Here is a 57,671-nt window from a genome sequence, read left to right as displayed (position 1 = left end):
TGAATATACAGGGTTAGTCCGCCATCCTTATCACGTTTAAATTGCGACAACATTGTAGAATTAAGCAGGTAACGATTGATTGGGTTGGCCACGAGCAGGTCCGAAGAGTCATACATGGTCAAAGACCAGAATGAATTTGCTGGTGGAAGCTGACCGGGTGCAAAATGCATTATGTACCGGTTGGAACCATTCAACTTATTGCCGGCTGAATCGAGGTAGTAATTCGGATAGATGGCTTCTTCCTTACTGTTACCATAAATTCCTGCCACCGCAGCTGCCATCCGGTATGTGTAATTGCCATTCAGGTATTCCCTTGTTCCAAAAGCATCAGCAGGAGATATTTTCCCTTCATTGGTTTCCTGCATGACTTTGGCAAAATCCTGCCAGGAATCTGCAATCCCTTCATGCATGGCTTTTACTATTTCTGGTGAAAATTTGGTGGTATCGAAAACCTCGCCGCTACCTATGCCTAACTTTTTAAAATTTGCCATGAGTTCTTTTTCTGAAGGATGCGTTGGGCAGAACTGAAGGGCAAAATTCAGGTGCTTAAAAATATCCAATGAACTCCGCTGTGCTTCTTTCGAAAGCGGCGTCATAAAATTGATTGCAGGCGCAGGCGCTGGAGCGGCTTGCCCAAGAAAAGCAGAGAGCGGTTTAACGACGTACTGGTTCTGAATTTTCTTTACATTTTCGAGGTCGGATGCATTAAACAATTGTGTCCTGAATTGCGCGGAAGCAATCTCAGTTTCACACCTGATCACTTTTGTAATGCCCGGTGGTGTAACGCCATTCCAGCCAGGGCCTGCAATCATAAAATTACCGCCGCCGTTTCCTGTGGCGCGGCTACCCAGGTAATCAAAATTGTGCGTGTACAGGTCAATCAATTGAAGACTCCAATACCTTTCTTTTTCAATTGGTGGAATGATGAAAACAAGTGGCTCCGCCCGCAAATCCAACCCCACCCAGGAATAGGGTGTATCAGAATTAGGCGTTTGAATTACCTTATCGTCTGGTGTAAAAACACGGGGAATATTAAATATCCGATTATACGGCGCCTTATATTCGGGATTCGTTTTATCTACAAAAAAAGCATACTGGACCCGCAGGTTATCTACTACCGGGAAAGCATAAGTGTAGGCTATTCGCGTGATCTCCCTCGCTTCTGCTGGTGTCAGGGCAACCGGTGATGTCGCTTCGGTTTTGCCTTTTGTTTTGCAGGCAGAAAATATGAAAAGTGTAAGCAGGAAAATTGTACTGATCCTTGTTTTACGCAATAAATTCATTGTTTCCATAATTACAATATAGTGTTGGTGAATTCCATTACAGCCTGATGATACCAGGTGGCGTCCAGGAGCCATCCAATACATTTTCTTTAGGGCCATAGATCCGCATCATCACATTGAAGCCGGCAGCCGGCGCGGGCAACCAGTTTCCCCGGCCCTGCTTTGGTTCTGCATGACCAAGATAAATAGTCAGCGACCCATCGGCATTGGGTTTCATACTTTTGGTGCGGTCACCAATGGAATACCGCTTGATAGGGTTCTCAACTAAAAGTTGTGTGCTATTTTCATACATTGTTAAAGACCAGAAAAATTTTGCCGGTGGCAGGTTGCCGGCCGGGAAAGTGATGCTGTAATTATGCTTACCATCTAATATTTCACCCTGGGAATCTGTAAAAGCCAATGGGTAATAGGCTTCTTTGGGTGAGTTGGCATATATGCCGATTTTAGCAATGTTGGTACGGTCTGTATAGTTGTTCCCAAAATAATCACCCAGGGGGAACATGGACCAGCCGTTCACTATTTTCCCCAGGTGTTTCGAGGAGGAATCTATTTGCGCAATAGCCCGCTTAATACCGTTACTAATGGCTGGTTGTAAATCGGGGTTATCATTATAAAAAGTATAGGGTTTACCCGCTTCAATGCCAATGGCTTTGTAGTTGTTAATGATCCCCTGCTCGCCGGCACTAAGTTTTGTATAGGGCAACAAAAAATTAAGCAGCGAAAAAAATCTTTCATTGGTTTTATCCGCTTCATCAAAAGACGGGAAATTGATCGGCTCTGCCGGTTTCGGTGGGAAGCCCGGAAAGAATTTGCTCATCACGCCAACCTGGTATTTTTCGAGCAGTTGCTTTGCCTTCTTTACATCATTGGGATCATCTGCGTTTACGGCCGTCCTGCCGATCAAGCCCACCAACTCGCTGGGAGATTTTATTTCTATCACGCCTTCCGGAAGCTTGCCTGAAAAGTTGGGCGAGGTAACGGCATAAACATTTGCTTTCGAGCCGGTTGAATTCGTGCCGATATAGCCGAAATTATCAGTTACCATACTGATGAGCTGGAATGAATAATACCTGTCCTTTACTTCCGGCACTTTTATGATAATTGGTTCAGCGCGCAAATCAAGATTGGCTGTTGTATAGTATGTGTCATTGTTGGGACTGACCACAAATTTGTCTGCCGGCGAGTACAGGGCTGTAGATTTGTAGGCTATATTGAATGGAAGGTATTTGGGGGAGCTTTTGTTCACAGCATACGCATATATGGCTTTGTAATTCTCTACAATGGGAAAACAATGGAAATAGGCTTCCTGCACTAGTTTTTCGATCGCCGCTGGTGTGTATTGACCTGCGGCTTTTGTCGAATCTTTGCCAGCATTCGAATCAGCAGTCCTGCCTGAATTGTTACAGCCATAGAAAAAGAAAACACTTACAGCTAATGTTGAAACTAATGATTTCATCATAACGGAATGGTTTACTGTAATGCGGAATTAACTATATGCAAAATCCGGGAAAAAAATATTGTATTTGGGATTCACAAATTAAATAATCATTAGGTTTAAAAGAACAAAAGCCGTGCGGCAGGTTTAGTCCGGCTTTCTGTAAAAATCAGCTTTTTCGGGGGTGAGTGGTTGTTTGCCTAAAATGATATCGGCCGCTTTTTCTGCAATCATCATAATTGGCGCATACAGGTTACCGTTCGTGATATACGGCATTACACTTCCATCAACTACCCTTAAACCCTCCAGGCCATGCACCCGCATCGTGAGCGGATCTACCACAGACCTGTTATCCGTACCCATGCGACAGGTGCAGGATGGATGCAAGGCAGTTTCTGCATCACGCCTGACCCAATCCAGTATTTGCTGATCGGTTTCAACAGCCGGTCCGGGTGACAGTTCCCCGCCATTAAATTCAGCCATCGCCGGCTGGTTCAGGATTTTACGCGCACAGCGGATGGCTTCCACCCATTCCTTCCGATCCTGGTCCGTGGACAAATAATTAAACCGTATGGCTGGTTTTTCTTTTGGATCCGATGACTTAATATGGATAGATCCACGGGCATCAGAATTCATTGGGCCTACATGCACCTGGTAGCCATGCCCACCAGATGGCGAACTGCCATCATATCGTATCGCCACCGGCAAAAAATGAAACTGCAGGTTAGGGTAAGCCACCGTTTCATTACTCCTGATAAATCCGCCGCCCTCAAAATGATTCGTAGACGCCGGGCCTTTTTTAAACAGCATCCATTGCAGTCCAACCCAGGGTTTGTTATACCATTTCAAGGCTGGATAAACGCTTACCGGTTTCTTGCAGGCGAACTGCACATATACCTCCAGGTGATCTTGCAAATTCTCTCCCACACCAGGAAGTTCGTGCAGCACCTCAACCCCTGCTGCTTTCAAAACTTCAGGATTTCCTATTCCCGACAACTGGAGGACCTGGGGCGTATTAATGGCACCGCCACAACAAATCACTTCACTGGCTTTCACCCTGTGCAAATTATTTCCCATTTCATATTCTACACCAACAGCGCGCTTTCCTGAGAACAAGATTTTGGTGGTGAGCGCACCACAGATGACTTCCAGGTTTTTTCTTTCCCCTAAAACAGGATGCAGGTAGGCTGTTGATGCAGACCAACGCCGCCCGTCTTTGATGTTGCGGTCGAACATGCCAAAACCTTCCTGCTGGTAGCCATTCACATCATTAGTCAGCGGATAGCCAGCTTGTTTGGCCGAATTAAAAAATGCTGTAAACAAGGGGTTGGTGGCCGGACCGGTTTCGAGGTAAAGCGGACCTGTTCCGCCACGCCAGGCGTTTGCTCCGGCGGTCCTGTTCTCCGATTTTTTAAAATAAGGAAGGCAGTGCGCATAATCCCAGGTTTCCATGCCCGGATCCTTTGCCCACTTTTCATAGTCCAATGGATTACCCCGAATGAAAATCATGCCGTTGATGGAACTGGAACCCCCTAATATTTTTCCACGGGCATGGTACACCCGGCGGTTATTCATGAAGGGCTCAGGCTCCGACTGGTATTGCCAATCATAAAACCGGCTACCGATCGGGTAAGTCAGCGCAGCGGGCATATGAATAAAAATATCCCACCAGGCATCTTTTCTTCCCGCTTCAAGCACCAGCACTTTATGGTCAGGATTTTCACTCAGCCGGTTGGCCAGCACACAGCCGGCAGACCCGCCGCCAATAATGATTGTGTCAAAAATTTTATCCATCTTACTTTTTAATAAGGAGATTCGACATTACCCAATTCCACATAAACACTTTTCAGCTGGGTATAATACTGAATAGCAGCAAGGCTATTCTCCCGGCCCAGGCCCGATTGTTTATATCCACCAAAAGGAAGTTCAATAGGGGTGATATTATAATTATTGATCCAGCAGGTACCTGCCTGTAATTGATGAATGACCCGGTGGCCTCTTTTGATATCATTTGTAAACACGCCAGCCGCCAGTCCGTAGGCGGAATTATTAGCCCTTTCAATCACTTCTTCTTCAGTATCAAAGCAGAGTATGGAAAGCACCGGACCGAAGATCTCTTCTTTGCAAATTTCCATGGCATCATCGCAATCCGTAAAAATAGCCGGCGTTAGGAAATTGCCGGAACTGATATCCCTTCCTTTGAAATCTTTTCCAGGCCTGGAGCCGCCGGTCAATAAGGTAGCCCCTGCCGCTTTTCCCGCATCAATAAAGCGGATGATTTTTTCCAGGTGCGCGGTACTGATTACTGCGCCCATATGTGTATCGGGATCTGTCGGGTCGCCCACCCTGATCTTTTCCGTCCGTTCCTTTAGCTGCATTAAAAAAGCATCATAAATTTTACGCTGCACAAATACCCGTGTACCATTCGAACAAACTTCACCCTGCGTATAAAAATTGGCCAGCAAGGCTGCTGATACCGCATTCTGTAGATCTGCATCTTCGAAAATAATCAAGGGAGATTTTCCACCCAATTCAAGCGTGACCCGTTTCAGTTGGCTGGCAGCACCGGCAAAGATTTTTTTACCCGTTGCAACAGAACCTGTCAAGGATATTTTTGCTATGCGCGGATGATCTGTTAACATGGCTCCTACCCTGCCATCGCCCTGCACAACATTAAACAAACCCCGCGGGGCGCCGGCTTCCATAAATGCCTTAGCTAATTCAAGTGCCGTAACCGGTGTAAGTTCGGATGGTTTAAAAATCATGGCATTGCCGCAAGCCAGGGCTGGCGCAGCTTTCCACGCAGCGATCTGGATCGGGTAGTTCCATGCACCAATGCCTGCACATACACCCAGTGGCTCCGGACGCGTATAACCAAAAGCGTTTTTTAAATCAACATACTCGCCATGAATGCCAGCAGCAATACCGCCAAAATATTCCAGGGCATCCGCCGCCGAACTAATGTCCACAGCCAGGGATTCCGAAATAGGCTTTCCCACATCCTGCGTTTCCAACAACGCAATTTGTTCCAGCCTGGATCTTAATATCTCAGCTGCTTTCACCAAAACACGGCCACGTTCTGCCCCGGTTTTGGTACGCCAGTCATGAAATGCTTTTTCTGCTGAACCAACGGCTGCTTCAATATCCTGCGCATTTGCCTGGAAAACCTCTCCCAAGGGCGTATTATTCGCCGGGTTATAGTTTATCCAGGATTCCCTGTTTGCACCTGCAGTTAATTCGCCATCTATAAATTGGGTGTACGCCATATTTTTTTACAAAATTCTTTGTCTTTTATTTAACCGGTAATAATAAATGATCACACCAAGGGCAATCAAGCCAGCAGTATAAATCCATGCTGCATACTGTTGGTACCATTCGAAACCATAGGTTGCCGTGCGGGGCCATGACACATTGATCACCATAAAACTGCTCCAGATGAGCGCCAGGATATTAACCGGCAAACCCCATTTGCCTAAACTAAATTTTGCTTCGGTATCAGCACCGTTCCCGGCCAATGTAAACCTGTTTTTCAGCAGGAGTGCGACCACTATCCAGTAGGCCAGGTTAGCCCAAAGTATGGCAATAGAGGTAACCAACTCGAATACTTTTGGAAACTGGAGATTGATCGCCAAAATAATGATGGCACCCAATCCGCAAAGTAAGGTAGCTAAAACAGGCGTATGGGTTCCCGGCGAAACATGCGATAAGGATTTACTATAGGGCAGGCACCCATCACGCCCCATGGCGAACAATAATCTTACTGCTCCGGAGTGCACGGCAAGGGTGCACACAATGATGGCAAAAATAACAACGCACAAAAAGAGGCTGCCTGCAGTTTCACCCAAAACTGTTTTCACCAACATCGGTAATCCACCGCTGATATCACCCAAATCCGGCATACCCAAATCAGGCACAGCCATCAAGGCAAAAAGCAAGACCAGTAATCCCGCAAACCCAGCGGCAAGCAGGGCCTGCAAAATAGCACGGGGCGCCTTTTTACGGGGATCATGCGTTTCTTCAGCAAGTGTCCCGGCAGTATCGAATCCGTACAAAACATACGAGGCTGTCAAGGCGGTGGCTGCCAGTAAGGTTTTAAGGTCAGGAAAAGAGGTTAAAGCAGGTCCCATATTTTTAACGTGAACGACCGCTTCGATCGGGGACCTCACCCTGTTTAAAAAAAGCAAAACGATCAGCAATACAATGCCAATCAGTTCGGCAAAGACACCAATATTATTAATCAGCGCCAGTAGCTTAATACCCCTGGCATTGACGATAGTGCTTATCACAATCAGAACAGAACCCAGAACTATGGCATTGATGGCAACCGATTTTGGGTCATGTAAGGTTCCAATGACCTGGAAGGAATTGGAGATTTGGGGCAGGCTCACCTGGAGTGCCATGGCAACAGCCGCAATAGTGGTAACAAGGCAAGCCAGGTAAATCCAGCCTGTCATCCATCCCAGGAAAGGGTTCCCGGTATACTTTGCCCATTGGTACACCCCGCCGGATAAGGGAAACCTGGAAGCCAGTTCTGCAAAGCAGAGCGCCACCAGAAATTGACCAACCAATACAAATGGCCAGGTCCAGAAAAAGCCGGGCCCTGCAACACCATACCCTAAATGAAACATCTGGAAAAGACCTGTAAGAATTGAGATGTAAGAAAACCCTGCAGCAAAACTGGAGAAGCTACCCATGGAACGTTGCAATTCCTGGCGGTAACCAAACCTGGCGAGATCCTTATTATCCGTAACCGGCGATTCCTTCATATTTGAATTGAATATTCAATATATTGAATATATTGAAAGGCAATTATAAAATATGTGACTATGTCCATAGCCCGAATTGACGAGAACCTTACGCTACCTGCGCGCTACTATACAAGCCCGGAAATATTCAATGAAGAGCTTGAGCGGATTTTTTACAGCAAATGGATCTATGTGGCTTGTGAAGCGGACCTTCCGAAAACAGGCGATTATGTGGCTTTACAAATCGGCACAAAGTCCTTTTTCCTGCAGCGCAACGAAACTGGTGAAGTGCATGGATTTTACAATGTATGCCGGCACCGCGGCCATGAACTGGTTGCCGGCGAGAAAGGGAATTGTAAGCGGCTCATCTGTCCCTACCACAACTGGGCGTATGAGCTTGACGGAAAGCTGAAGCATGCCCGCGGCATGGATCCCGGGTTTAACAAAGAAGATTACGGACTGGTTCCCATAAACGTTGCGGTGATTGGTGGCCTGATCTATGTTTGCCTGAACTCACCCGCACCCGCCGATATTGAAGAAGTGCGTAGCAGGCTTACACCCTATCTCGCGCCGTACGATTTGCCATCCACCAAAATAGCCTGCCAGAAAGATATCATAGAAGCCACCAACTGGAAGCTGGTGATTGAAAATAACCGGGAGTGCCTGCATTGCAACAGCAATCACCCCGAACTGCTGGTGCCGCTGTACAGCTCCGGATTTGGCAAGGGACTCGATAAAGATAATATACAGGCCGATGAGCGACGCTTCCAGGAGGCGCTGCAGGAAAAGGAAAGGGAGTGGGAAAGCCTCGACCTGCCCTATGAATTGCAGGAGTTCCCGGATGGCCTCTGGTTCCGCACCGTGCGGCTGCCGCTGGCCAACCAGTGCATCTCGCATACCCTGAAGCCGGAACATGCCTGCAAAAAACTGCTGGGCAAATTACAACGGCCGGAAGGAAGCGGACTTTCCCTATGGACCCATCCTAATTCCTGGAACCACTTTTTGAGCGACCATATTGTGACCTTCTCGGTCTTCCCGCTATCGGTAGACCGGACACTCGTACGGACCAAATGGCTCGTTGCCGCTGATGCGGTAGAAGGCGTTGACTATAATGTTGACGACCTGACCATGGTCTGGACCCAGACCAATGCCCAGGACCAACGACTGGCAGAAGGCGCTTACCGCGGCATTTGCTCTGGTGGCTACATGCCCGGTCCGCTGGCCGACGAGGAATACCTCGTGAAGCAGTTCCTCTCCTGGTATAAAGATCAACTCACCCTAACACCGGCGCACTAATGCCAAAGATTGTAATAATAGGAGCCGGTATCGTTGGCTGTTCCTTAGCCGACGAGCTCACCGAACGCGGATATTGTGATGTAGTGGTCCTTGAAAAAGGCCCGCTCTGGAAGCCTGGCGGCTCCACCTCACACGCGCCTGGCGTTGTATTCCAGGCCAATGGGTCACGTACCATGGCGCAGTTCGCCCGCCAGACCGTTGAAAAATTATATAGTATTCAGCATAACGGCGAGCCCTGTTTCCTGAAGGTGGGCAGCCTGGAGATCGCCACCACGCCGGAGCGCCTGGCTGAGCTTCACCGCAGGGCCGGACTGGCCCAGTCCGCCGGGATTAATGCACGTGTGATACCACCTGATGAAGCGTTGAAATTGCATCCGTTATTGGTTCCCGATAAATTACTCGGTGCACTATACGTGCCCGATGACGGGATCGCCCGGGCTATACTGGCAGATGAAGTGATGGGTGAGCGGGCGATCAGCCGTGGTGCGCGATTTGTTTCCGACTGTGAAGTGCTGGCCATCGACCAGAGCGAGGGCCGCGTTACCGGTGTTCAGACCACACAAGGATCATTCCCGGCAGATATTATTGTATCCTGCGCCGGCATCTGGGGACCGAAGATCGGCGCGATGGTGGGCATGTCGAAGGCTTTACAGCCCCTGGCGCACCAGCTCTGCTACACGGCGCCTATGCCTGAACTGGCCACTTATACTACTGAAGCAGAATTGCCCGTGCTCCGTCACCAGGGTTCTGACCTTTATTTTAAGCAGCGGGGACAGAGCCTCGCGGTAGGCTGGTATGGCCATAAGCCACTTCCTGTTAAGGCGGAGAACATCCTGCCCGGCGAGCCCGCTGGACTCATGCCGAGCCAGGTACCCTTCACGCCAGAACATTGGAAAGGGGCCATGGAGCTTTCAGCGGAGGTCATCCCTGCACTGAAACAGGCCGAAATCGTAGAATCGATGAATGGTTTGTTTTCCTTCACCGTAGACAATTTCCCCCTGATGGGTGAATGGGCGGGGTTGAAGGGATTTTGGGTGGCTGAGGCAGTCTGGGTCACCCATGGCTGTGGAGTAGCCCGCGCGATGGCCGAGTGGATCGTGAATGGCCATCCAACACTGGCCGTACATGAATGCGATGTCAACCGATTTGAAACCCACCAGTTGGGTGCACTGCATATTGAAGAGCGTGGTGCACAGAATTTCGTTGAGGTGTACGACCTGCTGCACCCGTTGCAGCCCATGGAGTCGCCACGACCGATCCGCACCACTGGTTTCTACCCGCGCCAGCAGGAACTCGGTGGCTTCTTCCTCGAAGCGGCCGGCTATGAGCGGCCGCAATGGTATGAAGCCAATGCCGGCCTCCTTGCCCGGTACGATTGTCCGCCGCGTGATGCCTGGAGTTCAAAATTCTGGTCGCCCATTATTGGCGCAGAAGCCCGTGCAGTGCGGGAAGGCGTTGGCCTGTTTGATATCACGACCCTGAAACGCATCGAGGTCACCGGCAAGGGTGCCCTGGAATTCCTTGAGCGAATGACAACCGGTAACCTGCACAAGAAGCCGGGTGCTATCACCTATTGCCTGCTGCTGAATGAAAGTGGCGGCATCCTGAGCGACATCACGGTCATGCGCCGTGGCGAGCGCGATTTTTTCATCGGCGTAAACAGCAATATCGATATCCATTACCTGAGGCAGGCGGCACCAGACACCGTGCAGGTACGCGACATCACGGCCGGCACCGTTGGACTGGGGCTCTTCGGACCCAAGGCAAGGGAAGTCGCCCAGCGCCTGACCCCGGATGACCTGGGCAACGAGGCGCTCGGCTACTTCAGGCTAAAGAGCACCTATCTCGGCCATGTACCGGTGATGTTGTGCAGGCTTTCCTACGTAGGTGAGCTGGGCTATGAAATCTATACTACAGCTGACCTTGCGCTGAAACTCTGGGACACGTTATGGCAGGCAGGGCAGCAATATGGACTTATAGCAGCCGGCCGCGGAGCATTCAACTCCATGCGCCTGGAAAAAGGCTATCGCAGTTACGGAACGGACATGAACAGTGAGCACAACCCCCATGAGGCGGGATTGTCCTTTGCGGTACGCAAGGGTGGCGGATATATAGGCGCCGAGGCCTTCCAGGCAATTGATCCGGCTGCACTCAGCAGGCGATTGGTATGCCTGGTGTTGGAAAACCCGCAGCAGGTGGTCATGGGCAAGGAGCCCGTAATGCACCAGGGCAAGGTGGTGGGTTATTTGACCAGTGCCTACTTCGGCTATACCATTGGCAAGCCACTCGCTTATGCCTGGGTGCCCGCAGCATTGAGTACGCAGGGCACAGGCCTCACTATCCGGTATTTCGACCAGGATTACCCGGCCATTGTTGGACAGGATCCACAGTACGATCCACAAATGACAAGATTAAAATCATGATGAACGATACATTATCCCCCGGCACGATCGGGCGAAGGCAGGCAGCCGCCCTGCCGGAGCAGCCGCCGCAGCTGTGGAAATCGGTGAAGCCGAAGAAAGCCTACGATGCGGTGATTGTCGGCGGTGGTGGTCATGGACTGTCAACCGCCTATTACCTGGCTAAGAACCATGGCCTGACCAATATCGCCGTTGTGGAGAAAGGCTGGCTTGCAGGCGGCAACACCGCCCGCAACACCACCATCATCCGCTCGAATTACCTGTGGGATGAATCGGCGGCCATTTACGAGCATTCCCTGAAATTATGGGAAACGCTGGAAGAAGACCTCGGCTATGAAATGTTCTTCAGCCAGCGTGGGGTGCTGACCCTGGCCCATTCCGTCAGTGATGTGCGATCGAAAAAGCGGAATTTATATGCAAATGCCCTCAACGGCATCGACAGTGAATGGCTAACGCCGGCAGAGGTGAAGAAGCTGGTGCCCATCATCAATATCAGCGAGGATGTCCGGTACCCGGTACATGGTGCTACTTACCAGCCACGGGGCGGCATCGCCAAGCACGACTGGGTGGCCTGGGGCTATGCGAAGGCGGCCAGCGACCTTGGGGTGGATATCATCCAGGGCACCGAAGTAACCGGCTTTGACATCCGCAACAACAGGGTCCAGGGTGTACATACAAGCCAGGGCACTATCGCTGCCGGTAAAGTGGGACTCGTAGCAGCGGGTCATTCCTCGCTGCTGGCCGAACTCGCCGGATTTTCCATTCCCATCCAGAGCCGGCCCTTGCAGGCGCTGGTGAGTCCGCTCTTAGAACAGGTGCTGAATACTGTGGTCATGAGCGGCGCCGTACATGTTTATGTGAGCCAGGCCCACAAAGGTGAGCTGGTGATGGGAGCAGGAACCGATGCCTTCAACTCCTACTCCCAGCGCGGTGGCTTCCATGTGATTGAACACCAGATGGCGGCTGCGCTGGAATTGTTCCCCATCTTCGCCCGCGCGCAGGTGCTAAGGACCTGGGGCGGGATCGTTGATATCGCTCCCGACGCCTCGCCCATTATCGGCCTCACGCCGGTGGAGAACCTGTTTATCAATACCGGCTGGGGAACAGGCGGTTTCAAAGCCACGCCCGGTTCGGGCTGGGTGATGGCCCATACGATGGCAAATGGCCGTCCACATGAATTGAACCGCCCCTTTGCGCTCGACCGCTTTGAAACGGGGCATCTCATCGACGAACATGGAGCAGCCGGAGTTGCCCATTAAAACTACATTTATGCTGTATATACCTTGTCCCCACTGTGGCCTGCGCAATGAAACCGAGTTTCATTATGGCGCTGAGGCCGGGGTAGCCTACCCCGAACCCAATACGCTGACCGACAGCGAATGGGCGAAGTACCTTCATATCCGTGCCAATCCCAAGGGCTGGCTTGCCGAGCGCTGGGTGCATTATGCCGGCTGTGGCCGCTGGTTCAACCTGTGGCGCAACACCATCACCCATGAGATCGGGCCGGCATGGCTTCCCTTCACCACAAAACCAAAAGCACCCGGTAACATCGGGCAGGAGGGCCCAAGGGTATGAGCGAGATTTCATTCAGTTTTGATGACAAGTCCTACAAGGGGCATCCCGGTGAGCCGATGGCTGCAGCCTTGCTGCGCAGTGGCTTGCTGACCATCACCAACAGCACTTATCATGGCCGTCCACGCGGGGTTGTCGGATTGGGCGTTGAGGAACCCAATGCCCTGGTACAGCTGGTATCAGGAACCATGGAATCGATGCTTCCGGCCACGGTGATAGAAGTGGCGGCGGGACTGGCGGCACGCAGCCTTACCGGCATCGGTGCATTGCCAGACCACCCCGAAGAAGCCCGCTACGACAAAACCAATCGCTATGTGGATACGCTGGTGGTCGGGGCAGGTCTTGCGGGACTAAAGGCAGCGGAGGAGCATTTGCGTGCAGGTCGCGAGGTGATGCTGATCGACGACCAGCCAGGGCCCGGCGGTCACCTCCGGCAGCTTGGACAGGAACTACCCCCTGCCCTGCGGGAGGTTCTGGCGCATAAAAACCTTACTTACCTGTGCAGGTGCACGGCAACAGGCCTGTATGACCAGAATTATATTGTCGCCATTGAGCGGCGAAGCGACCACCTGGGGAATGCCGCGCCGGCCAACCGCGCCCGCATAAGGGTCTGGCATATCCGTGCCGACCAGGTTGTGCTGGCAACCGGGGCATTCCAGCGCCCCTTGATCTTTGCGAATAACGACAGGCCTGGCATCCTGCTCTCCCATGCGGCAGCGACCTATGTTGCGGTACATGGGGTGCGGGGCTTCCGGACTGCCGTGGTGGCTACCGTTGACAACCAGGGCTATCGCGATGCGCTCAGGCTGCATAAAGCAGGCGTAACGGTGCAAGGCATCTATGATGTGCGGCCCGGGGCCGGAGGGCCCAGTGTTGATGCAGCAAGGGCGGCGGGGATTCCGGTCCGTTTCCGCGCTACGGTGCTCGACACGGGTTCCAATACAGCAGGAGCTTTGGATAATGTCATCATTCGTGACCTCGATACAAACGAAACCATTCAAATAGCGGCCGACCTGCTCGCCGTATCCGGGGGCTGGACACCTATAGTAGACCTGGCGACCCATATCGGCATCAAGCCGAAATGGAGCGCGGAACACGCAGCCTTCCTGGTCAGCCACACAACTGACCGGCTCCGCACCGCCGGCATGCTGGCCGGCGACTTCGGTGGCGACGACGATCCATCGGTATACTTCGGTCCGGCACTTGATGAGGAGCAGTCGAGGCACGCCTACATCGATTTGCAGCGCGATGCCACCCTCCATGAGCTGCGCCGTGCCGTTGGGGCAGGCTTGCACAGCATCGAACATATCAAACGATACACCACCATAGGTACTGCCCACGACCAGGGCAAGACCAGCGGCATGCTCACTATCGGTGCACTATGCCAGCTAAATGCCCTGTCACCTGGTGATGTGGGTACCCTTTCTTTCCGTCCACCCTATGTGCCGGTGCCCTTTGCTGCACTGGCCGGAAGGGAACGCGGACCGCTTTCCGATCCCATCCGCATCACCCCGCTGCACCAATGGCATGTGGAAGCCGGGGCCGTATTCGAGGATGTGGGGCAATGGAAGCGACCCTGGTATTTCCCGGAGCCCGGGGAGGGCATGGAAGCTGCCGTCCGGCGGGAGTGCGTGGCAGCCAGGGAGGGTGTGGCCGTGATGGACGCTTCCACCCTCGGAAAGATTGATATCCAGGGACCTGACGCTGCTGTTTTCCTCGACCGGATCTATACGAATATGTTCTCGACATTGCCGGAAGGGCAGTGCCGTTACGGCGTAATGTGCAAGGCAGACGGCATCGTCTTTGACGACGGCGTCACCACCCGGCTGGGTAAAAACCATTTCCTGATGACCACCACCACAGGCGGTGCAGCCAGGGTGCTGGCCTGGCTGGAAGAGTGGCTGCAGACGGAGTGGCCTGACCTGAAAGTCTATTGCACTTCGGTAACCGAGCATATTGCGACGATTGCGCTGGTGGGTCCTAAAAGCAGGCAGCTCCTGCAGGAACTGGTGAAAGACACTGACCTCTCCAAAGCCGCCTTTCCCTTCATGCACAGCAGGGAGGCGACGATCGACGATATACCGGTGCGCATTGCCCGCATCTCCTTTTCAGGGGAGCTGGCCTTCGAGATCAACGTTGCCTGGGGCTATGCCCGCCATATCTGGGAACGACTTTGGGCGCTTGGAGCTGGCTATGGGCTCACTGCCTATGGCACAGAGACCATGCACGTGCTGAGGGCGGAAAAGGGGTACATTATTGTCGGGCAGGATACCGACGGCACGCAAACGCCGTATGACCTGAACATGTCCTGGGTTGTTTCCAAAAAGAAGGAGTTCATCGGAAAGCGTTCCTTCCAGTTGCCCCACCTTAAGGCAGCGGGGCGGCTGCAGCTGGTTGGCCTGCTGCCAGGGAACGTTGACGAAGTGATTCCGGAAGGCGCATACATCACAGTACATAATGCAGGGCCGGATGAGCAGGGCAAAACCCCGCACACCGGTTTTGTGACCAGTTCATACTATTCGCCTATGCTTGGGCGTGCATTTGCCCTGGCACTGGTGGCCGGTGGCCTGGACCGGATGGGGGAAGATGTTGTTGTTCCTGTTGGAAAAAATCTGCTGCGCGCCACCATCTGCGACGCTGTATTCATTGACAAGGAGAACCTTAGAAGAGACTAATTATATGATCACGAAACACAGTCCGCTGAAAGGAATGAACGTAGGAACCGCCGCAACCGTGGCGATCCGTGAATTGCCCGGATTGCACACCATTGATCTTCGTGTGGCGCCCGCGAGCCCTGCACAAGCCGCAGTTGCTGAAGCGCTGGATATGGCGCTGCCGGGGAAGCCGGGCCAAATCTTTGCAGGTAAAGTACCTGGTGGTGATGCGTATGCTTTGTGCCTTGCGCCGGACTGGTGGCTACTTGTAGAATACCCCGAAGCTGTGCAGCAGCTGGCACCACTCCTGTTGCAAGACCACCATTTCAGCGCAGTAGATGTCAGCGGCCAGCGGACGACCATTGAACTTGAAGGACCAGGCGCCCGTGAAGTGCTCGCCCATCTTTGGGAGCAGGACCTCCGGGAAAAAAGTTTCCCTGTTGGAACTGTCTCCCAGGGACTGATGGCGAAGGCGCCGGTGATCGTATGGCATATCGCCCCGTTTCGTTACCGTGTGATGGTCCGAAGCTCTTTCGCTTTGCACTTGTGGAAGGCGCTGGTAGACGCGGCGGAGGAGTGGGTATAAGCAGGGATAATGTTCTTCATTTCAATTTCAGGCATTTTAAATGGCTGATTTTGCGGCCGGCTGGCTTTAAGGAAAAGCATTTATTTTTATGCACATAAATAAATCGATAGTGCATTTCGGGTTTTCAAATACCGATTTTACTTACCAGATCTATCAGCCCCAGGGGGACGACAAGGTCCTCGTGGATTTTTACTGTGAAGTGCTTTTTTCTCCAGATTCGGCAAACCTTTTTACCCGTGCAATCCTGCCGTTTCCTGGCTGCGAACTGGTTTTCTATTTGCACGGAGAAGCAAAAACAACCATCCATGAAACGGAGGAAGCTATCCTATCAAAGTCTTATTTGTTTGGACAGCCCTCCATCACCCGGAAATTCCAGGTTTCGCCAGGCGCGAGGATTTTCGTTGTGCGAATAAAGCAACATCTGTTCAAAAGCTTCCTGCACGATTATACAAACTGGCAGGACAGGATCTTCCCGTTACAAGAAATTGCAGGCGAAGACAGCTGGGCACTTTTCAGTCAACTGAATAAAACACAATCGTTTGAAGACAATATCAGCATTGCGCAGCAGGCAATGGCCAGGCTGATCAACAAAAAGCCGGACGAAAATTTTCAATGGCTGCAAACAATCGAAGGCGCAATCCCTGACAATACTTCGGTTGCCCGGCTAGCGAAGCGAACCCATATCACCATCCGGCAACTTGAACGGCAATTCAATACCTACTTTGATCTTACACCACAGGAATACCTGCGTCTGAAAAAGCTTGCTAATGCGCTGGATCATTATGCCCGTAGTCCCAATACTTCTGTAACCGATGCTTCATACATCGGCGGCTTTGCCGATCAGGCGCATTTCATCAAAACCTTTCGCTTTTATTCGCCACTGGCACCGTTCCGCTTTTTCCGGAACTACAACATCAAAAAGCATTGACGATTGTCGCACCTGTACAATTTCCAGGTAGCGCCATACATCAATTTTGTGAAAAAACAGGGTATGAAAAGACTTCAAAATAAGGTAGCGCTTGTTACGGGTGCAGCACAGGGCATTGGTGCAGCAATCGCCAGGGAACTCCTTTGCAATGGTGCGGTGGTATTTCTATCCGACATTGACCATGAACGTGGTGTTGAAACAGTTAATACACTTGGCAAGAATAGCTACTATCTTAAGCTCGATGTGCGCATGGAGCGTTGCTGGGAAAATGCCCTGGCGGCTATAAAAAGCTCCACCGGTCAATTGGACATCCTGGTCAACAACGCCGGCGTAACAGGTTATCACCTGCCACTGGGCGCACAAAACCCTGAAGAGGCAACACTTGACAGTTGGCTCCAGGTACACCAAACAAACCTGACCGGCACTTTCCTGGGTTGCAAGTATGGCATTGCTGCCATGAAAGAAAACAAGACACATTCAGCCATCATCAACATCTCGTCACGGTCTGGCATCGTGGGCATTCCCCATGCAGCAGCCTATGCGTCCAGTAAAGCGGCTATTCGCAATCACACCAAATCTGTTGCCTTGTACTGTGCAGAAAAAAATTATCCTATCACCTGCAACTCTATTCATCCCGCAGCTATCCGAACACCGATGTGGGAGCAGATGCTGAATCCCATAGAGGACCCGGAAGTTCAGCTTCAGCGCATGGCAGCACAGATACCGCTGAAACAATTCGGAACACCCCGGGATGTAGCTTATGCTGCCGTATACCTTGCCAGTAATGAAGCCAGTTATATCACCGGGATAGAACTCAATATAGACGGCGGCATCCTGGCCGGAGCTGCGGCTTCACCAACTTCCAATTGATACAATTTCTACAACCAAAAACTATACTTCATGAACAATCAAAGAACTTATTTATTACTGCTTCTGCTGGTGGTTTTTTATTGCGAAAGCTGTAAGAAGGAAACAACAAAACCAGGCAGTAGCCAGGAAAGGTACCTCACTATAGCAATGAATAACAGTTATTTTCCGCTGGAAAAAATTGACTCGGCTTTTGTTTGCTGGCAATCTGCAAATGGAACAGACAGTATAAAACTTGACAGGATAGAAAACAGGCTTCGCACCTCACTTAACCATTTACCGCAGGAGCAAACGACCTATAGCATAACACTGTTTTCGTCTGTAATGATTGGAGCCAGGAAAATCAAGTGGGACAAAACTTTTGTTGCCAATTTCAAGCTGGCAGACAGTTACACAGATTCGGCACCCGTAAGTTTTTCCGATAACAACTGGCTGCCAAGAGTTATCCTGAATGACCAGTCGGGCCTGATTGCTTTTTGTGGCATGCGTCCTGACGATCCGCATTTTTCCTTTTTTAAATTGGATCAATCCTGGCAACAATTTGCTGTTGACCGATCATACTGGTATACCGTGGGCGGCCCACAAAAACTGGCTGGCAGCGTCTGGCGGGGAAACCAGGTGTTGAATGCATCTGGCAATTACAGCAACGACACGCATTTCTCCAGCCTTGCCACACAACTGGGAAACCACCAATGGAATCATCTTGAAGTGGTAATGTTGTTCACCAATGCGGATCCAAATATTGGTACTTTCATTCTGGATTTCAACCAGGATTTTAATTGATGAATTCACCCTTCTTAAGTTGATCCACAGCAATACTGGCCGCGCGCGCTGTAAGGGCCATGTAGGTGAGTGAAGGATTCTGGTTGCCCGTGGAAGTCATACAGGCCCCATCAGTGACGAAGACGTTGGGGCAGGCATGAAGCTGGTTGGCCTGCTGCCAGAGAACGTTGATGAAGTGATTCCGGAAGGCGCATACATCACAGTACTTAATGCAGGGCCGGATGAGCAGGGCAAAACCCCGCACACCGGTTTTGTGACCAGTTCATACTATTCGCCGATGCTTGGGCTTGCATTTGCCCGGGCACTGGTGGCCGGTGGCCTGGACCGGATGGCATTTTGCCCCGTTTCGTTACCGTGTCATGGCCCGAAGCTCTTTCGCTTTGCACTTGTGGAAGGCGCTGGTAGACGCGGCTGCGGAGTGGGTATAAATTTTTCGGCCTTAATTAGGCCTTATTTAGGCTTCCCGGCGGCCTGGATTAGGCTTCCGCCAGGCTTCCAGAGGGCTTCCGGCAGGCTTCAAATTCACTTATGGAACGCAAATGGAAGGCTTATTGAAGGCTTCAGATAGGCCTCAAACCAATACAAGCCACGGAAAGTGGCGAGCCACTCATGTTACGAGTGATCACGTTATCATTTGCTTTAGACATTTTGTCATTTTTCAGTTTTACAAAAATTGGATTTACTGTTATTTGCGGGCAGCGGGAGTGCATTTTGCGGAATTTTCACATGGTCTTCATGTGGTCCTTAAGTGGTCCTTAAATACACTCATCAAACTCCCACAATTTGCCAGAAAAACGGCCAGGCCATTAGCCGTCAATCTGGCATAACCTGAATCATTAAGCGCTGGTTACCGGGGCAGCTCCTCCCGGTAAGCCGGGCGGGCAGGCGCTTAGGGTATGAACCGGTTAAAGATATCCAGGGATTTCAACATCGCCCAGGTGAACAATACCATCCCTATAAAAACTGATATGGGCAATAGAAACGAGGCAGGACCGGTGAATGCGCACAAACATGTGGGCAGGTAATTTGCTCGGTACAAAAAATCCGTATGTTGGGGTGGTTGCACTCTACGAACACTATATCGGCAATTCGGACACGAGTGATCGATTTTTGAGCGTTGAAGAAAATGTGTTCCTGGATCATAATTGTAGATTATTAACATACGCTCCAAATATTCAGATCCAATACACAAAACGGTGATTCAACGGTATCAACCCTTTTTCAACCGGCAGAGCCAGGCAGGTGATAAAGGACAGTTGGGATACAAAAGGAAGGAAAAATAAGTTGCAAAACGCTCCCAAATTTGTCGTTTTGGCTCCTGAAATCGCGTTTCTGGAAATTGGAACTGGCTGATCAAACAATCAACCAGCGAATAGCCTTGACTTTTCTGGAGACGCACCTGTTTTACGCAGTGTGCCTGCAAGAAATGCATGTTTTTAGGTCCATAAACAGCAGTTCTGAATAATCCAACTTACTCCTTTCCTCCTGTTTTTTCCGGATGCCTGGTTGCCGTTTTTTTAATCTAATTCTTGACATGAAAACTAATCCAAATGGCAAAAACCAATCGAAATTTCCTGATCCGTGAGTTCAATTCGCAAGCCTGTAGGATTAATTCATGTTACTATATCAATTTGGTTAATGAATTCATTATCTGACGCCCAAAAAATTAAAACCGGTACCCTATGTAAAATTGTAACAGGTTGTTTTTAAAATTCAGTCCGCTTCCACTGGGTACATAGTTAGGATTATCTTGAATCATACTTGTATCTGGCATTTTATATAGATTTGTCATACTGATATTGTAGCGTGCACCCACCAGGATTCCTTTAAAAGGCCGCACTTCCAAACCGAAGCCAAACCCGGCATCTATCCGGTTATAATAACTAAGCGCATTATCTATAGATGCAATGCCCGTTGTCATCTTGCTGTTGTCAGCCTGAGCATTGAGGAGGTAGGCAATCTGGCCACCTAACTGAATTTGAAAAAAACGGGTAATATTAATCGCCATTAACTGGCTCAGCATGACATAGTTCAGCTTGACATTCCCCGTTGTTAAGCCGGTTGAATAATTATATGCCTGGCTGGAATAAACGAGTTCAGTCCTTGAACCCAAAATCTTACGTGAACTGGGATCAAGAAAAATGCCAACCTGGAAGCCCGTCTCACTTGTGTTATTGATTTCTGCGGCACTGGTTATATTCGTAAAATTGAGACCGGCTTTAATGCCTAATCCCAGTGAACGATCTTCTTTTTTCTCCTTTTTGCTTTTTGAAGTATTGTTGGCAATGCTATCCTGCTGGCTAAACACCAATGCGGGGAAGAGGATCAGTAAAAGGGAATATATCTTTTTCATAAATTAATTTTTTGTTTTTAGTATGTATTTGGTAAAATAATGTATACCCGAACCTTCATATATAGTACGGCCTTTGTTTTCCAATGCGAAATCTTTTGTAGAATAAACCAGGTTAACAGGGTCCCCATTAAATATCTCCCAATCACCAGGCGGGCGCATCTTTATATTTCTAATCTTATATGCAAGAGATTTACCCTGTTCAGAATGTATCTTAAGGTTGAAAACATGCTTTGTGTTTGCATCTACAAAACATTCAACCTTAGTAATATTTAATTCCCCTACACTTGCGCTGTCTTCCAATGAAACTGCCTCAAAATCATCCAAAGCTTTTAAATAAAATTGTGGATGAAAATTCCGGATATTGGATATCGTTGATTTATCCCCTACTATTTCAATATCCATCGAAGCATGATCAAAATAAGTATAGCTCCACCCGTATGCAGTGTTGTTAACGAGGTCATCCTCTATTTCCATAGTAAGCGTATACTTATGATTATTTGTTAAAAGATCCAGATCAAGACCGAGCGTAAATTTTTCTAGTTTAGTTACTTCCTTTCCTCTATTATAAATGGTTTCCTTTTCGGTCACTTCAACCGATACATGCACTAAATCTTGCGTTTCAATCAGGGCGGGTGAAACGTAGGTAACTTTGCTTCCGCTGCCTGTGAGCCTACCATGTTCGGTTGTTGGCCTGCCAAACCAGGTAAGACTCCACTTGCCAACATTTTTGGCAGGCACCAATTTGGGTAAAGGAGGCAAATCATCATCTTCAACAGTTTGTGCTATCTGCACTTCTATGATGCCAGTCTGATTTTGTGTGAATTTTGTTTGAGGTGCATATAACTTTACTTTTTGAATCAGGGACCAGCTACTGAAATGAGTGCTTGCAATACTGATTGTTTTGGCCAGGGTATCCAGGTCGCGGTTTTTTAGATCAGCGCGCCATAACCCGGTACTATCCTGGAATGCGATATAAAGGAAGTAAGGATGACTGCCATTGACGTCCTCATCGGAATAGTGATACGTAATGGTGACCGGCTTGTCGAACCTGGTGCCCTCTGGAAGCAATTGGTACGCGAGTCCGGTTCCCCCCGGCGCTTCATTCATTATGGGTTGTACGGAAATTTCCATGTCACCCAAAAGTGCCTCAGCTGGTATACTTAGTTGCAGCCTTCCATCCGCAGAGACGATTTCGCCACCATTTATGCCAATGGTTTTTGTTATGGGATCACCGACGGGTTCGCCAACCTCTGTTATAGCGGGCGTGCCATCCGGCTGATCAGGGACCTGTATAAAGGATTTTTTACAACTATTTAATAGAACAAACAGGGAAAGGAATAGGAGGATGTCCTTACCTGATTGAATGATGGCAATTCTCATACTAAACTGTTTTACGTTGTTAAAAAATACACAGGGCAGGATGTTTTCTTATGGGAAGGAACTGATTCAAATGTAGAACCGACCGGGGTTTGCTTCTATCCCCCGAAACAGTGATTTTGGTTGAAGAGTGAAGAATCACCTGAAAGGGTGAATTTTTCAGGAATCTTTGATTTTGTTCTGGAGAAAGCGAACCTTTATAGCAATTATCAACCGGACAGATGACAATATCCCTTAAATCATATGCATTGCCTGCGGGGATGTTGATCGCATTGTTTTGCTGCTTGTTTGCCAGGTCGCAAAATATTCCGGATAGCCTGCTCAATAAACTCAATACTGCGCCCAATGATTCAGTAAAAGCAAGGACATTACTGGATATAGGCGAAACGATTGAAGCCACATACACGGACAAAAGCCTGGGATATTATTACGAGGCATTAATACTCAGTAAAAAAATAAAAAATAATAGTCTCCTGATTTCATCATGGAATGATGTGGGCGTATGTTATATCGAGCTGAATAAGATGGATAGCGCTTTAACGGCTTTTGAACAGGCTATCATTTACACAAGGCTTGAAAAAAATCCGCTTAGGGAAGCAAAAGTATTGGTGAATATGGGAAATGTTTACCTGCATAAAAAAGACCGGGTAAAGGCAATTGAATACTATTTGCAATCCGCCCGCCTTTGGGAAACCTGTGCCGACAAAAACAACCTGGCAGGATTATATGCAAATATTACAATGCTGTTGTATGAACAGGGAGAATATAGAAAAGCTGTGGAATATGGCACCAGGGGGTATTCACTTGCGATGCGCATTGGAGATGATTTTTCAGGTACAAATGCTTTGCTGAACCTGGCAAATGCATATTATGGACTTGCTCAATTTGATAAAGCCTATGAAACATTACAGAAGGCAATACCAATGGCAAAAAGGGGAGGCGATATAGAACAGGTCTCTACTGCTTACGATGACCTCGGCGGGTATTTTTTACAAAAAAAAGAATACCAGCCTGCCTTAACGAATTTCCAGGAATCATACCGCTATTCACTTCAACTTGCAAACAAGTTTCATCTTTGCGAGATTTCAAGCAAGCTTGCTACAATTTACCATAACCTGAATGAACCTGACAAGGCACTGAAATTTATTTCCCAGGCAGAAAAGCTTGCCAATGAAGTGGGGGCAAGGGCAAATTTGAATGAAATATACCGTATAAGGGCAGAGATAGAACAAAGTGCAGGGAATTACAGGCAGGCCAGCGAATATTTTTCGAAAGCCCTTACCCTGAGTGATTCTTTATTCAAAGCTTCTACCAGTGAAAAAGTAGCAGAGGTTGAAGCTCAATACCAGAATGAGAAAAAGCAAAGTGAAATTGAACTGTTGGAAAAAGACAGGCTGGCACAATCTCTTTCCCTGAAGCAGAAGTCAACACTTAATTATATTTTGACCGGCTTATTAACTGCACTTTTATTGGCCGGATTTTTAGGTTACCGAAATCTTCACCATCGTCAGCTTTTGGCAAAACAGCAGGAGGAACTGCATAAGGAACAAATCCTTTCATTGGAAAAAGACAAACAGTTAGTTGCCCTTGACTCCATGTTGAAGGGGCAGGAAGACGAACGGAGTCGTTTGGCTAAGGATTTGCATGACGGGCTGGGTGGTTTGTTATCAGGTGTAAAATTCTCATTAAGCAATATGAAAAGCAATATGATTATAACCCCGGAAAATATGGCTGTTTTTGAACGGTCATTGGATATGATAGATACTTCTATCAGTGAACTGCGGCGTGTGGCCCATAATATGATGCCGGAAATGCTTACTAAGTATGGTTTGGATGAAGCAGTAAAGGAATATTGCAATACCATAAATTCCACCAGACTCCTTAGCTTAAAGTACCAGTCTGTTGGCATGGATGTCCGGCTAGAAAATTCAACAGAGATTATTATTTACCGCATTGTACAGGAGTTGGTGAATAACGCGATGAAACATGCAAGGGCATCGGAAGTTTTTGTACAACTCATAAAAGAAGGACCAAGGCTAAATGTGGTAGTGGAAGACAACGGAATTGGATTTGATTCGTCCACAATGGGAAATAACCAGGGTGCCGGACTTGTAAATGTAAAAAGCAGGGTAGATTATTTAAAGGGCCAGTTGGATATACATACTGCACCCGGAAAAGGAACATTAGTGAATATTGAATTTAATATATAACTATGATTCGTGTATTTATAGTGGATGATCATCCGGTTGTTATTGAAGGTCTTCATTCATTGTTACAAAATGAGAAGGGGATCGAATGGGCAGGCCATGCTATGAATGCATCATCCTGCCTGGGGTTTTTTATTAATAATACTGCCGATGTGTTATTGATGGATATCAATATGCCGGAGATGGATGGAATTGAACTTTGTTCGGTTATAAAAAATAAATACCCCGGCATTTTCATACTTGGATTAAGCACGTTTAACCAGGGGATCTATATTAAAAAAATGATGGAGAATGGAGCATCCGGATATATCTTAAAAAACAGTTCAAGAGACGAACTGCTGAAAGCCATCCAAACGGTAAACAATGGCGGGATTTATTTTAGTGGAGAAGCCGGAGATGCGTTGAAAGAATATCAAAAATCTTCGGGTCCCCAATTGCCGGAACTATCCCGCCGGGAAAAAGAAATTTTAGGACTTATTGCTGAGGGCTATACCAATCCCCAGATAGCGGAGAAATTATTTTTAAGTTCATTTACGGTGGATAGCCACCGGAAAAACCTGCTCGCCAAGCTGGATGTAAAAAATACGGCAACGCTTATCAGGCTTGCCGTGGAAAGAAAACTTATTTAGCCGGCCAAACCGAATTCCTGTCTCTACCAAAACCATTGTTGTTTTATACTCTTTTGGGGCAAGGCCGGTCACAATTCACCCTTCTTAAGTTGATCCACGGCAATACTGGCCGCCCGCGCTGTCAGGGCCATGTAGGTGAGTGAAGGATTCTGGTTGCCCGTCGAAGTCATGCAGGCGCCATCGGTGACGAAGACGTTGCGGCAGGCATGAAGCTGGTTGGAGCCGTTAAGCATGGAAGTCTTCGGGTCCCTGCCCATCCGGCAGCCGCCCATCTCGTGGATGTCGAGGCCGGGGGACCATTTAAGGTCGGTGGGCCTGATGTTCTTAGCTCCCGATACTTCCAGCATCTCGGCGCTTTGTTGCAGGAAGTCCTTCAGCATTTTTTCATCGTTCTCCGTATAACCTACACTTGTTACCAGCTGGGGTATGCCCCAGGGATCCTTGAGGTCGGGATGGAGGCGGACATGATTCGCAGCGGTGGGGATGACCTCGCCCTGCATGGACATATAGGCAGTCCAGTTACCCGCTTCCGTAACAGCATCCTTGTACCCGGCACCTAAACCTTCGGCATCGGCGCGGTTGCGGCCGGCTGCCCAGAAAGTGATGTAGCCCCGCTGGAAATCCATTTCCTGTTTGCGCAGGTTGCGGAAACTTGGGATCAGCATCTCCAGCGGGCGGCGGCCAAAATAATATTTGTCGGAAGGTCCATCGATATCTGCGGTGATCATACCGCGATAGTTCTGGAAAGCCAGGTAAGTGCCCAGGATTCCATAGTCGTTGCCCAGCCCATTGGGGAACCGGCGGGAGGTGGAATTCAGCAGTATAAGGTTGCTGTTCAGGCAGGCTGCGTTGACGAAGATGATCCGGGCAAAATATTCGGTTGTTTCCTTAGTTTGGGCGTCGATCACCCGTACGCCTGTAGCCCTCCCCTTCGCTTCATCGTAGATGATGGAATGCACGACCGCATCGGGACGTATGGTAAGGTTGCTTGTAGCCATGGCCCAGGGCAGTGTGGAGGAATTAGAACTGAAATAACCGCCGAAAGGGCAACCCCGATGGCAGATATTGCGGGCCTGGCATTTACCGCGGCCCTGTTTCAGGTGAATCTCCTTCGGCTCGGTCAGGTGGGCGCAGCGGCCCACGATCATGCGGCGCTCTTTGTAGTGCGTGTTGAAGCGGTCGCGCATACTCTCTTCCACGCAATTGAAGGCCCAGGGCGGCAGGAATTCCCCGTCAGGAAGGTTCTCGATACCATCGCGGTTGCCGCTGATGCCTGCGAAGATTTCGACGTGGCTGTACCAGGGCGCCAGGTCTTTATAGCGGATGGGCCAGTCGGTCGCGAAGCCGTCGCGGTCCGGACCCCCGAACTCGAAATCACTCCAGCGCTGCGTCTCACGGCCCCACATAAGCGATTTCCCTCCCACCTGGTAACCCCGGATCCAATCGAAGGGCTTTTCCTGGACATAAGGATGCTCCTTGTCCTTCACGAAGAAATGTTGGGCGCTCTCATCGAAGGCATAGCATTTACTGGCGACGGGGTTCTCCTCCACTATTTTCCTGGTCAGTTCCAGGCGGTGTTCGAACTCCCAGGGATGCTTAAGCGATGTGGGATAATCCTTCTTGTGGACGACGTTCTTTCCGCGCTCCAGCACCAGGGTCTTCAGTCCATGGTCGCAGAGTTCCTTGGCAGCCCAGCCCCCGCTTATGCCAGAGCCGATGACGATAGCGTCGTAAGTATGCTGGTCTGCTGACTTCAGGTTGAGCGAGATGGGGTCGGGCATTGTAAAACGTATTGTTTTTTTTATAGCAATAAATGATGGCTGTGGAATACCAAAACATCAGTACCTGGAAAGGCAAACAAAATGAAACTTATTTTTAAAATTGAAATTATTTATTTCCTCAAATATGCAGTAAATTACTATACCATCCTTCTTACTCCCGCCCCTTGAAACAGATTAGCTGCAGGTAATTCTTAAGTTGCATTTACTCATTCAAAATAATAAATAATGAAACGAATCCCGGCAATGCTTGCTGTCCCAGTTGTTGTACTGTTGTTTTCCTGCAATAACCAGCCGCCAAAGGAAGAAACCAAATCAGCAGATACTACTGTAGCGGTAACCAGCCCCGCACCGCCGGTTGAAGCAAAACCCGTATTTACGCCATTCAAAGTCGTTATTATCCAGCAAAAGGTGAAGGATTTTGAGAAATCAATGGCCGATTATTTTAAACGGGATTCACTGCGTCAACCTTTTGGCATCACGCACTTTATGATAAGCCGGAATGCAAAGGATTCCAACACCGTATTTGTAATCGACAAAATAGAGGACATGGATAAAGCGAAAGCTTTTTACGCACAGCCTGGCCTTAAAGAAGCGATGAAGAAGGCTGGAGTAAGCAGTCCGCCCGCATTTACCTATGCAGAAATGGTACGCAGCAGCGATGCCCCACTACAATACACCGACGGTATAGCTGTCACCCATCATGTAAAAGATTATAGTGCCTGGTTAAAAGTCTTTGATGCTGAAGGTGCCGCCACAAGGAGTGCCAATGGATTGATCGATCGGGGTATAGCCCGCGACCTCAATGATTCCAACACCGTATCTATTTTATTTGAAGTGAGTGATATGGCAAAAGCAAAAGCCAGGATGTCTTCACCGGAATTAAAAAAGATCATGACGGATGCCGGGGTAGACAGCCCGCCCACAACCCGTTTGTACAAAGTAATAAAATGATGCCGGGCTGGCATGAAATAATTGCTTTCAAAGGGTTTCAGGAAACTGGAACCCTTTGCCTTTTTAGCCATCCAGGTACAATTCCAATAATAGTTTATACCTTACTGGTAATACATATTTCGCCGGTAATTATCTGTATAATTTACAACATGGCGAAAGGTGTAGTACTGCTAAAATTGTAATGAAGCCATGAAAGCAACAATAGTTTTAGTCCTACTGCTATCGGCTTCGGTATTAATTGCCGGATGCCAGCATAATAGCATACCTAAACAAGTTGATTCAAGTAAATTATACTATTTCAAAGATAGCAAGACAGGGATTTGCTTTGCGGCAATAAATAGCTTTACGCATGGCTCAAACTATGTAACCTCTATTGCCTGCGTTCCATGTGATTCAGTTAAAAATATTATCAAATGAAGGAACGGCCACTATAACTTTACCACCTTCACTACTCTATGCTCACTACTACCCTGCCTGATTTCCAGGTAGTAAATACCTTCAGGAACCGCCTGCACATCCAGCTGCAGCAAACCCGCCGCAGTGGAATAATTCCAGGTTTTGATGTTGCGGCCCTGCGGGTCAACCAACCTTAAAGATAATGTTCCGGCTGGGGCAACCGGCATTTGCACCAGCAAGGTGCTATGCACCGGGTTGGGATAAATGCTGATGGATGCTGTTCCCTCAAGTGCAACACGCCTTATATCACTGTAGGTAAACTTTCCGCTTATATCCACCATCTTCAACCGGTAATAGATTGTGGAACCTGCACCCATGGCTGCAGCATTCAGATCGGTATAGCGATATAACTGATCTCCTGGCACATTTTGAGCGGCCACCTGGCCCACCACCAGGTACTTAACACCATCTGTACTGCGCTCTATTTCAAAATGACTGACACCCGACTCTGCTGTTGTCAGCCAATCCAGCAGCACATTTTTGTCCTGCCTGGCTGCATGGAAAGACAATAGCCGCAAGGGTAGTGCATATATACTGCCGTGAACAATAAATCCGCTGAAACTGCTTACATCAATGCTGACTTCCCAACGGCTTTGCGTACTATTCCAAACAATGGATGCATCATTGGGATCAATCATTAATGGCGTGCCGGTATAGGTTGCCGGTAATCCGCTTCCATCACTGCTGGTGCCGGGAAATTTTTCAACCCGCAGGTTCGCTATGCCCGCAGCATCTGACGGACCTGCCGGTAAGTTGGCATAATTGTCCGGTGCGACATTATAGGCATCAAATTCCGCCTGTGTAAAATACAGGGTCACCGTTCCGGTTGCTGTGCTTGAATTGGTGGCAGGGGTGATTTGGTAATGCCTGGCTACATAAGGTTGCCCTGCATAAAAAGGCACACCAGGTTCAATCCACACTTTACCGTCCACGGGTCCGCTGACGGGATTGGCACCATTGGGTAAAAGGGAAGCAATGAGCCCGCAACTGGCACTGGTAATAGTTGTAGTACCAGCCCCGCTGACTGCTACACTAGCCTGGTCTGCTGCAGTCGGAAGGATCAAAGCGGGACAAACATCTGCAAAATAGACCGCGTAATCTTCTGCCTGTGCATTCGTTGGAATGGCACAGCCATTTGAAGGGGCTAAACTGCAGGGCATGGCTATGAACCGAAGCCGCAGCCATGTTCCCTTTACCGGAACAGTGGCCGGGGTGGTAAAGCTAAAATTGTATTTGCCCTGTATGCAAGTGGGTGAAGTATAAATGGTTTCATTCGCATCTAAAAAATCGCCATCATTATTGTAATCAATGAATAACTGCAGTTTGTTTTTAATATCAAAAGGTCCACCCAGGTATCCTGCAGTGGTTGAAACGGTATAAGTGGTACCCGGTTCCAGCAGGGTATTATCAGTACAGGCTAAATCCTGGTAATTTCCGCCTATTAAATAGCTGCCATTATTGTGCTGGATTCCTTTTAAAGAAAAAGATAAAATGGTGGCATATTCACTATTTCCTGTAATGAATTGCTGGCAGCCAGTTGTGGGCGGATTTCCCACAAAGATATCTTTCGAAACGGAGCTGGTGCCACTGGCATTGGTTACAGTGAGGGTCGCCGTTTTGCTACCCGGCGTGCTGTAGCTTACTGTTGGGTTTGCTGTCGTGGAACTGGCCGGACTGCCGCCAGGGAAGTTCCAGCTAATTGAGCTTACTTCCCCAACGCTGTAATTGGAAAAAGTTATACTATTACCTGTGCAGATAGTCTTGCTGGACATGTTGAACTGTGCAACGGGTTGATTGACACTACAACTATTTAAACAGGTGACGGATGGATCACCAAGATAGGTGTTCATAGCACTAAGGCTGGCGGAACTGAAGGTGGTGGCAGGAGAAGTTGCATTGATAGAGGAATACATGATATATCCGGATGTGGCATCGTGCTGGGCATTCAGGTTGTGACCGGTTTCATGGGCAGCGGTCACGGCCTGTCCAAGGCTGGAAGAAAGCGCATCTTCCAATAACTGGTACCGGTAGAATAAACAAAGGGTTCCAACCCATGCCAGTCCAATGACGCCATAGTTATAGATACCTGAGCCCGGTGAAGTTTCTGTACCGATATCCCTGGCAGTCCATACTTCTCCCAAATCATAGGAAAACCCGAAATTGCCGGCATTTCCCCAGCTGGTAAAATTGCTGAGCAGGATTGCGGCATCCGGGCCGCTATAGGCCGGTGTAAAGGGATCCGTTGCTGCATTGGTGGAAATGTACTGGCCACTGATCTTAAACTCCAGGTATTGGGTGCCGATCTGGGCATTGCCATAGAGTCCCACCATCATATTAATCACACTGATATTGTGTTCTTCCACATCAGCTGCTGAACTGTATTTTGCCACCATGGAGGCATCCGAAGCAATGGCCAGTTCCACCATTTTACAGGTTCCGGTGGCTGTACCCGCCAGGGTCTGCATGTGGACCGAAACCGAAGCAGTAAAATTTCTTTGCGCCACTTCGGTTAACCCGCAGGTAATCCCGGATTGGGGCACCACATCATGGGCTTCGTAGAATACAAAAATATTTGGGTTAGCCTTTTTATCGAAATAGCGTAATGGTTCAATGAAATATTCCTTGCCCTGTCCTTTTATAAACCCGTAGATGGTCCTGTCGGAAATGGTAAGGTACACACTGCTGGCTGTGTCGTTGCTGAGTTGGCCTGCATAGGTTTTGTAACCTGGCCGTCCTGATTTTTGCCTGCCTTGTGCATTGCCCACCACCAGCTGGTAATTGCCGGTAAGGATATCTTTTTCTTTCAGCGTAATGGGCAGCTGGCCATAGTTCGGCAAATCCAGGACAAAATTGATGGGATCGCTCCCGCTGGATTTAGCAAAACCAGACAACCCGGTCGTATTGATATTGAACAGGGCATATTGCTTAAAGACCTTCGAGAGATTGATTGCCTCCTTGCGGTCCACGGGTGTGGCGCCAACTTTTTTTTGTGCAGACAACTGCAGGGGAAACAGGAAAAAGCAAGGCAATATAACTGCTATGCAACTGGCAGTAAAGCCGGTTTTGGTTTTTCGGACAATCCGGATCATAGATAAATATAAATTTTTATTCGCCTTAATACAAGTTGACGGGAACCCGGGCAGGCAGTAAATTTGTGCCGAATGATACAGATACCCTTTTCAATACTGGAGCTGGCCATTGTTTCCAAAGGGAGCACACCGTCAGATACCTTCAGGAACAGCCTCCACCTTGCGCAAAAAGCAGAAGAGTATGGCTACACCCGATTCTGGCTGGCAGAACACCACAATATGATCAGTGTTGCCAGTTCGGCTACTGTTGTACTCATTGGCTATATTGCTGCAGGCACCAAAAAAATAAGGGTAGGTTCCGGAGGCATCATGCTACCCAACCATTCGCCATTGATTGTGGCAGAACAATTCGGCACACTGGGCAGTTTATATCCGGGCCGCATTGACCTTGGCCTTGGTAGGGCGCCGGGTACCGACCAGGTTACAGCGCATGCCATCAGGCCGGAAAGGATGCAGGCCGTTTACCAGTTTCCGGAAGACATCAGCAGGATCCAGCAATATTTCTCCCCGAAAAATGCTACAGAAAAAGTTCGTGTGAACGTTGCCGAAGGGATAGCCGTTCCCATTTATATTTTAGGCTCCAGTACCGACAGTGCCCGGCTGGCTGCCAATAAAGGCCTGCCTTATGCATTTGCCAGTCACTTTTCCAGCGGTGCGCTGCTGGAAGCACTGGCTATATACCACAATGAATTCCAGCCTTCGGCTTTCCTGCGTGAACCCTACACTATTGCCTGCGTGAATGTGATCGCAGCGGATACTGATGAAGCAGCAGAAAGGCTTTCCACTTCTTATATCCGCATGGTCCTGGGTGTTATTACCGGGAAGATGGATTACCTGCAGGAACCAACAGAAATGACGGAGGAGCTACGCCAGTTAAGGCAAAACCCTGCATTGCAACAGATGATGAAATACGCGTTCATTGGCAGTAAGGAAACTGTGAAAACCGGGCTCAGGGCGTTTTTAGAGGAGACCCGTGTTTCTGAACTGATGGTGGCCACCAGTGCCTATCATCCGGCAGACCGTTTGACTTCATACCGCATAGTGGCCGGGATCATGCAGGAGCTAATTGCCAGCAAATAATAATAACAGTCAAAATCTGAATGTGCGGAAATTCACCATACATATAAAGACTAAAGAATAAGGCAAGGCGTGTTACTAAAACAAAGCGCCAGGCGACGACAATGGATTGATCGATCGGGGTATAGCCCGCGACCTCAATGATTCCAACACCGTATCTATTTTATTTGAAGTGAGTGATATGGCAAAAGCAAAAGCCAGGGCCTATAATATACAAGCACCTGGATTTTTATCAGGGCCTTAAATGTTCAATCACAAATTTCTCAAATGAGTTTACAGCCAGGTTATTATTATTGTGCTTAAGCAGCGAAATATGGGTATCGTCCAGTTTAGGCATGCCTTTTTGGTGCCTGATGATCTCCAGGTCTTCCGGCACCATATTCCTTGGCAAAACAGTAACCCCCAATCCCGCCTTCACTGCAGCAATAGTTCCTGCATAGCTATGACTTGAAAATACAATCCGCCATTTTCTTTTTGTCTTTTCCAGTGATTTAATTGCACGTGACCGATATACGCAGGGCTGGGGCGACAACACTAATGGGATGTGGCTATTACCGCCTTGCGAAAAATGTTCGGCATTGCCAACCCATTCGAGTGTTTCAGACCATACATCTATACCATTAGGGAAATCACCCGGCTTACTCATCTTCACCAGCACTAAATCAAATTCCTTATTCCTGAAACGATCAAAAAGATTAAGTGTCAAATTACATTCGATATTCAACAATATCCGCGGATGGAGTTTTGCATAGGCAGTCAAAACATCTGATAAAAACACACTGGCAAAGTCTTCAGGAAGGCCAAACCGCACTTCACCCTCCAGTTCCGGTTCTTTAAACCGGTCAATGGCTTCCCGTTGCAACTTCACGATCTGCCTTGCATATCCCAAAAAAATCTCTCCATCAGGTGTCAGGGTAAAATGTTTGCCCCTGATCAACAAGGTCTTACCGATCTGCATTTCAAGCTTTGCTATTTGCTGGCTGATAGCAGACTGGGTACGGCTTACCCTTTCCGCGGCGCGGGTAAAACTGCCGCTTTCAGCTACGGCAACAAAGCATTCCAGGGTTAATGCATCAAAGCTCATTATTAGTTTTTCTAATTACAAATATAAGAATTATTCGTATTGCTAATATAAATAAAGCTAATAGTTTTGTGTCCGAATAACAATAATACTTATGGTTCAGCTCCTGAATAATATCCAGTTATACTTCCACGTAGACGCCCTTGCTTTTGTTATGCTATTGCTGGTTGGCATTGTTGGCCTCTCGCTGATGGCTTTTTCCAGCCGTTACCTTAAAGGTGATAGCAGGTACCGCAAATTCTTCCTGACCTTAACTGCCCTTATCGCCTCTGTTTTTATTATGGTGACGGCCGATCATATAGTGCTGTTCCTGGTAGCCTGGGGATGCAGCGACCTGCTGCTGGCCAGGCTGATGGTGCACAAGCCGAACTGGCGGGCGGCCCGTGCGTCTGGCTGGCTGGCCGTAAAAAACTTTGCAGTTGGCTGGGTACTGATCGGTGCAGCTTTAGGCCTTCTATACTTTCAAACTAATGAAACCTCCATCCAGCAGTTGATCCACGCAACATATGATCCGACAATTTTAACCATAGCACTTGGATTGTTGTTTGCCGGGGCTATGACCCAATCGGGGCTGTGGCCCTTTCACCGCTGGCTGATCAGCTCGCTGAATTCCCCTACACCCGTCTCTGCCATAATGCATGCAGGGCTGGTGAATGGCGGTGGATTTTTACTCGCAAGATTTGCACCCCTTTACCTTGAAACCCCAAAGCTATTGACCATCGTTTTTGCATTCGGATTGGTCAGCGCTTTCCTGGGAACATTTTGGAAACTCATGCAAAACGACATTAAACGAATGCTGGCCTGTTCCACCATGGGCCAGATGGGGTTCATGATCATGCAGTGTGGGTTGGGACTATTTCCTGCAGCGATTGCCCACTTGTGCTGGCACGGACTTTTTAAGGCCTATCTTTTCCAGGCTTCCGGTTCAGCAGCCCAGGAAAAAAGGCTTGACCTGGGTTATCCTCCTACCCTTAGCGACTTCGCAGTGGCTTTGCTTTGTGGATTTGCCGGAGCTTACGCTTTTGCAGTGAGCAGCCATAAATCCATATTTGTTGCAGACACTAATTTCTTCCTGGTTGCTATAGCCTGTGTTGCTTCCACACAATTTGCCCTCTCCATACTTCAGCCATTAACCTGGAAGCGGATTACGATCGCATTTTTCTCAACAACCCTGGTGGGTACGCTATATGGACTTAGCGTTTTTTGTATAGAAGTCTTGGTGAAACCATTAAACATCATGCAAGCACAGGAACTGAACAGCATACATTTCATTGGACTCGGCGTCCTGGTTTTCTGCTGGATGGCAGTTTTGTTTCGCCGGCATGGAGCCCAGCCAGCGCAGCAATCAGACCTGGAATCCTGGACTTATGTCAGGATGCTTAATGCCAGCCAACCACATGAAAAGACTATTACGACACATCGCAATCATTACCAGAACTAATGAGCTTACGCAAAAAATTAAAACACCAAAATATGGTAGAACTACTTCAAGAACCGATTTTGATTCACAAGAGAAAAAAGAAAATTGACATAGCCATTGAACAGAGCTGGTCAAAAATTGCCCCGTTCTGGCCGCTTAAAAACCTGATCGCGGTTAATCCTTTAGCAGGTTTTGAGGACCTGCCTTTTGAAGAGGCGCTTACTAAGGGTAAAGCCTATTTCCAGGAAGCAGACCTTCCCCTTCCCATGCAATCCGTGAACCGGGAAACCATCAAATGGTTACAGGCTTTTTTCGACGAGGGCCAGGCGGTTATTGGAATGCCGATGCGACAGAATGGATTGTTTCAGGCCGTACGCCACCTGTTACCATATGACAACAGGCTCTGGCCAAAAGACAACAAGATACTCACCTGGCTTAATCATTTACCTGAAGACCCCCTGGAGGTTATTCCGGATTGCCTGAACTTTCTTGAAATAACTGGTGAGCAACAGGAAAAGTTCCTATCCCTCCTGTTAACCACATTACCGGGTTGGGCAGCACATATACAATATCGTACAAGCTGGGCATCAGGGGCAGACCTAAAACACAATTACCCGGTTCAAAAAGCCGATTACTTAGCCTTGCGGCTGCTGCTAACCTGTTTGCTCTGGCCTTCAGCAAAAGAGCTTTTAGGCTGGCATGAGCAAGCCCTTAAAAAAGCCGGTACAAAATCCCTGGTCAGCAATATGCATAAAGCAGAGCGGTTGTATCGCCAATCATTACTGCAAAAATTAACCACACAATCCCTTCAGCAATCGGAAGAACCAGATGCTCAGCTGGTCTTCTGCATTGATGTTCGTTCTGAACCTTTCCGCCGCGCGATTGAAGCCCAGGGACGATATGAGACCTTTGGTTTTGCAGGATTCTTCGGCGTACCAGTCAGCATTGAAAATGACATTACCGGTGAAAGTCACAGTTCCTGCCCGGTTTTGTTACAGCCTGCACACCATGTAACAGAATATCCACTATGTAACCGCGATTCACTTAAAAAGGAACACCGGAAATGGCAGTCATTTCAGAAGCTCTACCAATCTTTGAAATACAACTTCACTACACCTTTTGCACTGGCTGAGGCCCTCGGATTGGCCAGTGGCCTTTCTATGTTGAAGCGCAGCTTGTGGCCCGGTAAGCGTTTATCTGTCCCGCATTCACATGACTGGAAACCAAATCTCGATTCCATTTCCTATGAACAGCAATGCAACTATGCTGTAAATGCCCTTCGGATGATGGGCTTAACCAGTCACTTTGCACCATTGGTTGTGCTTTGTGGCCACGGTAGCCAAACCCAGAATAATGCTTATGCAACGGCACTGGATTGCGGCGCCTGCGGCGGAAGACACGGCGCGCCAAATGCAAGAATCCTTGCAGCCATACTCAATAATGTGGCCGTCCGCCTGCACCTTAAGCAACAAGGTATACATATCCCAACTTTAACACACTTTATTGCCGCCGAACACAATACCACTACAGATGAAGTAGCGCTGTACACCGCAGAAGTCCCTGGGGAGGTAATGCCTTATATTGAAGCCCTTACAACTGATTTGCAAAAGGCGCGCCTGCAAAATAGCCAATGGCGCTCGGCTGAACTTGGATTAGAACTGGATGAACAAAAAGCAAAAAAACATACCGCCACCCGCGCAAGGGACTGGGCACAAGTGCGTCCTGAATGGGGCCTTGCGAGGAATGCCTGTTTTATTGTCGGGCCAAGGACACTTACAAAGCAAATAAACCTGGGTGGACGATCGTTCCTCCATTCCTATGACTGGAAACAGGACAATGATGGCAGTTCGCTGACCTCGATCCTGACGGCGCCAATGGTCGTAGCACAATGGATCAATAGTCAGTATTTATTTTCAACACTCGACAATACTGCTTTTGGTTCGGGCAGTAAGATCACGAAAAATATCACTGGCAAAATCGGCATCATGCAAGGGAATGCCAGTGACCTGATGCATGGCTTACCGCTTCAATCTGTTTACATGAATGATCGTGAGCCTTACCACGAGGCACTTAGGCTCTTAACAGTGGTCTATGCGCCGCTCAAAAGGATTGATGCTATTATATCAGCGCAAAATATATTGCAAAAACTATTTGGTAATGGCTGGGTAACCCTGGCTTGTATCGATCCGGAAACCCACGAGCCTTATATCCTCCAGAGGGATTTGCAATGGTTCAAGGCTTAATAACCGGCGGCCGGTTAAGTTGGTGGCAACGCTGGCTGAACAATCCGCTTTTATTCATGTTATATTGCCATCAAATAAAACTAATATGGCTACAGAAAAAGCGATCCTGGCAGGCGGTTGTTTTTGGGGTATGGAAGAACTGATCCGCGACATGCCAGGTGTTATGCATACAGTTGTTGGCTATACTGGCGGAGAAGTAAAAAAGGCAACTTACCGCAACCATGGAAACCATGCCGAAGCTATTGCCATTGATTTTGATCCAACTATTCTATCCTATAAAAAATTGCTGGAATTCTTTTTCCAGATTCATGATCCTACCACTAAAAACCGGCAGGGCAATGACCTTGGCAGTTCTTATCGTTCGGCCATTTTTTACAACAGCCCGGAACAGCTTCAAACTGCCAGAGACCTTATTAGCGCCATGAACGCCTCCGGAAAATGGCCGGGTCCAATAGTTACCGAACTCGTTCCGGCCGGCGATTTCTGGGATGCCGAGGAAGAACACCAGGACTATCTTCGCAAACATCCTGATGGCTATACCTGCCACTGGGTTCGGCCTAACTGGACTTTGTAGCAATAATCTAAACCATTGGGAGGTTTATCGCTGGCAGTAAATTTAAAGATGGTGCTATTACCAAAAAGCGCATATCCATCAGGGGCAATTCCATGCCCTTCACCCGAAGATGGCTTACCCCACAATACTTACAGGCAGCTGCAATATGCCAAATTTAATATCGATGCTAAAAGGCAAATGGGTTCTTGACGGATGAGAACCTTATATGAAAATTAAGGGTACCCTTTGGGGTCAGGTTGCCCCGGAATAAAATTTTGGTATATCTTAAACCGGTGAAAACGATCTTGTTGGAATGCTAATCAACGAAAGTATTTCCCATGTTAAACAGAAGGGACTTCCTGGAATACTCGCTGAAATCTGCCATCCTGCTCGGAATTGGCAATAAACTGGTGCCCTGGGCTGGATCATTGTTCACCTTGCCTCCGGAAGACCAGGTCTCCCTGCGGTTTGCAGTTGTTTCAGATGGCCATTACGGCCAGCCGCAAACGCAGTTTGACCAGATGCATGACCTGGTTATCCAGGCCCTTAACCGGGAACATTCCGGCAGGGGGATTGACTTCACCTTTGTCAACGGCGACCTGTTTCATGATGATCCCGGCTTCCTGTTGCCGGTAAAAAAGAAATGGGATGAACTGGCGATGCCATACCAGGTATCCCACGGTAATCATGATAAAATCAGCGAGCAGGGCTGGAAGGATGTATTTGGGAACGAATGGCATTACAGCTTTAAAAAGAAGAACTGCAGTTTCCTGGTATTGAATACGGCATCACCGCAAGGTGAATATATTTGCCCGGACCTGGAGAAGACCAGGGACATGCTAAAAGCGCATAAGAAAAGCAAGCACCTCTTTGTGTTTATGCACATCACGCCATACAAGTGGTCCGGTGGAGGCATTGAGTGCCCGGATATTACTGCCCTCTTTAACAGGCATAGCAATATCAAAGCGGTCTTTCATGGCCATGACCATGATATCGATGAAGTAAGAACGAAAGATGGCATCCATTATGTGTTTGATGCGCATGTAGGCGGCTCATGGGGATTACCCTATAGCGGTTACCGGATCGTGGAAGTAATGAAAGACGGGACAATCCTTACCTACCAGATGAATGCCGGGCTGGGTAAGCAAATGAACAGTGATAAGCTGGGAGCATTAGTTCAGGAGATGAGCAGGTAATATTTCATAATCGCCGACTTAAGACTATCAGGGTAAGCTTTCCCCGAGGTTCCAGAGTTTAAAAACCTCTTTTGTAATTATCCGGCAATTTTCTGCAAGCTCGCCCAGGGTGCAAGACAATATTTGTATGTTGACGGGAAGGTCATTATGCGTTTCCATCAGTTCCGCATATAAAATACCATTCCCGTCTATATCTGAATTTCCTTTCAGCCTGCTAAATAATGCATGGGCAAATTCCTTATCATTCCCGATGTAAAACTTACCGAAGGTTTGCAAATGCCCCGGCGTATTCACATGCAACAAGATATAGAAAGTGGTTTCCATGCAAATAATTTAACCGCCGTTTTCAATAAATAATAAATGGATGATTAAACTGGTTGTCATCATTATCATTACGGAATATCCCCGCGATTGTATCCGCCAATTTCTTTAATGGCGTTAGTATACTACGATTAAGAAATTTGATAGTCCGTTTCATAATGGCCTCCTTTCTTTATAGTAAGCAATGAGTGTACTATTAATCTTCAATACCAGTCATGCCTGTTGAAACTGCAGGATCCATTTGTGCAGCTTGTTCAATTGGCTGTTCCGTTACAGCGAGCAAATCGGACTCCCGCATGATCAGCAGGGATTCACCGTCAATTTGAATTTCGGTGCCCGCGTATTTTCCATATAAAACAGTGTCGCCGGTTTTCACTAGCGTTGGCTCATCTTTTGTGCCCGGACCCGCTGCCAATACAATACCGCGTTGCGGCTTTTCCTTTGCTGTATCGGGGATAATAATGCCGCCTGCCGTTTTTTCCTCTATAGGGCCGGGTTTAACAATAACCCTGTCATGAAGTGGGGTGATTTTTACATTGTTTGTCATAATTATATGATTTTGAATGATTTAAAAAGACAATATCAAGTTATATGCCAGCAGGTATTTTTAAAAGCGAGGAGGCTAAACCTGTCATTTTTCTTGAAAAAATGACACTTTAAAAGTTTCACCCTCGTTGAAATTTTGACAGGCAGGAAATTCCGCTCCGGGGAATGCACAAACTTTCTCCAAAATATCATTCTAGTTTAGTACGAAATTGGGCGAATGAAACTATTGGTGATTGAAGATGAAGCCAGCCTGCTGAAAAGTATCATTGACTATTTTACGCAGGAGGACTTTCGCTGTGAAGCTGCCAGCACTTTTGAAGAAGGAATCAAAAAGGCGGCAGACTTTCAATATGATTGTATAATACTGGATATAAACCTTCCCGGAGGCAGCGGCTTGCAGCTTCTGGAATACTTAAGGGTTCATAAAAAAAATGAAGGTGTTATAATTATTTCAGCAAGAAACTCCCTCGATGACAAAATAGCCGGCCTTGACCTTGGCGCTGATGACTACCTCACAAAACCATTCCATTTGTCAGAATTATATTCCAGGGTAAAAGCCCTGATCAGGAGAAAATATGCTTCAGGTTCAAGTGTTATTGAATTCGGCAAATTAAAACTCGACCTGCTTCTAAAGACAGTTACTTATTCCGGGCAAACCCTCCTTCTCACAAAAAATGAGTATGAGTTGTTACTGTTCCTGCTAACCAATAAAAACAGGGTGGTAAGCAGGCAAGCTATTGCAGAACATATATACGGTGAACAGACTGATAACCTGGCTTCATTCGACTTTGTATATTCCCATATTAAAAACCTGAAAAGAAAACTCAAGGAAAGGGGCTGTGAAGATTTGTTGCAAACAGTGTATGGATTGGGTTATAAATTATCAGTATGAGCAAAACCTTAGAACAAAAAAATACCCGATACCTGCTGTTATGGTTACCCGTAGTATTACTGCTGGGTTCAGTGTTGTTTTTTGTGATGCTAAATATGCACGCCAACCATACGCAGGAAAAACTACTGGAGCTTAAACAGTTAAATGTTTTTAATGCGTTTACGGCACAGCCGGCTTCTATGGCAACACATATAAGAGGTGAATATAGCCTTGATGAAGGAACTGTCCTCCCAAAAGAATTGCTTGATAAGTCCAGGGATACAAGCATGACATATACCGATAAAGGGGGAAAAATAAATTTCAGGGAACTCACCCGGCAATATGTTTTGAATGGCAAAACATACCAGCTAACCACCTATGTTTCCTCCAATGAATTTTCACACCTTACCATAAAAGTATTTGCCACAGAAGCACTGGTTTTTGTATTCCTGTTACTGGCTATTGTCGTCATCAACCGGAAAAGTTCCCGTTTATTATGGAGGCCTTTCTATAGCACTTTGAAAAAAGCAGGCGAATATGATGTTGTGCGAAATCAATCCATCCAGTTAGAACAGCAAACAGGCATTGCCGAATTTAACCAACTGAATAGTGAACTTACTTACCTGGTGGAAAAAGTGAACAAAGCATACAGTAACCAAAAGAATTTTGTTGAAAATGCTTCCCACGAAATACAAACCCCGTTGGCTATCATCCGGTCGAAACTTGATTTACTGATCAATGAATCGGGGTTAACTGAAAAATCGGCTGCATTACTTGGAGAAATTACAGAAGCCAGTGAACGATTAAGCCAGATGAACAAGAGCTTGTTGCTGCTGGCAAAAATTGACAATAACCAGTTCCCGGAAAAGCATAAAATAAATGTTTCTGAATTGCTGGAAAACATACTGAATAATTACCAGGAGCATTATGAAGCGTTCCCATCCCTTACCAGGTCTATTCTCCCCGGGGTTTATATAATGGCCAACCCTGCTTTAGCAGAAATCCTTATTGGCAACCTGGTCAAAAATGCGGTGGTGCACAATTTGCCGGGCGGTTATATAAAGGTTCATCTTGACCAAACCCTTTTATCCATTGAGAATACCGGCAAAGAGATTGCCGAAAGGCCGGAACAATTGTTTGAGCGGTTCAGGAAGGGAAATGCCGATTCAAAAACGACCGGATTAGGCCTTGCCCTGGTGAAACAGGTTACACAATTGTATGAAATGGGACTGTTATATGAATATGAAAATGGGATTCATCGGGTTACTGTAGCTTTTAACCTTCGGTAGCCTACAAAATTTCTCCTAAATCTCCCGCTAGATTTGTTTTCATTAAAATAAACCAATGCGGATGAGATGCATATTCTTATTAGCCGGATCTATCCTTTTTGGGTCGCAACTAAAGGCACAGGACACTGTTCATCTGTCATTAAGCGAAATATTAAAACTGGCAGAAACCAACTACCCCAGGTTAAAAGCAAGCCGGTACGAACTGGAGGCATCCAAAGCAAATATCAAATTGCAGCGGCAAGCCAATAATCCGCAATTAGATGCTGCTTACCAGGCAAACCTGGCAACGCATAATAATACCAGCGGAATGTTCTATCCGCAGTATGTACTTCCTATCAGTGGACCGCCTTCATCGGAAAATGATTATAGTCCGGTTACAGGTTCTGCGGCAAGCCTGTTATTCCAATGGCAACCAGGGGCATTTGGTGAACGAAAGTCAAAAATAAATCTTGCGGAAGCTGCTTCACAGACAGTACAATCTAAAAATGAGGAGGAGATATTTACGCATAAGGTAAAAGTGAGCAGCCAGTATATAGATGCGGTTTATTTCCAGCAATTGCTAAAGTTATATGAAGACAATATCCGGATCTCTGAAAACCAGTTGCGGCAGGTGAAGGTACTGGCGGTAACGGGATTAAGGCCAGGGGTTGATACTGCATTAATCCTGGCAGAACTTTCCCGCACCCGGATTGAGTGGCTTAAAATAAAGAACTTATTTAATGGCGCACTGTCATCCTTGCAGCAGTCGGTGGCCAGTGATTCCATAATTGTAAGCAAGGATAGTGCGTTTTACAGCAGTTTGCCACAGGGAACAACCATTGATACCAGTGAACATCCTGCGCGCAAGACGGCCAGGCTTAGTGTAGAAGAATATAAAATACAACGAAGCAGCATCAGCAAATTAACGGCGCCTCATTTATCGTTTTGGGGAACAACCTATGCAAGAGGTTCGGGGGTGAACTATAACGGAACCGTCAAAACATTAGATGGTTTCGCCCTGAACCGTTTTAACTATGGTGCAGGGGTGCAAATAGCCGTTCCCTTGTTAAACCATGCACTGGTAAATACCCAATTAAGGCAGCAGGATCTGCTGATAAAATCTGAACAGGAAAAATTAAACCAGGTATCGCTGGAATTGAAAGAACAACGCAAACTCTCTGAAACAACATTTTCAAATGCGGTGTCTATTGTCCGGGAAACACCTGTACAGGTTCATGGGGCAGAATATGCATTTAATGCCATGCAGACCAGGTATACAACCGGCCTGGTTAATTACACCGAATTATTGCAAACGCAATCCGGATTGTTAAAAGCAAGGATTGAACTGGTAAAGTCGCAGGCAGAGCTGTGGAAAGCCTTATTGTACAAGGCTGCAGTTTATGGCGACCTGAATTTGTTTATAAACCAGGTTAAGTAAGCTTATGAAGAAACTCATCATATCAGCCTTAAGAAAACCCATCACTGTAATGGTCGTAGTGATAGGGGTCATATTTTTTTCGTTGCTGGCTGTACGCAAAATGCCGGTAGACATTTTCCCGAAATTAGGCACGCCGGTTATTTATGTGGCACAGACCTATGGCGGATTATCGCCCCAGCAAATGGAAGGGTTTATTGCTTCCTACTATGAGTATCACTTTCTCTATGTAACCGGAATAAAATATGTAGAAAGCAAATCCGTGCAAGGGGTTACTTTAATTAAACTGCAATTCCATGAAGGAACAGATATGGCCAATGCAATGGCGGAAGTTGGTTCCTATGCCAGCCGTGCCCGTTCATTTATGCCACCGGGAACATTGCCGCCATTTATCATGCGGTATGATGATGGAAGTGTACCTGTAGGCCAGCTGGTATTTACAAGCAGTACAAAATCATTAAATGAAATCCAGGACCTGGCCCTTTTTAAAGTAAGGCCCATGTTTTCCGCCCTGCAAGGCGTATCAGCACCGCCCCCATTGGGCGGCAACCAGCGGACAATAATTATACGTGCTGATCCGGAACGGCTGCGCAGTTATGGTGTAACACCAGATGAACTCGCAGCAACTATCGCAAAAGGAAATACCGTTTCACCGGCAGGTAATTTACGTATAGGCGACCAGGCATTGATTACTCCGCAAAATTCAGTTATTGATAATATCAAGGAATTTGAAAGTATTCCCCTGCAGGCAAAAACGGGCACTGCTGTTTATGTTCGCGATGTTGCAGCTGTAGAAAACGGCGCAGATATTACGTCAGGTTATGCCCTGGTAAACGGAAAACGATCCATTTATATACCGGTTACCAAAAGAGCGGATGCCTCTACCTGGGATGTGGTACAAAATATAAAAAAGGCATTGCCCGATATGCAGGCAGCTATTCCCGATGACATTAAGGTATCTTACGAATTCGACCAGTCAATGTATGTGGTCAATTCCCTGAAAAGCTTATTGTTTGAAGGCGGCCTGGGCGCCCTGTTAACCGGGTTAATGGTTTTGTTGTTTTTGGCAGACAGGCGGAGTGCCATTATAGTGGTGATAACAATTCCCCTTGCCTTGTTATCAGCAGTAGTATGCCTTTACCTGGCCGGCCAAACAATCAACCTGATGACATTAGGCGGTTTGGCATTAGCGATAGGGATACTGGTTGATGAAGCCACGGTAACTGTTGAAAATATTCACCGCCACCTGGAAGAAGGCAAATCCAGGGCAAGAGCCATAGCCGATGCCACATTGGAAATTGCCCTTCCCAAATTATTAATCCTGCTTAGCATCCTTTCAGTATTTTTTCCGGCTTTATTTATGGCAGGAATACCAAGAGCGATGTTCATGCCATTGTCTTTATCCGTTGGCTTTGCCATGATTTCCTCATTTCTCATTTCCCAAACTGTTGTCCCGGTAATTTCAAACTGGCTTTTAAAAGAAGAAACACATTTTAAGGAAACAGGTTGGTTTACCCGGTTAACAAACCGGTATACCAGTTTTCAAAATAAAATATCAAAAGCCGGAGGATGGGTAATTGGAATATATTTATTGACCTGCGGAATATTGTTATGGGCCAATTATCATTACCTGGGGCAAGAGATATTTCCGAAAATAAATGCCGGCCAGGTACAGGTCAGGTTGCGGATGCCTGTTGGCACCAGGATTGAGCGAACAGAAGATAACACGAAGAAGGTTTTAGGAATTATTGAAAAAGAAGCTGGTAAAGATAAGGTTGATATTACTTCCGCATATGTGGGACTCCAACCTGCAACTTATGCCATCAATTCTATATTTACATGGACAGGCGGGCCTCATGAAGCCATTTTGAAAGTCAGGTTTTCAAATAACAGCCATATAAAGCTGGATGATTTTAAAGAACAATTAAGAGCCGCAATTAAAAAAGAGATTCCCGCGATGATGGTTTCTTTCGAACCTGCCGACCTGGTGGAACAGGTAATGAGCCAGGGTACTAATAATCCCATTGAAGTGGTAGTACAGGGAAAAAACCTGAAGCAAAGCAGGGAAATTGGGGATAAACTAAAAAAGCAAATAGCGTCTTTGCCGTATATGCGGGATGTACAATATACATTGCCATTGGATTACCCGTCTATACAGGTAGATTATGACCGGGTACGGGCCGGACAACTGGGGTTGACAGTTGAGGAAATAAGCCGCTCAGTTTCTGAAGCCACGTCATCAAGCAGGAATACCCAATTGAACTACTGGCTGGATAAAAATGCCGGAAATGCTTACCAGGTGCAGGTAGAGTTACCTGAGTACCAAATGAAATCATCCGAAGACCTTGACCAGATCCCGGTATCGGCAGCAAATAAAAATATATTCCTGAGGGATGTTGCCACCTGGAAAAAAACCAACACCGTTGGTGAATACGACAGGCTGAACCAGCAACGCTTTATAACCATTTCGGCAAACCTTCATAAAAAAGATTTAGGCACTGCAGTTAAGGATGTACAAAATTTGATCGGTCAATTAGATTCACTGCCACAAGGTGTAAAAGTTTATATACGGGGACAATCAGAAATATTAAACCAAACAGCATCAGAATTATCCACCGGCCTGCTATTAGCCATTGCCGTTATCTTCCTGTTGCTTGCAGCCAACTTTCAGTCATTCAGATTATCGTTCACTGTATTATCCACTATTCCTGCAGTAGTAGCTGGTTCCTTCCTGCTATTATTCCTTGCCGGGAAAACATTAAACATACAGTCGTTCATGGGTTGTATAATGGGGATAGGTGTTGCTGTGGCAAATGCCATCCTGTTAATCACAAAGGCTGAAACGATAAGGAAGTTGAATAACCAATCAGTAAATATCGGGGCAACTGCTGCAAAAGAAAGATTAAGGCCCATACTGATGACCAGCCTTGCCATGATTGCCGGTATGATACCAATGGCTATTGGTTTTGGTGAAGGTGCAGAACAAACAGCACCATTAGGAATTGCAGTAATTGGCGGATTACTGTTTTCCCTCCTGACCACAGTTTTTATTTTGCCACTTGTTTATAATGCGGTAATACAAAAGAAGATATACGGCAATGTTTCACTTGACCCCGATGATGTATCAAGCAAGTTTTATGACAAACAAATTAATGACAACTAAGATGAAAGGATTAAATACAATATTGGCCATACTAACAATTACCTGTGCTGCAGCCTGTAACCAGCCAGGCAGGCAACCGTCAAAAGATGCTGCAAGTCCGAAAGCTGATTCAGTAGCCGCTTTTCTTTTACAAACTGCGGCATTGGATAAAACGTTTTCCCTCCCCGGGGAACTATTGCCCAACGAAAAAGTACTGGTCTATGGCAAAGTTAGCGGCTATGTAAAAAAGATATTTGTTGATATTGGTTCGCCTGTAAAACAGGGGCAGGTAATCGCATTGCTGGATGCGCCGGAAATGCAGTCTAAAATTGCTGAAAGTAAACAAAGGCTGGAATCGGTGCGGTCAAAATGGGTTAACAGCAATGATGTATATAAAAGGCTGTCAGAAGCAGCAAAGTATGATGGTGTAATTGCCCCAACAGACCTGGAAAGAGCAAAGAACCAGGTAGCATCAGATGCCGCTTTATTACAGGCCGCCCAGTCTGAATTAAATGCTGTGCAGGAAACAGCAGGATATTTAACCTTAAGAGCCCCGTTTGCCGGAACAGTGACTAAAAGAAATGTTGATGCAGGTGCATATGTTGGCAAGCCGGGAGAAATGCCTTTATTTGAAATAGAAGATAATTCAGTCCTGAGGTTAAGGATCAGCATTCCCGAAGCGCTCACAGGCACTAAAGTTAAAGATGAAAAAGTACTATTCACCATTAAGGCAATTCCAGGGAAAAAGTATGAAGGGAAACTCTACCGGAAATCCGGTAGCCTGGATATAAATACAAGAAGTGAAATATGGGAGTTTATGATCAGTAATACTGATCGCACCCTGAAGCCGGGTATGTTTGCTGATTGCAAATTAAATATCCAGCGGGAAGGAAAATCATTTTTCGTACCTTATTCAGCCCTGGTAACAACATTGGAAAAAAAGTTTGTAATAAAGGTCCGGGATAATACAACCAGCTGGGTGGATGTAGGACAGGGAATTAACCTGGCCGATAAAATAGAAATTTTCGGTGCTTTAAACGAAGGTGATACTTTGGTAATGAAAGCGAATGAGGAACTGAAGGCAGATACGAAACTGGTAATTAAAATAACCAGGAATTGAATAATATTTTTACATGTATAAACTCATCCTAATATCCATTTTTTATTTTTCCAGCGAATGCCTGTTTGCCCAAAAAACAGGGAAAGTAACCGGTAATATATCTGATAAAAATGTTGCGCTGGAATTTGTAACAGTCACCTTAAATAACCTGGCAGATACCGGCAAAGTAGTATACTATACTACAACTGATAGTACTGGTTTTTTTTCATTGGATAAAATTGATTTAGGCGACTACCAGTTAAAATTCAGTTTGATTGGCTATAAATCAGCCACCCAAAAGATATCGTTAACAGCAGATACCAAGACAATCCAATTTGATCACTACAACTTAGATAAGGATGCAAACTTCCTCCAGTCAGTAACGGTAACTTCCCAAAAGAAACTGATAGAAAAAACGCAGCAGGGATTTATTGTAAATGCGGCAGCAAATATCACTTCATCTGGTGGTACAGCCACAGACATACTAAAAAACACACCAACCGTATCAGTTGATGCAGATGGTGCCATTACCTTAAGGGGCAAAACGCCGCTGATATTAATAAATGGCAGGAATTCCAACCTGGGTAACCCCGACCAGATACCAGCCAGCAGCATCGAGAGCATAGAAATCATCAACAACCCTACTGCCAAATATGATGCGAATGCGGAAAGCGGGATCATCAATATAAAACTCAAAAAAAATAAACAAAATGGCACCAATGGGGCTTTGGCATTGGGAGCAGGATTTGGCAGCAGGGGCAGGATAAACAGCTCCTTCCTGGTAAACCATAAAACAAAAAAATGGAACCTCGGGCTGGGCTACGATAACCGGTTTGCCGGAAGGACAAGGAAAATCAATGCAAGCCGCACCAATTATTACTTACCAGATGAATACTTATTAAACCAGAACAGGAATGATGAAAGGCTGGAGCAATTACAAAACCTGAAGTTTAATGTTGACTTTACGCCCGATAATAAAAACACTTTTTCCCTTGAAGCCATTGGTAATATGGAAGGCCAGGACAATGATGAGAGCTTAAACAGCATTATATATAAACAAAACAATGATTTTAATTCAAACACAAACAGGCATTCACTGGAACTGGAACGTTCGAAGGTTGCTGAGTTTGCTTTTGATTATAACCGGAAATTTAATGACCCGCAAAAATCGCTGTCAGCCAGTATAACATCATCAATTAACCGGGACCGGGAGAATACAGATATTACCTCACAGCCACTGGATGAAAATGGCGTCAATGCCGGGGATCCGTTTTTACAAAAGACACATAATTACGAAAATGGAAATGTATCCACCGCCAAACTGGATTATGCATTCCCTTTTACCAGCAACGGGAAAATAGAAACCGGTTACAAAGGAGTATTTCGCAGGACCGATGACGATTTTCAAACATCTGCTTTAATAAATGGTGACTATATAGTCAACACAGCAGCCAGCGATATTTTTAAATTTAATGAACAGGTAAACGCCTTATATGCGCTTTATAGTTCAGGTTTTGGCAGTCCCCAAAATCAAAAATGGAAATATGACCTGGGCATCAGGGCCGAACAGACTTCAAATGATGGGAATACCCAAAAGGACAGTACAAAGTTCACCAATCAATACCTGGATTTCTTTCCCACAGCAAGTCTTATCTATTATAATAAACCGGAAGCATATTGGAAGCTCAGTTATGGCAAAAGGATCAATCGGCCCGGTATGGGTCAACTCAATCCATTTGTGGATATTACCGATTCCTTAAATCCCCATAGTGGAAATCCAAACCTGCAGCCGGAAATTATTCACGCCATTGAACTGGGTTATAACAAAGAATGGAGCAGGTACGCTGTTTCCACCAACCTTTTTTACAGGTATTCCATTAATACCATCAGGCAATATTCCCATTTGCAATCTAACGGCGCCAATCTAACTTTTCCTGTAAATATTGGCAATGCCACAACGTTCGGTATAGAAAGTATACTTAATGCAAAACTTTCCGGGTTCTATGATTTTAATGCAAGCATATCGTTGTTCCAGCAAAAATTAAATGGGAGCAATATTTCAAAAGATGCTGTGCAGGAAGCTTTTGGCTGGTATGCCAAACTCATAAATAATTTTGTGCCCTGGCAGGGAAGCAAATTACAGGTAACGGGTAATTATAATTCTGCCCTGCCTACACCCCAGGGAAAACGGATAGCACAATATTTTGTTGATCTTGGTTTCCAGCAAAAATTGGGTAAGGGAAATGCGCGTGTAGGCCTGACAGTCACAGATATTTTTAATACATTCAAAAGCGGTTATACAAACAGCACAACAGAATTTACCAATTACCGTTATGGCAAAGCAGATACCAGGGCTTTCATTGTAACGTTCGCCTGGTTCTTTAAATCTGCCTTTAAAGAAAAACTACTGGAGAACAAGTTTTCAACAGAATATTAATATTCTCCCAAACTCATTTTAAAGGAGCAGAAGTTGCCAAAGCAATCACCCGTCCATTCTTTCCCACTGCATTATAAAAATGATAAACGACGCCTTTCCATTTAATGACAAAGGGTTTATGTGCAAAGGTTTCATCATAAGGTTCGGATGGCCGGATGAGGTCAGGGCCAGACCAATCGGTCCAATGGATAAGGTCATAGGAACAGGCAAAACGATCAAATGCTTTTCCCTCTTCATTCCAGAATGCTCCAAAATAAAACATTACATACAAATTGCCGATCTGGACAATCTGTGCATCGCCGCTGATGGTGCCCTTTTTATAGCGACTGATAACAGGATCCTTTCCATAGCGGCTCCAATGAATCATATCATCTGAAACAGCCATGCCAATGCTTTCATAGCTGGCAGTATCACCTGCGGCATTGTAATACATGACAAATAGATGGCCGGTATGCCTCTTATCGTCTTTTATGACCGTGCTTTTAAAGATGGTTTTATTTTCAAACCAGCGCGCGTCCTTGTCATTGGCTGAAAGCACATGGCCGGGCATCCGCTGCCATTCAACTGCGTTTCCGGGATCTGTTGTATTTGCAATCCCTACCCCAAGCTGCCCGGCTTCATAACCGGAAACAGAACCGCCTAGATAAGACATCCAGTATTTGCCGTTATACGCAGCCGGAGTATATTCCCCAGCCCACCTTGTATCCAGTAATGCCATGTATCCGGCTTTCTGGTTTGCATCCCAGCCAGAATCCGTGAAGGATAAAATGCGGCCCTTCGAGGTCCAGTGAATAAGGTCATCGCTTTCAGCCAGCCAGGTTTCATAACCCCTTCCGTCGAAGATGATATAGGTCATACACCATTGGCCGTTCCAGCGGAATACAGATGGACTATCCATCATTTTTGTTGAGTCGGGATGCTGGAAAACGACACCATACTTGTAAGGCGTTTTTACGGTTTGGTATATTTCCTCCATTTTACTATTGGAGACACCAGAAGGCTTATGCGTGGTTTTACAGGAAATAATTATGCCGGATAAAAGCAAAAACCATAGCAGATACAGGTAGCGAAAATTCATCAGTGATTGATTTCAAAATTAGTTTGTTCCGGTAAGGCGCAAAAGAAAAAGGCCTCCGGGCCCATTGAGATTTGGGTGGAGGCCTTAAAGCAATTTCAATAAACTTTTATGCAGCTGCAGCTACTTTTTCAATAGTGATAGTTTCACCTTTCAAAGTACCTGTTACGGTCACTTTCTTACCGACAAAATCGGTTATCTTTTTTGGGTCGGCAATTTTGTAAACCTTTCCATCAACAACCAAAACAGGTTCAGCACCACCTTTTACGCATTTAACGGCGCATTCTGCGTGTGAGGCATCCTTACCCTTAGCTCCGCAATGAGAATCACTTACCCAGGCTGTCCAGGTGGTAGCCTTTTGTGCAAAACTGTTAATACTCATTCCAATTAAAAGGATCAATAGCAATTTTTTCATGGTTTATTTTTTTATGATTACAAGAAATAGAAATTATAAGCAACTGTTTACTAAGATACTGAAAATCGGGTAATCGTGTTTAAACTTTTTAATTCCAGCCACCCCCTATCGCTTTATATAAACTGATCACTGCCAGGTACTGGTTCTTTCTCGTATTAATCAATTCCATATTCGACCGCAGTGCATTCTGCCTGGTTATCAATACTTCCAGGTAATTAGCACGGCCGGTGCGGAACAGGTCTCCTGAAACTGTTATAGAAGAAGAGAGAATATCCTTTTCCTTTGCTTTCAGCGTAAAGACCTGGTCGAGGTTGAGTATTTTTTTCAGTTCCTGGTCCACCTCAAGAAAACTGCGGGTTACGGTTTGTTGGTATTTGTACAGCGCTTCCTTTTGCTGGGCGCTGGACCGGGCAAATTCAGCTTCAATTTGCCGGCGGTTCAATACTGGTCCGGCTAATCCGGCAATGAGGCTATAAGCCACTGATTCAGGAAAAGTAAAGAGCAGGCTGGCCCTATAGGCTTGCAAGCCGATGCCGGCGTTCAGGGTAAATGATGGAAAATACGCCGCCCGGGCCGAACGCAGGTCGGCTTTTGTAGCAGCAAGTTCCCATTCAGCCTGGCGTATATCGGGACGGTTCCGCAACAAAGCAGTCGGGATGCCGGCCTTAATCAGCGGCAAAGATGGGTTCGCAAAAAAGGAACTATCGCGCACAACAGGCCGTGGCAGTCGACCGGCCAGGAAATTAATCTGGTTCTCAATCGCAACGACCAGCTGCTGCGTTTCCAGCCGCATGGTTTTCATGCCAAGCAACTGAGCTTCAAACTGTTGTACTGCCAGTTCATTCACCTTGGCATTTTCCTTCAGTATACGTACCGTCCCGATAGCCTGCTCCTGCAGTAAAATGGTTTCATCAAGCATCCGGAGCACCTGGTCGGCAGCCATCAATTCATAGTATGCCCCGGCAGTTTCAGCAACCAGGGAAGTCTGGATATAATGCTTCCCTTCCACCGAAGCAAGTACCCTGGCAAGGGCGGCTTTCTTTTTGTTCTTCAGTTTACCCCAGATATCCACCTCCCAGGAAGTCTGGAGGCCCATATAAAAGTCAGGCAGGTTTTCCGGCACAACTTTCCCGGGCTCAATATCTGTAGTTTTATTGCCTGCGCCATCCATAGTATACAAGCCAAATTTCCGGAGGCTGGGCACTACACCCGCATTCACCTGTGGTGCAAGAAGGCCCCGAGTTTGCAAAACCATGGCCCGCGCCGCTTCTATACGCTGGGCAGCAATCAGCAGGTCGTAATTGTTGGCGATAACAGTATCCAACAAGGCATCCAGAAGCGGGGAAGTATAGAATAGCTTCCTGGTAAGGCCCGCACTGTTCACGGTGTCGGTATCCTGGTTAAAGCTAACGGGCAGGGGCAGTTGATGATTAACTGTGGTATCAGCAGGCACCCGGCAGGCGGGCATGGTGCCAAGCCCAATGGCCAGTATAGAAAAAATAATTAATTGTTTCATATATCAAATAGTTTCAGTGAATGGTTTTTCTTCCACAGCGCCTTTTTTATGCAGCCTTTCTTCCAGTGTCGCGAAGAGCACATACAGCCCGGGGATAACCAGCACACCGAAGACGGTACCGAAGAACATCCCGCCCGCGGCTGCTGCGCCGATGGTTTTATTACCGATGGCCCCGGCCCCTGAAGCGAACATCAGGGGTATCAGTCCGGCGATAAAGGCAAAGGAGGTCATCAGGATCGGTCGCAACCTTGAAACAGCGCCTTCAATGGCTGCCTGGTAAGGTGTGAGCCCTTCGCGGTGCTTCAGTGAAGCAAACTCAACGATCAGGATCGCATTTTTGCCCAGCAGCCCTATGAGCATGATCATGGCCACCTGGGCATAGATATTGTTCTCGAGGTCCATGGCCCAAAGCAGCAGGAAGGCGCCGAAAATCCCTGCGGGCAGGGACAGTATAACAGGCAGGGGTAACAGAAAACTTTCATACTGTGCAGAAAGCAACAGGTAAACAAAGAGCAGGCAGATCAGGAAAATGGCAATGGCTTCGTTGCCAGCCAGCGCCTGGTCCCGTGAAGAGCCTGCCCAGTCGTAGGAATAGCCTGCGGGCAGTTTCAGCCGGGCTTCTTCCTTAATGGCAGCAATTGCCTGGCCACTGCTATAACCCTTTGCCTGTTCACCATTCACCATCGCGGCAGGGTACATATTATAGCGCGTTACTACTTCCGGGCCGTATACTTTTTCAATACGCAGGAAAGCGTTAACCGGTACCATCTCGCCGCTTTTGTTTTTCACATACAAAGAGAGGATATCCTCCGGCTTGGCACGGTATTCCGGAAGGGCCTGAACCATAACTCGGTAGAGCTGCCCGAAGCGGATGAAGTTTGTCGCATACTCACTCCCCAGGAAGGTCTGCAGCGTGCTGAGGATATCAGCTACCACTACGCCTTTCTCAGCGGCTTTGGCATTGTCGATATGCACCATATACTGCGGGAAGCTGGCATCGAAAGTGGTGAAGGCGTTGGCAATCTCCGGCCGCTGGCCGATACTATCTGAGAAACGCACCGCCACTTCTTCCAGCTTTTTCAGGTCGCCCTTTCCGGTGCGGTCCAGCAGGCGCAATTCAAAACCGCTCGCGTTTCCGAATCCCGGCACCGGCGGCGGGGTGAAGAACTCGATCTTCGCATCCTTGATATAACTTGTTTTTTCTTTCAGGAGTTCAATGATCTCCTTATCCGAGAGTTTTCTTGCCTCCCATTTTTTCAGGTTGATCAGGTTCATGCCGAATGAGGCACCCGTACCGTCGGACAAAACATTGAACCCGGCCAGGGTAGAAACAGATGCTACGCCGTCAATTTTTTCCGCTGTCTGCTGTATAGCATCCACCACTTTTTCGGTTCTTTCCAAAGTTGCGCCCGATGGGGTAGTAACGCTTGCATAAATAGTCGCCTGGTCTTCATTTGGAATAAAACCCGTGGGCAGGATACTGCCAAAGATGCCGGTGGCAGCACAGAACACCAGCAGGCTCGCGAAGGTGACCATACGCCTGTTGGCTATCAGTCCCACGAGTTGTTGATAGCGGCCGGAAAGGTTATTATACCAGTTGTTGAACCATCTGAAAAATTTACCCAGCAGGTTGCCGGAGGATTTGTTATGATCAGTCCGCTTCAGCAGCATTGCGCATAAGGCAGGTGTCAGGGTTAGCGCCACGACACCCGACAGCACAATGGAGACGGACATGGTCAGTGAAAATTGCCGGTAAAAGATACCCACTGATCCGGGCATAAAAGCGACTGGCAGGAATACTGCTGACATTACCAGTGTTATTGCAATGATGGCCCCGCTGATTTCCTTCATCGCCTTCTCCGTAGCTTTCTTAGCGCTGATTTTGGAATGCTCCATCTTTGCATGCACAGCTTCTATTACCACGATAGCATTGTCTACCACAATCCCGATAGCCAGCACCAGTGCGAACAGTGTAATCATGTTCAGTGAAAAACCAAACAGTTGCAGGAAGAAAAATGTGCCGATCAGTGATACCGGCACTGCAATGGCGGGAATGATGGTAGAGCGCAGGTCCTGCAGGAAAATAAAAACGACCAGCGATACCAGCAGGAAAGCTTCCACCAGGGTTTTCACCACTTCATGGATGGAGGCATCCAAAAATGCCGATACATCATAACCAATGGTATAATCAAGTCCGGGTGGAAAGTTCTGTTTCAGTTCTTCCATCCTTTGCTTGATATTTGAGATCACTTCGCGGGCGTTACTGCCGGGCCTTTGTTTCAACATGATCGCTGCAGAAGGCTTGCCATTTTCCTTGGAGATCACATCATATTCCTGGGAACCGAAATCCACTTCCGCAATATCTTTCAGCCTGATGAGGCCACCACCGGCTTCACTCTTTACCACCACGTTCTCATACTGGTCGCGGGTGTTGTATTTGCCAGTATATTTCAGTACATATTGCAGTGACTGAGCCTTTCTCCCTGAACTCTCGCCGATCTTACCCGGCGCAGCTTCTACGTTTTGCTGTTTCAGGCTATTCACGACATCATCGGTGGAAATACCATAGCCCGTCATCTTCTGCGGGTTCAGCCAGATGCGCATCGAATATTCGCGCGAGCCCATGATATCAGCGAAGCCAACGCCCTCGATGCGTTTGAGCTCGGCCATCAGGTTGATATCGGTATAATTGTACAGGAATTTTTCATCCATTGAAGAATCATTGCTCAGCATATTCACATAGAGGAGCATACTGTTCTGTACTTTCTCTACGATTACGCCCGCCTTGATCACTTCTTCAGGCAATTCATCCAGGGTGGAAGAGACGCGGTTCTGAACGTTAACCGCAGCCACATCGGGATCGGTGCCCGCTTTAAAAACAATCTGGATAACACTGGTGCCGTCGTTACCGGAAACAGAAGACATATAAGCCATGCCCGGCACACCATTGATAGCGCGCTCCAGTGGCGTCACCACAGCCTTCACGCAGGTCTCGGCATTTGCGCCGGTGTATTTGGTTGTTACGTTTACTTCAGGTGGAGCGATATCGGGAAACTGCGTCACGGGCAGTTGGGTAAAAGCCAGGAAGCCCAGCAACGTGATGATCAGGGATACCACGATCGACAGGACCGGCCGATGTATAAAAGCAGCAGTCATATTTTCAATTTTTAGGGGAATAGTAATGCCCGGGGCATCAGTCAAAATGGATATCGCGGAAAGCAAGGGGTTTGGGCTGGATACGCTGGCCTTCTTTCACCTGCTGGATGCCTTCGTAAATCAGGCGATCCCTGGGTTCGAGCCCCGACCCTATGACATACAAATGCGGCAGGCGAAGCCTTGGATTGATATTCCGCATTCGAATGGTATTGCTGCTGTCGACCGTAAAAACATATACCTTATCCTGAATTTCAAAACTGGCTTTTTGCGGGATGACGAGCGCCTGTTTCAGCGCTTCCTTCATCAGGATCTTTCCACTGGAACCATGCTTCAGCAACTGATCCGGATTTTTAAAGCGTGCCCGGAAGGCGATATTACCCGTACCCTCATCGATCTCATTTTCGACGGTTTCAATGGTACCGGAATACTTAAACAATTCATTATTGGCCAGCTGCAGCGAAACCACCTTGTTCAGTCCGGAACTATCTTTTTCCATCAGGTCGATAAATTCCTTTTCCGACATATTGAAATAAGCAAAGACCTCCTTGTTGTTGGAAATTTTTGTGAGCAGGTCGCCTTCGCCCACGAGGCTGCCGGTTTTGAAAGGAATTCGGTTAATCACGCCAGTGAAAGGTGCTTTCACTTCAGTGAAAGACAGGTTAAGCCGGGCAATGGAAATAGCACTCTGTGCCTCTTCCAGTTTGGCTTCAATGGCCTCTTTACGGGCCAGGGCCATATCAAGTTCTGAGGAAGAAACAATGTTTTTTTCTGCAAGGGTGCGGGTATTTTTGAGCTCTACTTCAGCAACTTTCAATTCAGCGAAGGCGCTTTTATAATTGGCCAAAGCCTTAAGCAGGTTTTCCCTGAATTCCCGGTTGCTGAGGGTAAAGAGAATTTGGCCTGCCTGAACAGGTTTGCCTTCATCAATATGGATCTTCTCAATAAAACCCTTTACATGGGTCCTTATCTCTACATTCTGCAATGAATGTATCTCTGCAATATATTCTTTCGTAAAAATGGTATCCACCAGGGCAGGCTGGATAACGGTATAAGTTTCCGGGGCAGCTTCCTGCTGTTTTGCTTTACCTGAACAGGCGATAACCTGCATGGCAATGGCAACCCATACCATAGGGAACATGGGGAAATAATGTCTCATGATGCTTTGCTTTCTTCAATGTGATGAAAAAATAAAAATCAACCGTATAGGGGGTAAAAGCATCAGGCTTCCGGAGGCGGTGTCTGTATATCGGCCGCAGCACTTGTAAAAAGCGGGTGGGGTAATTCTGAAAAAGCGGAATTGAAAAGGGCAGCATGGGCTGCCGGGCTCACCAGCAAAGCTGAAAAGTGGCAGTATTCGGTTTCGCAGGAAGCGGTCTCCGCCATGTCCTGCTCGTCCTCGTTATTGTCT

General features: G+C 47.2%; 42 protein-coding genes and 2 pseudogenes (2 of these 44 running past the window's edge). 24 read left to right on the top strand and 20 right to left on the bottom strand.

Translation table 11 applies throughout. The features are described 5' to 3' along the window. The 5 genes from LAQ65_RS11420 to LAQ65_RS11400 form a co-directional block, all read right to left on the bottom strand. Window positions 1-1,292, bottom strand: partial view of a DUF1254 domain-containing protein gene (locus tag LAQ65_RS11420; protein ID WP_224117098.1) — the 5' portion only. 148 nt of this gene lie to the left of the window's left edge; 1,292 of the gene's 1,440 nt are visible here — the first part of the coding sequence; its start codon is at window positions 1,290-1,292; its stop codon lies beyond the left edge, outside the window. A 28-nt stretch (window positions 1,293-1,320) separates the two neighbouring features. Then, the gene (locus LAQ65_RS11415; protein ID WP_224117097.1) at window positions 1,321-2,742 is read right to left on the bottom strand and encodes a DUF1254 domain-containing protein; all 1,422 of its coding nucleotides are present in this window, start codon (window positions 2,740-2,742) and stop codon (window positions 1,321-1,323) included. A gap of 123 nt (window positions 2,743-2,865) precedes the next feature. Then, window positions 2,866-4,512, bottom strand: coding sequence for a choline dehydrogenase (betA, locus tag LAQ65_RS11410; RefSeq protein WP_224117096.1), 1,647 nt, complete (start codon window positions 4,510-4,512; stop codon window positions 2,866-2,868). 8 nt (window positions 4,513-4,520) lie between these two features. Further along, window positions 4,521-5,984 (bottom strand): betaine-aldehyde dehydrogenase, encoded by a 1,464-nt coding sequence (betB, locus tag LAQ65_RS11405; protein ID WP_224117095.1) that lies wholly within the window; start codon window positions 5,982-5,984, stop codon window positions 4,521-4,523. Window positions 5,985-5,990: 6 nt separating this feature from the next. After that, complete coding sequence (locus LAQ65_RS11400) at window positions 5,991-7,484, bottom strand: amino acid permease (protein WP_224117094.1); 1,494 nt, start codon at window positions 7,482-7,484, stop codon at window positions 5,991-5,993. 60 nt (window positions 7,485-7,544) lie between these two features. Here LAQ65_RS11400 and LAQ65_RS11395 point away from each other — a divergent pair, with 60 nt between their 5' ends. The 9 genes from LAQ65_RS11395 to LAQ65_RS11355 all read left to right on the top strand — a co-directional run bounded on the left by LAQ65_RS11395 (window position 7,545) and on the right by LAQ65_RS11355 (window position 18,569). After that, complete coding sequence (locus tag LAQ65_RS11395) at window positions 7,545-8,759, top strand: aromatic ring-hydroxylating oxygenase subunit alpha (protein WP_224117093.1); 1,215 nt, start codon at window positions 7,545-7,547, stop codon at window positions 8,757-8,759. After that, window positions 8,759-11,182, top strand: a complete 2,424-nt coding sequence (locus LAQ65_RS11390; protein WP_224117092.1) for a GcvT family protein — start codon at window positions 8,759-8,761, stop codon at window positions 11,180-11,182. The genes LAQ65_RS11395 and LAQ65_RS11390 overlap by 1 nt, the downstream gene beginning before the upstream one ends. Further along, entirely contained in the window at window positions 11,179-12,438 is a 1,260-nt protein-coding gene (locus LAQ65_RS11385) for a sarcosine oxidase subunit beta family protein (RefSeq protein ID WP_224117091.1), read from the top strand. Before LAQ65_RS11390 ends, LAQ65_RS11385 begins: the two co-directional genes overlap by 4 nt. Beyond that, window positions 12,413-12,754 carry a sarcosine oxidase subunit delta gene (locus LAQ65_RS11380; protein ID WP_224117090.1) on the top strand — a complete coding sequence of 114 codons (342 nt, stop codon included), beginning with the start codon at window positions 12,413-12,415 and terminating at the stop codon, window positions 12,752-12,754. Before LAQ65_RS11385 ends, LAQ65_RS11380 begins: the two co-directional genes overlap by 26 nt. After that, on the top strand, window positions 12,751-15,426 hold the full coding sequence (locus LAQ65_RS11375) for a 2Fe-2S iron-sulfur cluster-binding protein (protein WP_224117089.1): 2,676 nt from the start codon (window positions 12,751-12,753) through the stop codon (window positions 15,424-15,426). Before LAQ65_RS11380 ends, LAQ65_RS11375 begins: the two co-directional genes overlap by 4 nt. Window positions 15,427-15,430: 4 nt before the next feature. After that, on the top strand, window positions 15,431-15,991 hold the full coding sequence (locus LAQ65_RS11370; protein ID WP_224117088.1) for a sarcosine oxidase subunit gamma: 561 nt from the start codon (window positions 15,431-15,433) through the stop codon (window positions 15,989-15,991). Window positions 15,992-16,079: 88 nt separating this feature from the next. Then, window positions 16,080-16,919: an AraC family transcriptional regulator gene (locus tag LAQ65_RS11365; protein ID WP_224117087.1), complete on the top strand. Its 840-nt coding sequence runs from the start codon at window positions 16,080-16,082 to the stop codon at window positions 16,917-16,919. A gap of 63 nt (window positions 16,920-16,982) precedes the next feature. After that, window positions 16,983-17,789, top strand: a complete 807-nt coding sequence (locus LAQ65_RS11360) for an SDR family oxidoreductase (protein ID WP_224117086.1) — start codon at window positions 16,983-16,985, stop codon at window positions 17,787-17,789. A gap of 30 nt (window positions 17,790-17,819) precedes the next feature. Continuing rightward, window positions 17,820-18,569 (top strand): hypothetical protein, encoded by a 750-nt coding sequence (locus LAQ65_RS11355; protein WP_224117085.1) that lies wholly within the window; start codon window positions 17,820-17,822, stop codon window positions 18,567-18,569. Here LAQ65_RS11355 and LAQ65_RS21185 read toward each other — a convergent pair. Further along, window positions 18,562-18,717, bottom strand: a pseudogene (locus LAQ65_RS21185) (GMC oxidoreductase); the annotation flags it as partial. The gene LAQ65_RS11355 and the pseudogene LAQ65_RS21185 overlap by 8 nt on opposite strands. Here LAQ65_RS21185 and LAQ65_RS21180 point away from each other — a divergent pair. Next, complete coding sequence (locus LAQ65_RS21180; protein ID WP_224117084.1) at window positions 18,706-19,137, top strand: glycine cleavage T C-terminal barrel domain-containing protein; 432 nt, start codon at window positions 18,706-18,708, stop codon at window positions 19,135-19,137. The pseudogene LAQ65_RS21185 and the gene LAQ65_RS21180 overlap by 12 nt on opposite strands. Window positions 19,138-19,474: 337 nt before the next feature. Here LAQ65_RS21180 and LAQ65_RS21175 read toward each other — a convergent pair. The 3 genes and pseudogenes from LAQ65_RS21175 to LAQ65_RS11335 form a co-directional block, all read right to left on the bottom strand. Next, window positions 19,475-19,588: pseudogene (locus tag LAQ65_RS21175) on the bottom strand (hypothetical protein); the annotation flags it as partial. A 647-nt stretch (window positions 19,589-20,235) separates the two neighbouring features. Beyond that, entirely contained in the window at window positions 20,236-20,922 is a 687-nt protein-coding gene (locus tag LAQ65_RS11340; RefSeq protein WP_224117082.1) for a porin family protein, read from the bottom strand. Between the two features lie 3 nt (window positions 20,923-20,925). Further along, on the bottom strand, window positions 20,926-22,302 hold the full coding sequence (locus tag LAQ65_RS11335; RefSeq protein WP_224117081.1) for a hypothetical protein: 1,377 nt from the start codon (window positions 22,300-22,302) through the stop codon (window positions 20,926-20,928). Window positions 22,303-22,520: 218 nt separating this feature from the next. Between LAQ65_RS11335 and LAQ65_RS11330 the strand changes: the two genes are divergently transcribed. After that, complete coding sequence (locus LAQ65_RS11330; RefSeq protein WP_224117080.1) at window positions 22,521-24,509, top strand: tetratricopeptide repeat-containing sensor histidine kinase; 1,989 nt, start codon at window positions 22,521-22,523, stop codon at window positions 24,507-24,509. 2 nt (window positions 24,510-24,511) lie between these two features. Then, the gene (locus LAQ65_RS11325; RefSeq protein ID WP_224117079.1) at window positions 24,512-25,135 is read left to right on the top strand and encodes a response regulator; all 624 of its coding nucleotides are present in this window, start codon (window positions 24,512-24,514) and stop codon (window positions 25,133-25,135) included. Between the two features lie 68 nt (window positions 25,136-25,203). On the opposite strand, the gene LAQ65_RS11320 is transcribed toward LAQ65_RS11325, so the two are convergent. Continuing rightward, entirely contained in the window at window positions 25,204-26,916 is a 1,713-nt protein-coding gene (locus LAQ65_RS11320; protein WP_224117078.1) for a GMC oxidoreductase, read from the bottom strand. A 225-nt stretch (window positions 26,917-27,141) separates the two neighbouring features. Here LAQ65_RS11320 and LAQ65_RS11315 point away from each other — a divergent pair, with 225 nt between their 5' ends. Continuing rightward, window positions 27,142-27,867, top strand: coding sequence for a hypothetical protein (locus LAQ65_RS11315; protein ID WP_224117077.1), 726 nt, complete (start codon window positions 27,142-27,144; stop codon window positions 27,865-27,867). A 428-nt stretch (window positions 27,868-28,295) separates the two neighbouring features. On the opposite strand, the gene LAQ65_RS11310 is transcribed toward LAQ65_RS11315, so the two are convergent. Further along, window positions 28,296-31,412 carry a GEVED domain-containing protein gene (locus LAQ65_RS11310; RefSeq protein ID WP_224117076.1) on the bottom strand — a complete coding sequence of 1,039 codons (3,117 nt, stop codon included), beginning with the start codon at window positions 31,410-31,412 and terminating at the stop codon, window positions 28,296-28,298. A gap of 72 nt (window positions 31,413-31,484) precedes the next feature. Between LAQ65_RS11310 and LAQ65_RS11305 the strand changes: the two genes are divergently transcribed. After that, the gene (locus LAQ65_RS11305; RefSeq protein ID WP_224117075.1) at window positions 31,485-32,492 is read left to right on the top strand and encodes an LLM class flavin-dependent oxidoreductase; all 1,008 of its coding nucleotides are present in this window, start codon (window positions 31,485-31,487) and stop codon (window positions 32,490-32,492) included. Window positions 32,493-32,721: 229 nt separating this feature from the next. Here LAQ65_RS11305 and LAQ65_RS11300 read toward each other — a convergent pair whose 3' ends face one another. Then, on the bottom strand, window positions 32,722-33,573 hold the full coding sequence (locus LAQ65_RS11300) for a LysR substrate-binding domain-containing protein (RefSeq protein ID WP_224117074.1): 852 nt from the start codon (window positions 33,571-33,573) through the stop codon (window positions 32,722-32,724). Window positions 33,574-33,664: 91 nt separating this feature from the next. On the opposite strand from LAQ65_RS11300, the gene LAQ65_RS11295 reads away from it, so the two are divergent. The 4 genes from LAQ65_RS11295 to LAQ65_RS11280 all read left to right on the top strand — a co-directional run bounded on the left by LAQ65_RS11295 (window position 33,665) and on the right by LAQ65_RS11280 (window position 38,982). Further along, window positions 33,665-35,011, top strand: a complete 1,347-nt coding sequence (locus LAQ65_RS11295; RefSeq protein ID WP_224117073.1) for a proton-conducting transporter transmembrane domain-containing protein — start codon at window positions 33,665-33,667, stop codon at window positions 35,009-35,011. A gap of 32 nt (window positions 35,012-35,043) precedes the next feature. Continuing rightward, window positions 35,044-37,233 (top strand): DUF2309 domain-containing protein, encoded by a 2,190-nt coding sequence (locus tag LAQ65_RS11290; protein ID WP_224117072.1) that lies wholly within the window; start codon window positions 35,044-35,046, stop codon window positions 37,231-37,233. An 85-nt stretch (window positions 37,234-37,318) separates the two neighbouring features. Beyond that, a complete protein-coding gene (gene msrA, locus LAQ65_RS11285) occupies window positions 37,319-37,807 on the top strand; it encodes a peptide-methionine (S)-S-oxide reductase MsrA (RefSeq protein ID WP_224117071.1) in 489 nt (162 codons plus the stop codon). A gap of 317 nt (window positions 37,808-38,124) precedes the next feature. Next, window positions 38,125-38,982: a metallophosphoesterase family protein gene (locus LAQ65_RS11280; RefSeq protein ID WP_224117070.1), complete on the top strand. Its 858-nt coding sequence runs from the start codon at window positions 38,125-38,127 to the stop codon at window positions 38,980-38,982. A gap of 27 nt (window positions 38,983-39,009) precedes the next feature. On the opposite strand, the gene LAQ65_RS11275 is transcribed toward LAQ65_RS11280, so the two are convergent. Both LAQ65_RS11275 and LAQ65_RS11270 read right to left on the bottom strand, forming a co-directional pair. Beyond that, window positions 39,010-39,306 (bottom strand): hypothetical protein, encoded by a 297-nt coding sequence (locus LAQ65_RS11275; protein WP_224117069.1) that lies wholly within the window; start codon window positions 39,304-39,306, stop codon window positions 39,010-39,012. Between the two features lie 193 nt (window positions 39,307-39,499). Beyond that, entirely contained in the window at window positions 39,500-39,850 is a 351-nt protein-coding gene (locus tag LAQ65_RS11270; protein ID WP_394369722.1) for a co-chaperone GroES, read from the bottom strand. Between the two features lie 216 nt (window positions 39,851-40,066). Between LAQ65_RS11270 and LAQ65_RS11265 the strand changes: the two genes are divergently transcribed. From LAQ65_RS11265 to LAQ65_RS11240, 6 genes are all read left to right on the top strand, one after another. Next, window positions 40,067-40,741, top strand: coding sequence for a response regulator transcription factor (locus tag LAQ65_RS11265; protein ID WP_224117068.1), 675 nt, complete (start codon window positions 40,067-40,069; stop codon window positions 40,739-40,741). After that, a complete protein-coding gene (locus LAQ65_RS11260; protein WP_224117067.1) occupies window positions 40,738-42,009 on the top strand; it encodes a sensor histidine kinase in 1,272 nt (423 codons plus the stop codon). The genes LAQ65_RS11265 and LAQ65_RS11260 overlap by 4 nt, the downstream gene beginning before the upstream one ends. A gap of 61 nt (window positions 42,010-42,070) precedes the next feature. After that, entirely contained in the window at window positions 42,071-43,426 is a 1,356-nt protein-coding gene (locus LAQ65_RS11255; protein WP_224117066.1) for a TolC family protein, read from the top strand. 4 nt (window positions 43,427-43,430) lie between these two features. After that, the gene (locus tag LAQ65_RS11250) at window positions 43,431-46,586 is read left to right on the top strand and encodes an efflux RND transporter permease subunit (protein WP_224117065.1); all 3,156 of its coding nucleotides are present in this window, start codon (window positions 43,431-43,433) and stop codon (window positions 46,584-46,586) included. Next, window positions 46,561-47,685: an efflux RND transporter periplasmic adaptor subunit gene (locus LAQ65_RS11245; RefSeq protein ID WP_224117064.1), complete on the top strand. Its 1,125-nt coding sequence runs from the start codon at window positions 46,561-46,563 to the stop codon at window positions 47,683-47,685. Before LAQ65_RS11250 ends, LAQ65_RS11245 begins: the two co-directional genes overlap by 26 nt. A gap of 13 nt (window positions 47,686-47,698) precedes the next feature. Beyond that, window positions 47,699-50,101 carry a TonB-dependent receptor domain-containing protein gene (locus LAQ65_RS11240; protein WP_224117063.1) on the top strand — a complete coding sequence of 801 codons (2,403 nt, stop codon included), beginning with the start codon at window positions 47,699-47,701 and terminating at the stop codon, window positions 50,099-50,101. 13 nt (window positions 50,102-50,114) lie between these two features. On the opposite strand, the gene LAQ65_RS11235 is transcribed toward LAQ65_RS11240, so the two are convergent. The 6 genes from LAQ65_RS11235 to LAQ65_RS11210 form a co-directional block, all read right to left on the bottom strand. Continuing rightward, entirely contained in the window at window positions 50,115-51,179 is a 1,065-nt protein-coding gene (locus LAQ65_RS11235) for a glycoside hydrolase family protein (protein ID WP_224117062.1), read from the bottom strand. 106 nt (window positions 51,180-51,285) lie between these two features. After that, on the bottom strand, window positions 51,286-51,591 hold the full coding sequence (locus LAQ65_RS11230) for a DUF5818 domain-containing protein (protein ID WP_224117061.1): 306 nt from the start codon (window positions 51,589-51,591) through the stop codon (window positions 51,286-51,288). An 88-nt stretch (window positions 51,592-51,679) separates the two neighbouring features. Further along, window positions 51,680-53,107, bottom strand: coding sequence for a TolC family protein (locus LAQ65_RS11225; protein ID WP_224117060.1), 1,428 nt, complete (start codon window positions 53,105-53,107; stop codon window positions 51,680-51,682). A gap of 3 nt (window positions 53,108-53,110) precedes the next feature. Continuing rightward, a complete protein-coding gene (locus LAQ65_RS11220; RefSeq protein WP_224117059.1) occupies window positions 53,111-56,263 on the bottom strand; it encodes an efflux RND transporter permease subunit in 3,153 nt (1,050 codons plus the stop codon). A gap of 37 nt (window positions 56,264-56,300) precedes the next feature. Beyond that, entirely contained in the window at window positions 56,301-57,419 is a 1,119-nt protein-coding gene (locus tag LAQ65_RS11215; protein WP_224117058.1) for an efflux RND transporter periplasmic adaptor subunit, read from the bottom strand. A 62-nt stretch (window positions 57,420-57,481) separates the two neighbouring features. Further along, on the bottom strand, window positions 57,482-57,671 hold the 3' portion of the coding sequence (locus LAQ65_RS11210; protein ID WP_224117057.1) for a hypothetical protein. 152 nt of this gene lie beyond the right edge of the window; the window shows 190 of its 342 coding nt (coding positions 153-342); its start codon lies beyond the right edge, outside the window — the gene reads right to left on this strand; its stop codon occupies window positions 57,482-57,484.

It is taken from the genome of Flavihumibacter profundi (genome assembly GCF_020076305.1).
In the GTDB taxonomy this organism is placed as follows: Bacteria; Bacteroidota; Bacteroidia; order Chitinophagales; family Chitinophagaceae; genus Flavihumibacter; species Flavihumibacter profundi.
Note: the sequence above shows the minus strand (reverse complement) of the source record. Positions and strands in the feature narration are given on the sequence as shown.

Bases quoted from the DNA above. Each gene is read 5' to 3' on its own strand.
- LAQ65_RS11305 (WP_224117075.1), top strand. From the start codon at position 31,485: ATGATACAGATACCCTTTTCAATACTGGAGCTGGCCATTGTTTCCAAA.
- LAQ65_RS11395 (WP_224117093.1), top strand. From the start codon at position 7,545: ATGTCCATAGCCCGAATTGACGAGAACCTTACGCTACCTGCGCGCTAC.
- LAQ65_RS11390 (WP_224117092.1), top strand. From the start codon at position 8,759: ATGCCAAAGATTGTAATAATAGGAGCCGGTATCGTTGGCTGTTCCTTA.
- LAQ65_RS11290 (WP_224117072.1), top strand. From the start codon at position 35,044: ATGGTAGAACTACTTCAAGAACCGATTTTGATTCACAAGAGAAAAAAG.
- LAQ65_RS11235 (WP_224117062.1), bottom strand. From the start codon at position 51,179: ATGAATTTTCGCTACCTGTATCTGCTATGGTTTTTGCTTTTATCCGGC.
- LAQ65_RS11335 (WP_224117081.1), bottom strand. From the start codon at position 22,302: ATGAGAATTGCCATCATTCAATCAGGTAAGGACATCCTCCTATTCCTT.
- LAQ65_RS11265 (WP_224117068.1), top strand. From the start codon at position 40,067: ATGAAACTATTGGTGATTGAAGATGAAGCCAGCCTGCTGAAAAGTATC.
- LAQ65_RS11280 (WP_224117070.1), top strand. From the start codon at position 38,125: ATGTTAAACAGAAGGGACTTCCTGGAATACTCGCTGAAATCTGCCATC.
- LAQ65_RS11300 (WP_224117074.1), bottom strand. From the start codon at position 33,573: ATGAGCTTTGATGCATTAACCCTGGAATGCTTTGTTGCCGTAGCTGAA.
- LAQ65_RS11415 (WP_224117097.1), bottom strand. From the start codon at position 2,742: ATGATGAAATCATTAGTTTCAACATTAGCTGTAAGTGTTTTCTTTTTC.
- LAQ65_RS11370 (WP_224117088.1), top strand. From the start codon at position 15,431: ATGATCACGAAACACAGTCCGCTGAAAGGAATGAACGTAGGAACCGCC.
- LAQ65_RS11355 (WP_224117085.1), top strand. From the start codon at position 17,820: ATGAACAATCAAAGAACTTATTTATTACTGCTTCTGCTGGTGGTTTTT.
- LAQ65_RS11215 (WP_224117058.1), bottom strand. From the start codon at position 57,419: ATGAGACATTATTTCCCCATGTTCCCTATGGTATGGGTTGCCATTGCC.
- LAQ65_RS11260 (WP_224117067.1), top strand. From the start codon at position 40,738: ATGAGCAAAACCTTAGAACAAAAAAATACCCGATACCTGCTGTTATGG.
- LAQ65_RS11310 (WP_224117076.1), bottom strand. From the start codon at position 31,412: ATGATCCGGATTGTCCGAAAAACCAAAACCGGCTTTACTGCCAGTTGC.
- LAQ65_RS11340 (WP_224117082.1), bottom strand. From the start codon at position 20,922: ATGAAAAAGATATATTCCCTTTTACTGATCCTCTTCCCCGCATTGGTG.
- LAQ65_RS11325 (WP_224117079.1), top strand. From the start codon at position 24,512: ATGATTCGTGTATTTATAGTGGATGATCATCCGGTTGTTATTGAAGGT.
- LAQ65_RS11375 (WP_224117089.1), top strand. From the start codon at position 12,751: ATGAGCGAGATTTCATTCAGTTTTGATGACAAGTCCTACAAGGGGCAT.
- msrA (WP_224117071.1), top strand. From the start codon at position 37,319: ATGGCTACAGAAAAAGCGATCCTGGCAGGCGGTTGTTTTTGGGGTATG.
- LAQ65_RS11240 (WP_224117063.1), top strand. From the start codon at position 47,699: ATGTATAAACTCATCCTAATATCCATTTTTTATTTTTCCAGCGAATGC.
- LAQ65_RS11380 (WP_224117090.1), top strand. From the start codon at position 12,413: ATGGAGCAGCCGGAGTTGCCCATTAAAACTACATTTATGCTGTATATA.
- LAQ65_RS11270 (WP_394369722.1), bottom strand. From the start codon at position 39,850: ATGACAAACAATGTAAAAATCACCCCACTTCATGACAGGGTTATTGTT.
- LAQ65_RS11225 (WP_224117060.1), bottom strand. From the start codon at position 53,107: ATGAAACAATTAATTATTTTTTCTATACTGGCCATTGGGCTTGGCACC.
- LAQ65_RS11385 (WP_224117091.1), top strand. From the start codon at position 11,179: ATGATGAACGATACATTATCCCCCGGCACGATCGGGCGAAGGCAGGCA.
- LAQ65_RS11400 (WP_224117094.1), bottom strand. From the start codon at position 7,484: ATGAAGGAATCGCCGGTTACGGATAATAAGGATCTCGCCAGGTTTGGT.
- LAQ65_RS11315 (WP_224117077.1), top strand. From the start codon at position 27,142: ATGAAACGAATCCCGGCAATGCTTGCTGTCCCAGTTGTTGTACTGTTG.
- LAQ65_RS11230 (WP_224117061.1), bottom strand. From the start codon at position 51,591: ATGAAAAAATTGCTATTGATCCTTTTAATTGGAATGAGTATTAACAGT.
- LAQ65_RS11220 (WP_224117059.1), bottom strand. From the start codon at position 56,263: ATGACTGCTGCTTTTATACATCGGCCGGTCCTGTCGATCGTGGTATCC.
- LAQ65_RS11255 (WP_224117066.1), top strand. From the start codon at position 42,071: ATGAGATGCATATTCTTATTAGCCGGATCTATCCTTTTTGGGTCGCAA.
- LAQ65_RS11250 (WP_224117065.1), top strand. From the start codon at position 43,431: ATGAAGAAACTCATCATATCAGCCTTAAGAAAACCCATCACTGTAATG.
- LAQ65_RS11245 (WP_224117064.1), top strand. From the start codon at position 46,561: ATGACAAACAAATTAATGACAACTAAGATGAAAGGATTAAATACAATA.
- LAQ65_RS21180 (WP_224117084.1), top strand. From the start codon at position 18,706: ATGAAGCTGGTTGGCCTGCTGCCAGAGAACGTTGATGAAGTGATTCCG.
- LAQ65_RS11275 (WP_224117069.1), bottom strand. From the start codon at position 39,306: ATGGAAACCACTTTCTATATCTTGTTGCATGTGAATACGCCGGGGCAT.
- LAQ65_RS11360 (WP_224117086.1), top strand. From the start codon at position 16,983: ATGAAAAGACTTCAAAATAAGGTAGCGCTTGTTACGGGTGCAGCACAG.
- LAQ65_RS11330 (WP_224117080.1), top strand. From the start codon at position 22,521: ATGACAATATCCCTTAAATCATATGCATTGCCTGCGGGGATGTTGATC.
- betB (WP_224117095.1), bottom strand. From the start codon at position 5,984: ATGGCGTACACCCAATTTATAGATGGCGAATTAACTGCAGGTGCAAAC.
- LAQ65_RS11365 (WP_224117087.1), top strand. From the start codon at position 16,080: ATGCACATAAATAAATCGATAGTGCATTTCGGGTTTTCAAATACCGAT.
- LAQ65_RS11295 (WP_224117073.1), top strand. From the start codon at position 33,665: ATGGTTCAGCTCCTGAATAATATCCAGTTATACTTCCACGTAGACGCC.
- LAQ65_RS11320 (WP_224117078.1), bottom strand. From the start codon at position 26,916: ATGCCCGACCCCATCTCGCTCAACCTGAAGTCAGCAGACCAGCATACT.
- betA (WP_224117096.1), bottom strand. From the start codon at position 4,512: ATGGATAAAATTTTTGACACAATCATTATTGGCGGCGGGTCTGCCGGC.